37 protein-coding genes (2 of these 37 running past the window's edge) are annotated in these 57,671 nt (G+C 69.8%); 25 read left to right on the top strand and 12 right to left on the bottom strand.

The window, feature by feature from the left end; translation table 11 throughout:
• Both ACSU53_RS06390 and ACSU53_RS06385 read right to left on the bottom strand, forming a co-directional pair.
• Positions 1-2,641, bottom strand: partial view of a SpoIIE family protein phosphatase gene (locus tag ACSU53_RS06390; RefSeq protein ID WP_437033054.1) — the 5' portion only. The gene continues 47 nt to the left of window position 1, outside the view; only the first 2,641 of its 2,688 coding nucleotides appear in the window; the start codon lies at positions 2,639-2,641; its stop codon lies off the left edge, out of view.
• 649 nt (positions 2,642-3,290) lie between these two features.
• Positions 3,291-4,253, bottom strand: a complete 963-nt coding sequence (locus ACSU53_RS06385; RefSeq protein ID WP_437025431.1) for a LysR substrate-binding domain-containing protein — start codon at positions 4,251-4,253, stop codon at positions 3,291-3,293.
• 71 nt (positions 4,254-4,324) lie between these two features.
• On the opposite strand from ACSU53_RS06385, the gene ACSU53_RS06380 reads away from it, so the two are divergent.
• From ACSU53_RS06380 to ACSU53_RS06370, 3 genes are read left to right on the top strand one after another with little or no spacing between them, the layout of a single operon-like run.
• The gene (locus tag ACSU53_RS06380; RefSeq protein ID WP_437025429.1) at positions 4,325-5,569 is read left to right on the top strand and encodes an acetyl-CoA C-acetyltransferase; all 1,245 of its coding nucleotides are present in this window, start codon (positions 4,325-4,327) and stop codon (positions 5,567-5,569) included.
• Complete coding sequence (locus tag ACSU53_RS06375; protein ID WP_437025428.1) at positions 5,569-6,237, top strand: 3-oxoacid CoA-transferase subunit A; 669 nt, start codon at positions 5,569-5,571, stop codon at positions 6,235-6,237. The genes ACSU53_RS06380 and ACSU53_RS06375 overlap by 1 nt, the downstream gene beginning before the upstream one ends.
• The gene (locus ACSU53_RS06370) at positions 6,234-6,878 is read left to right on the top strand and encodes a 3-oxoacid CoA-transferase subunit B (protein WP_437025426.1); all 645 of its coding nucleotides are present in this window, start codon (positions 6,234-6,236) and stop codon (positions 6,876-6,878) included. Before ACSU53_RS06375 ends, ACSU53_RS06370 begins: the two co-directional genes overlap by 4 nt.
• A 211-nt stretch (positions 6,879-7,089) precedes the next feature.
• Here the strand turns inward: ACSU53_RS06370 and ACSU53_RS06365 are convergent, their stop codons facing one another.
• The 3 genes from ACSU53_RS06365 to ACSU53_RS06355 all read right to left on the bottom strand — a co-directional run bounded on the left by ACSU53_RS06365 (position 7,090) and on the right by ACSU53_RS06355 (position 9,466).
• Positions 7,090-8,727, bottom strand: coding sequence for a sodium:solute symporter family transporter (locus ACSU53_RS06365; RefSeq protein ID WP_437025424.1), 1,638 nt, complete (start codon positions 8,725-8,727; stop codon positions 7,090-7,092).
• Entirely contained in the window at positions 8,724-9,095 is a 372-nt protein-coding gene (locus ACSU53_RS06360; protein WP_437025423.1) for a hypothetical protein, read from the bottom strand. The genes ACSU53_RS06365 and ACSU53_RS06360 overlap by 4 nt, the downstream gene beginning before the upstream one ends.
• A 242-nt stretch (positions 9,096-9,337) precedes the next feature.
• On the bottom strand, positions 9,338-9,466 hold the full coding sequence (locus ACSU53_RS06355) for a hypothetical protein (RefSeq protein WP_437025421.1): 129 nt from the start codon (positions 9,464-9,466) through the stop codon (positions 9,338-9,340).
• A gap of 478 nt (positions 9,467-9,944) precedes the next feature.
• Here ACSU53_RS06355 and ACSU53_RS06350 point away from each other — a divergent pair, with 478 nt between their 5' ends.
• The 7 genes from ACSU53_RS06350 (at position 9,945) to ACSU53_RS06320 (ending at position 27,073) form a co-directional block, all read left to right on the top strand.
• Positions 9,945-13,595 carry a LamG domain-containing protein gene (locus ACSU53_RS06350; RefSeq protein WP_437025419.1) on the top strand — a complete coding sequence of 1,217 codons (3,651 nt, stop codon included), beginning with the start codon at positions 9,945-9,947 and terminating at the stop codon, positions 13,593-13,595.
• 125 nt (positions 13,596-13,720) lie between these two features.
• Positions 13,721-20,707: a polymorphic toxin-type HINT domain-containing protein gene (locus ACSU53_RS06345; protein ID WP_437025417.1), complete on the top strand. Its 6,987-nt coding sequence runs from the start codon at positions 13,721-13,723 to the stop codon at positions 20,705-20,707.
• On the top strand, positions 20,589-21,098 hold the full coding sequence (locus tag ACSU53_RS06340; RefSeq protein ID WP_437025415.1) for a DUF5958 family protein: 510 nt from the start codon (positions 20,589-20,591) through the stop codon (positions 21,096-21,098). Before ACSU53_RS06345 ends, ACSU53_RS06340 begins: the two co-directional genes overlap by 119 nt.
• Before the next feature lie 1,098 nt (positions 21,099-22,196).
• Positions 22,197-24,359 carry an ATP-dependent nuclease gene (locus ACSU53_RS06335; RefSeq protein ID WP_437025413.1) on the top strand — a complete coding sequence of 721 codons (2,163 nt, stop codon included), beginning with the start codon at positions 22,197-22,199 and terminating at the stop codon, positions 24,357-24,359.
• Positions 24,356-24,868 carry a UvrD-helicase domain-containing protein gene (locus ACSU53_RS06330; RefSeq protein ID WP_437025411.1) on the top strand — a complete coding sequence of 171 codons (513 nt, stop codon included), beginning with the start codon at positions 24,356-24,358 and terminating at the stop codon, positions 24,866-24,868. Before ACSU53_RS06335 ends, ACSU53_RS06330 begins: the two co-directional genes overlap by 4 nt.
• A gap of 27 nt (positions 24,869-24,895) precedes the next feature.
• Positions 24,896-25,725, top strand: a protein-coding gene (locus tag ACSU53_RS06325) for an IS5 family transposase (protein WP_355272912.1) whose coding sequence is annotated in 2 segments (ribosomal slippage) — positions 24,896-25,235 and positions 25,235-25,725 — 831 coding nt in all. Because the reading frame shifts where the segments join, the coding sequence is not laid out codon by codon here.
• Positions 25,726-25,771: 46 nt separating this feature from the next.
• Complete coding sequence (locus ACSU53_RS06320) at positions 25,772-27,073, top strand: hypothetical protein (protein WP_437025409.1); 1,302 nt, start codon at positions 25,772-25,774, stop codon at positions 27,071-27,073.
• Positions 27,074-27,147: 74 nt separating this feature from the next.
• Here ACSU53_RS06320 and ACSU53_RS06315 read toward each other — a convergent pair whose 3' ends face one another.
• The 5 genes from ACSU53_RS06315 to ACSU53_RS06295 form a co-directional block, all read right to left on the bottom strand.
• Positions 27,148-27,291 carry a hypothetical protein gene (locus ACSU53_RS06315; RefSeq protein WP_399996654.1) on the bottom strand — a complete coding sequence of 48 codons (144 nt, stop codon included), beginning with the start codon at positions 27,289-27,291 and terminating at the stop codon, positions 27,148-27,150.
• A gap of 124 nt (positions 27,292-27,415) precedes the next feature.
• Positions 27,416-28,084 (bottom strand): nucleotidyl transferase AbiEii/AbiGii toxin family protein, encoded by a 669-nt coding sequence (locus tag ACSU53_RS06310; protein WP_437025407.1) that lies wholly within the window; start codon positions 28,082-28,084, stop codon positions 27,416-27,418.
• A gap of 5 nt (positions 28,085-28,089) precedes the next feature.
• Complete coding sequence (locus tag ACSU53_RS06305; protein WP_399996657.1) at positions 28,090-28,482, bottom strand: hypothetical protein; 393 nt, start codon at positions 28,480-28,482, stop codon at positions 28,090-28,092.
• Positions 28,483-28,827: 345 nt separating this feature from the next.
• The gene (locus ACSU53_RS06300) at positions 28,828-30,357 is read right to left on the bottom strand and encodes a helix-turn-helix domain-containing protein (RefSeq protein WP_437025405.1); all 1,530 of its coding nucleotides are present in this window, start codon (positions 30,355-30,357) and stop codon (positions 28,828-28,830) included.
• Between the two features lie 64 nt (positions 30,358-30,421).
• Positions 30,422-30,619 (bottom strand): DUF4236 domain-containing protein, encoded by a 198-nt coding sequence (locus tag ACSU53_RS06295; protein ID WP_432058356.1) that lies wholly within the window; start codon positions 30,617-30,619, stop codon positions 30,422-30,424.
• Between the two features lie 487 nt (positions 30,620-31,106).
• Between ACSU53_RS06295 and ACSU53_RS06290 the strand changes: the two genes are divergently transcribed.
• The 6 genes from ACSU53_RS06290 (at position 31,107) to acnA (ending at position 39,736) form a co-directional block, all read left to right on the top strand.
• Positions 31,107-31,568 carry a bacilysin biosynthesis protein BacA gene (locus tag ACSU53_RS06290; protein WP_437025404.1) on the top strand — a complete coding sequence of 154 codons (462 nt, stop codon included), beginning with the start codon at positions 31,107-31,109 and terminating at the stop codon, positions 31,566-31,568.
• Positions 31,565-32,935 carry a DUF6421 family protein gene (locus ACSU53_RS06285; protein ID WP_437025402.1) on the top strand — a complete coding sequence of 457 codons (1,371 nt, stop codon included), beginning with the start codon at positions 31,565-31,567 and terminating at the stop codon, positions 32,933-32,935. The genes ACSU53_RS06290 and ACSU53_RS06285 overlap by 4 nt, the downstream gene beginning before the upstream one ends.
• Positions 32,936-33,060: 125 nt before the next feature.
• Entirely contained in the window at positions 33,061-34,134 is a 1,074-nt protein-coding gene (locus tag ACSU53_RS06280) for a DMT family transporter (RefSeq protein ID WP_437025400.1), read from the top strand.
• A gap of 17 nt (positions 34,135-34,151) precedes the next feature.
• Complete coding sequence (locus ACSU53_RS06275) at positions 34,152-35,528, top strand: ATP-grasp domain-containing protein (RefSeq protein WP_437025398.1); 1,377 nt, start codon at positions 34,152-34,154, stop codon at positions 35,526-35,528.
• The gene (locus tag ACSU53_RS06270; RefSeq protein WP_437025396.1) at positions 35,525-36,409 is read left to right on the top strand and encodes a branched-chain amino acid aminotransferase; all 885 of its coding nucleotides are present in this window, start codon (positions 35,525-35,527) and stop codon (positions 36,407-36,409) included. The genes ACSU53_RS06275 and ACSU53_RS06270 overlap by 4 nt, the downstream gene beginning before the upstream one ends.
• Positions 36,410-37,012: 603 nt before the next feature.
• A complete protein-coding gene (gene acnA / locus ACSU53_RS06265) occupies positions 37,013-39,736 on the top strand; it encodes an aconitate hydratase AcnA (RefSeq protein ID WP_437025395.1) in 2,724 nt (907 codons plus the stop codon).
• A 750-nt stretch (positions 39,737-40,486) separates the two neighbouring features.
• Here the strand turns inward: acnA and ACSU53_RS06260 are convergent.
• A complete protein-coding gene (locus ACSU53_RS06260; RefSeq protein WP_437025393.1) occupies positions 40,487-44,293 on the bottom strand; it encodes a GH92 family glycosyl hydrolase in 3,807 nt (1,268 codons plus the stop codon).
• Between the two features lie 732 nt (positions 44,294-45,025).
• Here ACSU53_RS06260 and ngcE point away from each other — a divergent pair.
• The 9 genes from ngcE to ACSU53_RS06215 all read left to right on the top strand — a co-directional run bounded on the left by ngcE (position 45,026) and on the right by ACSU53_RS06215 (position 57,075).
• Entirely contained in the window at positions 45,026-46,369 is a 1,344-nt protein-coding gene (gene ngcE / locus ACSU53_RS06255; protein ID WP_437033051.1) for an N-acetylglucosamine/diacetylchitobiose ABC transporter substrate-binding protein, read from the top strand.
• Positions 46,370-46,376: 7 nt separating this feature from the next.
• Positions 46,377-47,438 (top strand): carbohydrate ABC transporter permease, encoded by a 1,062-nt coding sequence (locus ACSU53_RS06250; protein ID WP_437025391.1) that lies wholly within the window; start codon positions 46,377-46,379, stop codon positions 47,436-47,438.
• Positions 47,435-48,343: a carbohydrate ABC transporter permease gene (locus tag ACSU53_RS06245; RefSeq protein ID WP_437025389.1), complete on the top strand. Its 909-nt coding sequence runs from the start codon at positions 47,435-47,437 to the stop codon at positions 48,341-48,343. Before ACSU53_RS06250 ends, ACSU53_RS06245 begins: the two co-directional genes overlap by 4 nt.
• A 211-nt stretch (positions 48,344-48,554) precedes the next feature.
• Complete coding sequence (locus ACSU53_RS06240; RefSeq protein WP_437033049.1) at positions 48,555-49,766, top strand: ROK family transcriptional regulator; 1,212 nt, start codon at positions 48,555-48,557, stop codon at positions 49,764-49,766.
• 134 nt (positions 49,767-49,900) lie between these two features.
• Positions 49,901-51,004, top strand: a complete 1,104-nt coding sequence (locus tag ACSU53_RS06235; RefSeq protein ID WP_362097672.1) for a substrate-binding domain-containing protein — start codon at positions 49,901-49,903, stop codon at positions 51,002-51,004.
• A gap of 173 nt (positions 51,005-51,177) precedes the next feature.
• Positions 51,178-51,969: an ATP-binding cassette domain-containing protein gene (locus ACSU53_RS06230; protein WP_437025386.1), complete on the top strand. Its 792-nt coding sequence runs from the start codon at positions 51,178-51,180 to the stop codon at positions 51,967-51,969.
• Complete coding sequence (locus ACSU53_RS06225) at positions 51,966-53,255, top strand: sugar ABC transporter permease (RefSeq protein ID WP_437025384.1); 1,290 nt, start codon at positions 51,966-51,968, stop codon at positions 53,253-53,255. The genes ACSU53_RS06230 and ACSU53_RS06225 overlap by 4 nt, the downstream gene beginning before the upstream one ends.
• Before the next feature lie 216 nt (positions 53,256-53,471).
• Positions 53,472-55,397: a 1-deoxy-D-xylulose-5-phosphate synthase gene (gene dxs, locus ACSU53_RS06220; RefSeq protein ID WP_437025382.1), complete on the top strand. Its 1,926-nt coding sequence runs from the start codon at positions 53,472-53,474 to the stop codon at positions 55,395-55,397.
• A 151-nt stretch (positions 55,398-55,548) separates the two neighbouring features.
• On the top strand, positions 55,549-57,075 hold the full coding sequence (locus ACSU53_RS06215; RefSeq protein WP_437025380.1) for an amino acid permease: 1,527 nt from the start codon (positions 55,549-55,551) through the stop codon (positions 57,073-57,075).
• A gap of 170 nt (positions 57,076-57,245) precedes the next feature.
• On the opposite strand, the gene ACSU53_RS06210 is transcribed toward ACSU53_RS06215, so the two are convergent.
• Positions 57,246-57,671, bottom strand: partial view of a beta-ketoacyl-[acyl-carrier-protein] synthase family protein gene (locus tag ACSU53_RS06210; protein WP_437025378.1) — the end only. The gene runs 801 nt beyond the window's last position; only the last 426 of its 1,227 coding nucleotides appear in the window; the start codon falls outside the window, past its right edge; the stop codon is at positions 57,246-57,248.

The following is a 57,671-nucleotide window of genomic DNA, read 5'->3' as shown; positions in this document are numbered from 1 at the left end:
CCGGCTCGCCGGGCTCGCTGCCGCCGTCCAGCAACTGCTCGGTCCAGATGACCTTCCCCCCGGGCGTGTACCGGGTGCCCCAGCGCTCCGCGTACCGGGCGACCAGGAACAGACCGCGCCCGCCCTCGTCCGTGGTCGACGCGTACCGCAGGTGCGGCGAGGTGCTGCTGCCGTCGGACACCTCGCAGATCAGGTGACGGTCCCGGAGCAGACGGACGTGGATCGGCGACGTGCCGTAGCGGATCGCGTTGGTGACCAGTTCGCTGAGGATCAGTTCGGTGGCGAACCCCGCCTCCGTCAGCCCCCACGCGTCCAGCTGCCGGGCGACCTCCGAGCGGATCCGGGACACCGCCGACGGCTCCCGGGGCACGTCCCAGTCGGCCACCTGGTCCGCGTCCAGCACCCGGGTCCGCGCCACCAGCAGGGCGACGTCGTCGGTGGCCCGGTCCGGCGGCAGCGCCTCCAGCACGGCCCGGCAGGTCTCCTCCGGCGCCCGCCCCGGCCGGGACAGCGCACCCTGCAGGATCGCCAGGCCCACGTCGATGTCCCGGCCCCGCTTCTCGACGAGCCCGTCGGTGTAGAGCACCAGCTGACTCGCCTCGGGCACCCGGATCTCCACGGCCTCGAAGGGCAGCCCGCCCAGGCCCAGCGGGGGACCGGCGGGCAGGTCCGGGAAGACGGCGGTGCCGTCCGGGTGGACCAGGGCGGGCGGCGGATGCCCGGCCCGCGCCATCATGCAGGAACCGGACGCCGGGTCGTAGACGACGTAGAGACAGGTCGCCCCGATGAGCGTCTCGTCGTCGTCATGGCCCGACTGCTCCCGGTCGAGCCGGGCCACCAGGTCGTCCAGCCGGGCCAGCAGCTCGTCCGGCGCCAGGTCCAGCGTCGCGAAGTTGTGCACCGCCGTGCGCAGCCGGCCCATCGTGGCCGCCGCGTGCAGCCCGTGCCCCACCACGTCACCGACCACCAGCGCCACCCGGGCACCGGACAGCTCGATCACGTCGAACCAGTCACCGCCCACCCCCGCCTGCGCGGGCAGGTAGCGGTGCGCCACGTCCAGCGCACTCAGCTCCGGCAGGTCCCGGGGCAGCAGACTCTGCTGCAGCGTCACCGCCATCGCGTGCTCACGCGTGTAGCGGCGGGCGTTGTCGAGCGCCACCGAGGCCCAGGCGGCCAGCTCCTCCGCGAACGCCATGTCACCCCCGTCGAACGGCTCCTCCCACTGCGACCGCCAGAAGTCCACCACCCCCAGCAGCCCGCCGCGGGCCCGCAACGGCACCGTGATCAGCGAGCCCCCGCCGTGGGCCAGGACGTTCGCCGCCTCCTCCGGGTCCTGCGCCTGCCAGTCCTCGGCGGCGGTCAGATCCGTCTCCAGCACCGCCCGGCCGCTCTCCACGCTCCGCGCCTGCGGCGTACCGGGCGGGAAGCGGACCTGCCCGCCCACCGGCACCAGCGGCGTGTCGGACGCCACGCCGCTCACCGCCACCCGGCGCAGACCCGTCGTCGTCCCGGACGGCTCCTCGCCGCGCAGCACCGCCTCCGACAGCTCCACGGTGACCACCATCGCGAACCGCGGCACCGCCACGTCGGCCAGTTCCTGGGCGGTGTGGCGCAGGTCCAGGGTGGAACCGATGCGCGCCCCCGCGTCGTAGAGCAGCGTCAGCCGCTCGCGCGCCACCTCCGCACGGCCCGACAGGGTCCGCAGTTCCGTGGTGTCGCGGAGCGTCACCACGCTGCCGGCCCGTCCGAGGTCGGGCGGCGCGGGGGCCGTCCGGCGCTTGTTGACCGCCAGCAGGCGCCCGCCCGCCTGGTGCACCTCGTCGGTGGCCGTGCGGTCCGAGGCCAGCACCTCCAGCAGCCCCGGCTCCAGCTCCAGATCCGCGACCCGCCGCCGCTCCGCGTCCGGCGGCAGGTCCAGCAGCCGGCGCGCCTCGTCGTTGGCCAGCACCAGTGTCCCGTCACCGTCCGTGATCAGCACGCCCTCCCGCACCGCGTGCAGCACCGCGTCGTGGTGGTCGTACATCCGGGTCATCTCCACCGGGCCCAGCCCGTGGGTCTGCCGCAGCAGCCGCCGACTGACCAGCGCGGTGCCGGCCGCGCTCAGGGCGAGCGCCCCGACGGCCGCCCCCACCAGCACGGGCAGCTGCGCCGTCGCCATGCTCGCGACTCTCTTCACCGTGATCGAGACCGCGACCGTGCCGACGACGGTGCCGTCCCGGTCGGTGACGGGCACGTACGAGGCCACGGCGTCGCCCGCGGTGGTGTGGAAGTTCTCCGTGCGCGGCCCGCTCGGCAGGTTCAGCGCGTTGGGGTCGAACTCGCCGATCTCCGCCGGGTCCGGATGGGTGTAGCGGATGCCGGTCGGCGAGAGCACCACGATCAGGTCCACCCCGCTCTCCGCGCGGATCCGCTCGGTGTAGGGCTGCAGCTCGGCCGTCGGATCGGGCGCCTGGAGGTCCTCCACCATCTCGGGGGAGTACGCCAGCGTCTTGGCGATGTCCATGGACCGGGCCCGGGCGTCCTGGGTGCTGTCCCGCCGGGCCTGGAGCAGGAGGGCGGCCAGGGCGGCGGCGATGACCAGGGCGACGACCAGCACCTGGAGCAGGAAGACCTGGCCGGCCACACTGCGCACCCGGAACAGCGAACGCAACCGGCCCGTGGGTGGCTCCTGGGACCCCCTCCGTGCACCGCCCCCCGCTCGCTCCCCGGCCAGGCCCCGCCGCCGGCCGGGGGTCGCCGTCCGCACCCTCCGGGCGCCGAAGAGGCGGGGCGACAGAACCGGAGGGCGCCGGGAATAACCGCTCACTGTCCCGATTCCCTCCTTCTGAGCGTCCTGACCTGGCGGAAGCGCCGGAAAAGTCCTTCGTCATGCTCACGAATGTGTCAACGGTACTCTTTTCGGGCGATGGCGTCGTGTCGCGGCCGGCGCCGCGTCGGTAGTGCGTCGATATCGATATCGCGTCGGCAGTGCGTCGGCATCGGGTCGGCATTGCATCGGCGATGCGCGCCGTGGGCGAGGACGGGTGCGGCGAGGGTGTCGGCGGACGGCGGACGGCGTTCGGCGGTTCGGGCGCACGGCGCCAGGCGGTCGAGGCACGGCGCGGCGGACCGACCGGGGGCCGAGAGCGACCTCCCGGCCATGCGGAGGTGGCCCGGGCTCGGGGGCAGAACCTGCCCCCGAGCCCGGGCAGGTTCTGCCCCCGAGCCCGGGCCGCTCCTGCCCTGGCCGCCCTGGTCCGGTTCTGCCCTGACCCCGGGTCGGTTCTGCCCCGGGCCCGGGCCGGCCCGTCTCACCCCCTCCGGGCCCGGCCCCCCGTCCCGGCCCCTGTCCCTGCCCCAGCCCCTGTCCCTGTCCCAGCCCCCGCTCCACTCGCCGCCACCCTCCCGAGGGAGTCCACCGCCCGTGTCACATGGGGTTCGACCCGGTCGCGGCGGACCGCCACCAGTTCGACCGGCGGCACCCCCTGCAGCGGCAGCCAGACCACCCCTTCGAGGGCCAGCGCCCGGGCCGGCTCGGGCAGCACCGCCAGCCCGAGACCGGCCGCCACGAACGTGAGCAGGGTCGACGTCTCGGCCACCTCCTGCACGGCCCCCGGAGCGACCCGCGCCTCGGACACGGCCCGCGTCACCACGTCGAACATGGCGGACCGCCCGCCGCCCGGATGCGTGAGCAGCGTCTCGCCCCCCAGGTCCCGGACGAAGGCCCGGCGCCGCCGTGCCAGCGGATGCTCGTCCGGGACCGCCAGCACGAGCCGGTCGGACCGCAGCCGGGTGACGACGACGCCCGCCCGGTCGACCGGGGGCCGCATCAGCCCCAGGTCGATGGTGCCGTCCCGCAGCGCCGCCACCTGGTCCGCGGTGAGCATCTCCCCCCGCACGGCCAGGTCGACCGAGGTCAGCTCGGCCCGCAGGGCGCGCGCGAAACGCGGCAGCAGCGAGTACGTCGCCGACCCCACACAGCCGACCACGAGACGCCCCTCCAGCCCCGCCTCGATCCGGCGCGCGTCCTGCCTGGCCCGCTCCACGCGCGCCAGCACGTCCCGCGCGTGCCGCAGATACGCCTCACCGGCGGCGGTCAGCGCCACCCGGCGCGTGGTCCGCTCCAGCAGCCGGGCCCCCACCAACTCCTCCAGCCCCCGCACCGCCTGGCTGAGCGGAGGCTGCGCCATGTGCAGCCGCTCCGCGGCCCGCCCGAAGTGCAACTCCTCCGCGACGGTCACGAAGTAACGCATCCGACGCAGCTCATCAGTCATATGCAACAAGATATCAATCAGCGGGATTTTGATATTTCTCCTACCGATACCGACTGACTACCGTCCCTGGCATGAAGTCTGTGAAGTCTGCGACGTCTGCTTCCGACGTGGTCGTCTGCCACCCGCTGCGCACACCGGTGGGCCGCTTCGGCGGCGCGTTCGCCGGACTCCCCGCGACCGAACTGGCCCGGCAACTGCTCCGCGCCCTCGCCGACCGCGCCGGACTCGGCGAGGGCGACGTCGACGACGTGGTGCTCGGCAACTGCTACCCCAGCGGCGAGAACCCCGCCATCGGCCGCATCGCCGCCCTCGACGCCGGACTCGGCACCGCGGTCACCGGACTCCAGCTCGACCGCCGCTGCGGCTCCGGGCTCCAGGCCGTCCTCTACGCGGCCGGGACCGTCGCCACCGGCGCCGCCACCACGGTGGTCGCCGGGGGAGTGGAGTCGATGAGCCAGGTCGAGCACTACGCGCTCGGCGTCCGCCAGGGCGTCAGGGCCGGCACCCTCGAACTGTGGGACCGGCTGGACCGGGCCCGCCAGACCGCGGGCGGACGCGACCACCCGGTCCCCGGCGGCATGATCGAGACGGCGGAGCACCTGCGCCGCGAGTACGGCCTCACCCGCGAGGAACAGGACGCCCTCGCCCTCGCCTCGCAGACCCGCGTCGGCCGCGCGCAGGCCGAGGGCCGGTTCGCTGACGAGATCGTGCCGGTCACCGTGCCCGCGACCCGCCGCACCCCGGAGCGGATCGTCGACACCGACGAGCACCCGCGCCCCGGCACCACCGCCGAGGACCTGGCGAAGCTGCGCCCCGTGCGGGCGGAGCAGGACCCCGGCGCGACGGTGACCGCGGGCAACTCCAGCGGCCAGAACGACGGCGCCGCGATGTGCCTGGTCACCACCCGCGCCGAGGCCGAACGCCGCGGCTGGGAACCCCTGCTCGCGCTGCGCGCCTGGGCGGTCGCCGGCGTCGGCCCGGAACGGATGGGCATCGGCCCCGTCCCGGCCACCGCCGCCGCGCTCCAGCGCGCCGGACTCACCCTGAACGACCTGGATCTGATCGAACTGAACGAGGCGTTCGCCGCCCAGGTGCTCGCGTGCCTGCGCGAGTGGGACATCCCGGCGACGGACGAGCGGCTCAACCCCAACGGCTCCGGCATCTCCCTCGGCCACCCCGTCGGGGCCACCGGCGCCCGCATCCTGGCAACCCTCGCGCACCAGCTGCGCCGCAGCGGCGGCCGGTACGCGCTGGAGACGATGTGCATCGGAGGCGGTCAGGGCCTGGCCGCCGTGTTCGAAAGGGCTGACGCGTGATGCCGACCTTCCACACCGACCCGGCCGAGGCCGTCACCTGTGTCCGCGACGGCGCCGTCGTCATGGTCGGCGGATTCGGCGCCGCCGGCCAGCCCGTCGAACTCATCGACGCGCTCATCGCCTCCGGCGTCGGCGACCTCACCATCGTCAACAACAACGCGGGCAACGGCGACATCGGCCTGGCCGCGCTGATCGCCAAGGGCAGGGTCCGCAAGGTCGTCTGCTCCTTCCCCCGCCAGCACGACTCCTGGCACTTCGACGCCGCCTACCGGGCCGGCACCGTCGAGCTCGAACTGGTCCCCCAGGGCACCCTCGCCGAACGCATCCGCGCCGGCGGCGCCGGCATCGGCGGCTTCTTCACCCGCACCGGCTACGGCACCGTCCTCGCCGAGGGAAAGGAGACCCGCGTCATCGACGGCGTCGGGTACGTCCTGGAACAGCCGCTCACCGCCGACGTCGCCCTCATCAAGGCCGACACCGCCGACCGCACCGGCAACCTCGTCTACCGGAAGACCGCCCGCAACTTCGGCCCCGTGATGGCCACCGCGGCGGCCACCACCGTCGTGCAGGTCCGCGACGTCGTCGACACCGGGGCCCTCGACCCCGAGCACGTCGTGACCCCCGGCATCTACACCGACCACGTCGTCACCCTCGGAGGCCCGGCATGAGCAGCACCGCACCCCTGCGCGACCGCGACGCGCTCGCCGCGCTGATCGCGGCCGACATCCCCGCCGGTTCGTTCGTCAACCTCGGCATCGGGGCGCCGACCCTCATCTCCAACCACCTGCGTCCCGAGCAGCGCGTCACCCTGCACACCGAGAACGGCATGCTCGGCATGGGCCCGCTCGCCGCCGACGACGAGGTCGACCCCGACCTCATCAACGCCGGCAAGCAGCCCGTCACCGAACTCCCGGGCGCCTCCTACTTCCACCACGCGGACAGCTTCGCCATGATGCGCGGCGGCCACCTCGACTACTGCGTCCTCGGTGCCTACCAGGTCTCGGTCCGCGGCGACCTCGCCAACTGGTCGACGGGCGCCCCGGGTTCCATCCCGGCGGTCGGCGGCGCCATGGACCTCGCGGTCGGCGCCCGCCAGACCTTCGTGATGATGGACCTCTTCGCCAAGGACGGCACCCCCAAGCTGGTCGAGGAGTGCACCTACCCCCTCACCGGCCTGGCCTGCGTCTCCCGCGTCTACACCGACCACGGCATCTTCGACATCGACACCGACGGCGTCCGCGTCCGCGACCTCTTCGGCACGACGCGCGGGGACCTGGAGGAACGGCTGGGACTGCGGTTCGCGGAGTGAGGACGGAGCACCAGGGGCCGGCGGGGACGGCCCCCTCGCCCCCGCACCGCGGGGACGGCCCCCTCGCCCCTGCACCGCGGGGCCGGCCCGCCCCTCGCCCCTGCGCCGCGGGGCCGGCCCCTCCCTCCTCGTCGCGGGCCGCCCACCGGCTGACCGGACGGACACGACAGGACGGGATGGGACGGGTAGGGAACCGCCCGCAGCCTCGGTCTCAGCCCGCGCGCGTCTCCGTGGCACGCCCCGCGCCCGGTGCCCGGACTCCCGCATCCTCCCGCCCCGCTCCCCGTGCCCTGCCACCCGAGGCCGCCGAACCATCCCCGGCCCGCCGCCGGTCCGTGACGCTGCCCAGCCAGCCCAGCAGGAACCCGGCCGGCACCGTCACCAGGCCGGGAATCGTCACGTCCCAGACCCTGAAGTCGTGCCCGGGGAACAGCGATTCGGGCGTGCCGGAGGTGTACGGCGACAGCCCGAGCGCCGCGACGCACACCGCCGCGGCACCCCACAGGCACCACAGCGCACCGCGGGCGGTGAACCCCGGCCAGTACAAGGCGTACAGCAGCACCGGAGCCAGGGCGGCGCCGCAGATGGCGAGCCAGAGGGTGGACAGGACCACCAGGTTCCAGTCGGCGGCGACGACCGAGGCGAGCGTGGCGACCACGCCGGTGGCTGCCGCGGCCCACCGCGCAGCGGAACCGTCCGCCCGGCCCGTCGGGCGGGTCCCCGCCAGTTCGCCGTACGCGCCCCGCACGTCCCGGCCCAGCGCGATCCCGGCGGCGAGCGTCACGTCCACCACGGCCGCGAGCGCGGTGAGGAAGAGGACGCAGGCCAGGGCGGCGACGAGCACCCCACCGCCGTCGAGGACCTGCCCCAGCAGCAACGGCGTGGACACCTGCGCCGCCGGACCGGCCTCCCGCAGCACCTCACCGACCAGCGCCGCCGCCCCCACGCCCACCACGGCCAACGCGGCGTACAGTAGGGTCAGTTCGCCGAGCATCCACCGCCCGGCCGTACGGGCACCGCGCGGGCTCTTCGTCGAGATCACCCGCATCAGCACGGCGGGCATCGCCAGGGTCGCCATCGACATCCCGAAGGTCTGCCCGATCCGGTTCACGGCCCCCACCCACCCGTCACCGGTGTAGCCACCGGGCCGCAGGTACGCCTCACCCAGCCCCGAGCCGTGCGCGGCCGCGTCGAGCAGCCGCCCGGGGTCCCCATCGAACCGGTGCAGCACCAGCAGGGCGGCGATCACCAGCACGGGCAGGGCGATCACCGACTTGGCGATCATCACCACGCCGGTTCCCCGGATGCCGCCGCTGACGGCCAGCGCCGTCATCACGCACCCGAACACCACGATGCAGCCGGCCCGGATGCCGGGCTGTCCTATCAGCGCGGCGGTGACGTTGCCGACCACCACCAACTGCACGACGAGCAGCGGGAAACAGACCAGCAGGGTCACCGCGCCCCACGACAACCGCACGGCGGGCCCGCCGCTGCCCCGCGCGTCCAGCAGGTCGACGGCCGTCACCGAAGAGTGTCGGCGCAGCGGTTCCACGACCAGGACGAGAAGCAGCACGACCCCGATCAGGCTGCCCAGCATCACGCCGAGACCGTCGAAGCCGGACACGGCCACCATGCCCACCAGCACGGTGACCGTCGCCACCGTGGTGGTGTCGCCGCCCATCGCGATGCCCTGCTGCCAGGACCGCAGCCGGCGGCTGTCGGACCGCACCAGCGCCCGGTCGTCCTCGTCGGCCCCCGTGATCACGCACAGCATCAGGCAGACCACGACGAACACCGAGACCACGGCGAACACCAGGGACCGCGACGAGGTGTCGAGCAACGCGTTCACGACCACCTCCGCGCACCCGGCCGCCGCTCGGCCGCGTCGACCCGCCGCCCGTACACCACCAACGCGTGCACCCCGACGGCGAACGGCACCACGCCCAGCACCACCCCCAGGCTCAGCGCCCCGGCGACGCGGACGCCGTACAGATCCGGCAGGACCGCCCCGGCCAGCACGAACACCAGCCACACGGCGGCGACCCGCCCCCCGGCCCGCAACCCGACGCCCAGGGCCCCCGACTCACCGACGGGGCCGGACGCCTCCGCCCCGGGCCCGGCGGGCCCTGCCTCCTCCGGCGAGGGCGGTCGTGCGTCGGCGGCGGGTGCGTCAGGGTACGGCGGCGACCCGTACCGGGGCTGCGGTCCGAAGGACATCCGAGCGGCTCCACTCACGTTGGCCCGACACCACGAGTCGGCGGCGCGGGACGGATGTGGGGGGTGGGTGACTGACCGCGGAGTCAACCAGACCTCCGAGCGGCCACGGCTCAGCCGGGCCCAACTCTGTTCCGCCGCCCAATCCGAAGCCGCCCGGACGGTGATCGGGCACTGTGCGACGGGGAGCGGGTGCGGTCGAGACCTTGCGGTCGTGAGCGCGCGCGCCGGGGACCGGTGGCCGGTCACGGCGAGCGCTCCACCGTGCCTGCCCGGTGGGCGTCCGGGCCGTCCACCGGTGGCCGGAGAATGGGGACAACGCGACGCCGCACCACCTGGTTGCCGATGCGCGAGGACCGGTCGAGTCCGCTCATGCGCGCCTCCCACCAGCGCGCATTCCGCAGGTCTCACCCCGTGAAACACATCACACTGCGGTGCGCAGGTCGGCAGGTGAAGGTCAGAGCGCAACTGCACGTTGCGCAGCGTCACTTCACCGGAAGTGGAGGCCGTGCCTCACCTGGCTGCGCACGGGTTCGGTCCGGCTTTGCGACGTAATTTCCACAGTGCGGAACGTGCTCGTGGGACGTTCGTGTCTGCCGGCTCCGGCTGGCCGGTGACGCAGAGCTTCCCTTGGGGTGCGGGTGGGAGCGGCGTCAAACCGCACAAACGTACGTGAACTCGTCTGGTCGAGGTCGTGAGATGCGAGGCCCCGGGTGTGCCATGCGCTTGACTCCAAGGAGTGAAACGGCTTTGACTCTGCGCCACTTGTGCAAATTTTGAAACTCTGGGGTAGAGGCTGTGGATTCTAGGGCGGGGGGCACAGTCATGCCCAAAAGTCGTCGCGGGAGACGGATGTACCGCGGGGTGTCGGTCATAGGTGCGTCTGTTCTGGCGCTGTTGGCGACGGCATTGGTGCACACGCCCGCAGCCCGGGCATCGGTGTCGACGGCGGACGCCGGACAGCTGTCGGCGGGGCAGAAGGCGCTCGCGGAGGCCCAGAAGTCCGGCAGGCGGGTCGAGGTGACGGAGCAGCGCTCCGAACGCACCACGGTCTTCGCCAATGCGGACGGACACACCTTCACCTTGCAGGAGTCGTCGGTTCCGGTACGTGTCTCCCGGCCCGGGGGTGGCTGGGAGAAGCCGGATGCGACGCTGGAGAAGCGCGCGGACGGATCGATCGCTCCGAAGGCCGCGGCTCCGCAGATCGTGTTCTCCAGCGGTGGCGGCAAGGATCCGCTGGCGCGGATCGCCAGCCAGGGCCGCTCGATGGAGCTGAGCTGGCCCGGCAGCCTGCCCGAGCCGCAGCTCGACGGTGCAAGCGCCGTGTATGCCGAGGTGCTGCCCGATGTGGACCTGAAGGTCACCGCGACGGTGGAGAGCTTCCAGCACGTCCTGGTGGTCAAGACCCCTGAGGCGGCGGCCGGCGAGAAGCTGAGAAAGCTCACCTTCGGCCTGAAGACGAAAGGGCTCGAGGTCCGGGAAGGCGCATCGGGAAGCCTCGCCGCGGTCGACCCGAATGGCCAGACGGTGTTCAAGGCACCGCCCGCCCGTATGTGGAACTCGGCGGGCCAGGCGCACGCGCAGCCGTCCGCGCTTCACATGACGCGTGCGGCGGCGGACGAGACGGCACCGTCCGACGCAGGCCCGTCCGACCCCGCTGAGTCGGCCCCGTCCGGTTCCGGCCTGGAGCCGGGCCAGGGTGACCAGGTGGCGACGATGGATGTGGAGGTCGGCAAGGGAACGCTGTCGATCACCCCGGACAGCACACTGCTCGCCGAGAAGGACCCTTCTGCCTTTCCGCTCTTCATCGACCCGTCGGTGACCTGGGGCGAGGCGGAACGGACGCTGCTGCGGTCGGACGGCTACGAGTCCTACGGCTGGGGCAACGGCGATGACGGCATGGGCAAAGGCGCCGGCAAGTGCGGTACCTGGAACGGCTACTACTGCGGTCCGGGGTACGTGCAGAGGCTGTACTTCGAGTTCTCGCCCGCGAGCCTCAAGGGCAAGCACGTCCTGGACGCGACCTTCCGGGTCACCGAACCGTGGGCGTTCCAGTGCGCCCCGCGCTGGGTGGATCTGGTCCGCACCAACAACATCTCCTCCTCCACCACGTGGTCCTCGCGCCCCAAGGCGCTGGATCTGATGGGCGATCGGCATGTCTCGGCGGGGCGGGGCGACCTGTGCAGCCCGGGACTGCCGGATGCGGCGATCGAGTTCAACGACAACCCGGAGGAGACGAACGAGAACCTCACCCCGACCGTGAGGAACTTCGCGGCGGGCAAGTTCTCCCGGCTCACGCTGGAGATCCGGGCGCACGACGAGTCGGACACCTCGGCGTGGAAGCGGTTCAAGAACGACGCCGTGCTGGAGGTGAAGTACGTGGCCAAGCCGGCCACGCCCACGCAGGTGGGCATGGTCTCCGGCTCCGGCTACGTCTGCTCCACGGACGCGGCCAACCCCAGCATCGTGTCCGACCCGACCCCGCAGGTGCAGGGGCGCCCCCGGACTGCGGCCGGCGGTGAGAAGGGAGCGAGCCTGCGCATACGGTGGCGCACCGAAAAGTACAGTGGCTCGGCGTGGACGGTTGCCCACACCGATGTGGACGGCCCGTCCACCGGGTACGTCGGGAATCTGGTCAAGCAGACGCGCAGCCTGCCCACTCTCCAAGAGGGCGTGAAGTACCGGCTGAAGGCCCTGACCCTCTCCTATTACGAGAACGGTGGCCATCGGCAGAACACCGGCTACACCAGCCCGTGCTATTTCGTGATCGACTCGAGCGCGCCCAAGGCTCCGCAGATCACCGTGGGCAGTCCCTACACCAAGTGCACGGCCAACGCCTGCGTGGCCGGCGGTGGCCCGGGGGTGAAGGGCACCTTCACCTTCAGACCCGCCTCGGGGGACACCGGCGTCGTCTCGTATCAGTACACGTTGTCGGGCATGACGACGTGGCCGACGGCCAACGGGTCGTCCGCGACGGTGCAGTTGACTCCTCCGCAGACGGGAACGTACACGCTGTGGGCCCGGGCGAAGGACGGCGTCGGCCGTTACGGAGCCTGGACCGCGGTCGACTTCCTGGTCGCCGCCGGGGCGGGGCCGATCGCGCGGTATCACTTCGACGAGACCGAGGGCGTCGCGGTCGACGCAGCCACCGAGGACGGCAAGGACGACGCTGTCCTGAGTGCTGGTGCGAGCCGGCCCAACTACGGGCGGCGCGGTCTGATCACGCATGACGCGCAGGGGCAGCCGCTGGAGGCTCCGGCCGACGACAGGGGCCTGATGCTGGACGGTGCCGGCGGTCATGCGGCGACCAGCGACCCTGTGGTGGAGACCCGGTCCTCGTACACCATCTCCGCGTGGGCACGGGTGACACCGGGGGCGAAGGGAACCCGTACCGTACTGAGCCAGGACGGCGGCAACATCAGCCCGTTCTACGTCTCCTACGGCGCGGACGGGATCAAGGACTGGAGCCTGCGGGTGCTGACCGTGAAGGACGGCTCCTACACCTGGAACAAGGCACGTGCCAAGCAGACCAGCCCCACCGGTGTCTGGACGCATGTGACGGCGAGCTTCGACGCCGACGCCAACAAGGTCCGCCTCTACGTCAACGGAGTGTTCCAGTCCGAGGTGGACGCCGGCGCACCGTGGTCGGCCACGGGCGGCCTGCAGATCGGCAGGGCGAAGTGGAGTGGCAACTACGTCGACCACTTCGACGGCGTGGTGGACGAGGTCACGGTCTGGCAGCGCACGCTCACACCGGAGGAGATCGCCGATGACGCCAGAGTGCTGGTTTCGGAACAGTTCGCCGGCGTGGAACTGATCGCGGACTGGAACCCCACCCGCGGCGTCGACGGCACCACGGTCAAGGACACCGTCTCCTCCTACGGGAAGAGCCTCACGCTGGCCGGAGGCGCTTCGGTCACCGACGACGAGATCGTCCTGGACGGTGTCGACGACGCCGCCACGGCCGCAGGCCCCGTGGTGGACGGCAGCGGTTCCTTCACGGTGACCACCGGTGCGACCCTCGACGGAGCGAAGCTGCTGACCAAGGACGTCGGTTACATCGGGCAGATCACGGGCCAGCGCACCGCGGACGGCTCCGCATGGGGCCTGTGGTTCGAGCTCACGGGCAAGAAGACCGTGATGGACGAGGACACCATGGAGGAGATCACAGTGCCGGAGGGCAAGTGGCACTTCGGCCGTCTCGAGTCCGACGGCACGTTCTCCTCCGTCACCTCCGAGGAGACCGCGAGCGTGGACAGTGTCGCACGGCTGACGGGCGTCCACGATTCGGTGGCCGGCACGATCAGTCTCTACGTCGGCTACAGCCAGAACGGCGATGCCACGGCGTACACGGCACAGATCGGCAGTGGCGAGTTCGCTCTCGGCAAGGCGTATGCGAGCGGGGGCTGGAAGCACTTCCTGCCCGCTCGGATCTCCGAGGTGCGCCTGTGGGTCGGCGCGATGGCCAGCGCCGAGCAGGTCGAGGCCGCGGTGGGCGACTGACCCGCAGTGGACGGTCGGGCAGCCGGTCATGGCGGCTGCCCGACCACCGCGCGGCCGCATAGCGCGGCCGCTGCCCCAGCTTGATTGTTCTTCCAGCTCTCGTGAACCGGGTGGGTACGAAACTCATGACATTTGGCATAGGCACCTCAAAGAGAGGTGCGGGTGGTGCTCGGCGGTGGGGGCGGCGCCTTGTCGTACCCGCGGTGGCCCTGGCGCTGCTGGCCCCGGTCGGTCAACTGCCGGTCGCGACGGCCGGCGAGCAGGGCCTGGGGCGCCCCGCGGTGCCCGAACCCCGCGTGAGCAAGGTCGACGAAGTCAAGAGCCTGGGTGCGAAGAAGGCACGTGACAGGGTCTCCGAAACCAAGAAGGCCGGAGAACAGCGAGCACGCAAGGCCAGGCAGGAACAGACAACCGCCTGGCCCGAGCCCGACACGGCCTCCACGACACTCTCCGCCGACAAGGCGGCCGAGGTGGACCTCGCGGGAGTTCCCGTCACCGCACAGCCGGTGAAGACCCGGAGCAACGCGGCGGCCGCGGGGCCCGTTGACTTCACGGTCCTCGACCAGAAGGCCGCCCGCAGGACCGGGATCACCGGCGTGCTCTTCACCGCCGGCGCCGGCACCGCCGGGACGGCGCAAGTCAGCGTCGACTACCGCACCTTCGGCTCCATGATCGGTGGTGGCTGGTCGGAACGCCTGCGCCTGGTGCAGCTCCCGGCCTGCGCGCTCACGACCCCGCACAAGGCCGAGTGCCGCGAGCAGACCCCGCTCGCCTCGACGAACGACCCCACGCAGCAGACCGTCTCTGCCCAGGTCCGGCTTGCCGAGACCACGTCGGGTACGAGCACGCAGCTTGCCTCGGCGAGCGGACCCGCCGGCGCCACCGTGTTCGCGGTGACCGCGATGGCGGCAGGGGCGGGGGAGTCGCCCAACGGGACCGGTGACTACTCCGCGACCGGACTCGCCGCGTCGTCGTCGTGGGCGGCGGGCGGCAGTTCGGGCTCGTTCACCTGGAACTACGGCCTCACCGTGCCACCGGCCGCGGCCGGTCCCACACCGAGCCTGAGCCTGTCGTACGACTCGGGCAGCATCGACGGACGCACCGCCTCCACGAACAACCAGGGAACCACGGTCGGGGAAGGGTTCACCCTCACCGAGTCCTACATCGAGCGCACCTACGGCAGCTGCGACGACGACGGCCACGACAAGGTCTTCGACCGCTGCTGGAAGTACGACAACGCCCTCCTGGTCCTGAACGGCCAGTCCAGTCGCATCATCAAGGACAACACCACCGGTACCCACCGCCTGGAGAACGACGACGCCTCCACGGTGAAGCGCTCGAGCGGCGCGGACAACGGGGACGACAACGGCGAGTACTGGACCGTCATCACCGGAGACGGTACGAAGTACGTGTTCGGCCTGAACAAACTGGACGGATCCGCTGACCAGCGCACCAACTCCACCTGGACGACACCGGTCTTCGGCGACGACTCCGGCGAACCCGGCTACGACAAGGGCAGCACCTTCGCCGACCGGTCACTGACCCAGGCATGGCGGTGGAACCTCGACTACGTCGAGGACACCCGGGGCAACGCCTCGACCTACTGGTACGCGAAGGAATCCAACCACTACCCGAAGAACAAGGCCGCCACCGCCAACGCCTCCTACACACGCGGTGGTTATCTGAAGGAGATCAAGTACGGGCTGCGCAAGGGCGCGCTGTTCACCGATGACGCCGATGGGAAGGTGACCTTCTCCCACACCGAACGCTGCACCGTCTCGGACTGCTCGGAACTGACCGAGGACACGGCCAAGCACTGGCCCGACGTCCCCTTCGACAGCCTCTGCACCAGTGGCGACACCGACTGCAATGCCGCAGGACCGACCTTCTTCTCCCGTAAGCGGCTCACCGGGATCCACACCTACTCCTGGAACGCCTCGGCCCGCACGTACGACCCGGTCGACTCGTGGGCGCTGACCCAGGAGTACCAGGACGCCGGCGACATCGGGGACACCACCGACCACGTCCTGGTCCTCAAGTCGATCAAGCGCACGGGCAAGGCCGGCACCGCGATCGACGTCGACCCGGTGGTGTTCACCTACCAGCTGCGCCCCAACCGGGTCGACGGCACGGACGACATCCTGCCGCTCAAGCGCCATCGCATCGCGACGATCACCTCGGAGACGGGGGCCATCACGACCGTGACGCTGTCGGCGCCGGAGTGCAGGCGCAGCGAGGTGCTCGGCGCCGCACAGGACTCCAACACCCGATCCTGCTACCCGCAGTTCTGGAACATCAACGGTGCCACGGAAGCGTCGGTGGACTGGTTCCACAAATACCGCGTACTCGCGGTCGGTGTCGCCGACCCGACCGGGCAGAACGAGACGGTCGAGAACGCCTACGACTACTCGGGCGCCGCATGGCGCTACGCCGACGATCCGTTCACGCCGAAGGACGAGCGGACCTGGTCCCAGTGGCGTGGATACCGTGATGTCACCGTGTACGCCGGTGCGCTGGACACCACTCGTTCCAAGACGGTCTCGCGCTACCTGCAGGGCATGCACGGCGACAGGAAGAAGGACGGCACCACCAGGACCGTCAGTGTCGAGCCGCTGATGGACACCGACGTCACCTTCCCCGCCGTGACCGACAGCGACCAGTACGCGGGCCAGTTGCTGCAGAAGGTCGCCTACAACGGCAGCCGGACCGTCTCGGCGTCGTACACCAACTACACGTCCAGGACCACCGCCACGCAGACGGTGCCCGGCGCGGCCGCTCACGTCGCACGCTGGACGCGGCCCAACACCTCGTACGCGAGCACCTACCTGACCGCGTCGAAGTCCTGGCGCACCCACGTCGTCACCAACCGTTACGACGACCTGGGCATGGTCAGGGAGGTCGACGACTACGGACAGAAGGGGCTGGGAGGCGACGAGACCTGCACCCGTACCTGGTACGCCCGCAACGCGGACGCCGGCATCAACAGCCTGGTCTCGCGCACCCGGACCGTCGGCAGGGAATGCTCCGTCGCCGACACCGCACTCGACCTGCCCGCCGACGACAAGCGCCGCGGTGACGTCCTCGCCGACTCAGCGGTCGGCTATGACGGCGCGAGCACGTGGTCGGAGTCGATGAAGCCGGCCAAGGGCCTGGTCACCTGGACCGGCCGTGCCAAGAGCTACGCCTCCGGCAGCCCGAGCTGGCAGACGATGACCAGCAGCGCGGTCACGGACTTCGACGCGCTCGGCCGCCCCACCAAGGTGAGCGACACGGACGGCCAGGCCATCACCACCGCCTACACCCCGGCCGCCGCCGGGCCACTCACCAAGACCATCAGCACCAACCCACTGGGTCACAAAGCCACCAGCTTCCTCGACCCCCGCCGGGGCCAGCCGTTGCGTCTGTACGACGCGAACCTGAAGAAGACCGAACTCGCCTACGACGCCGTCGGCCGGCTCACGTCCGTGTGGCTCCCCAACCGCTCGAGCGCCAGCCAGAGCCCCAGCTCGAAGTTCGCCTACCACATGGACAACAAGAAGCAGTCCTGGGTGTCCTCCTCCACCCTGAGGAGGGACGGCGAGACCTACACCACCAACTACGCCATCTTCGACGCGCTGCTGCGCCCCCTGCAGACCCAGTCGCCGACACCCCAGGGCGGCCGTCTGCTGACCGACACCCGCTACGACACCCGCGGCCTCCCCTACGAGTCCTACGCGGACATCTTCGACACCACCAGCAGCCCCAACGGCACCTACACCCGTGCCGAGTACGGCGAGGCACCCAAACAGACCGGAACGGTCTTCGACGGGGCCGGCCGGGCCACCAGGACCACCCTGCACGTCTTCGGCGTCGAGAAGTGGTCCACCACCACCACCTACACCGGTGACTCCACCGCCACCACGGCCCTGGACGGCGGCACGGCCACCCGCACCATCACCGACATCCGGGGCCGCACCCTCGAAACCCGTGAGTACGCCGGTGCCACCCCTGCCGACCCCCAGTACGGCGACGGCCCCGGCACCAGCTACGCGTCCACCAGGTTCGACTACACCCGGGACGGGCTGCAGACCCGCATCATCGGCCCGGACGACGCCAAGTGGTCCTACGGTTACGACCTGTTCGGCCGGCAGATCACGGCGACCGACCCCGACCGGGGCAAGAGCACCACCGAGTACGACGCGCTCGACCGGGCCGTCAGGTCCACCGACTCCCGCGGCAAGGCGATCCTGACCGCCTACGACGTCCTCGGCCGTTCGACCGGGACCTGGACCGGGTCCAGGAGCGACGCCAACCAGCTCACCGCCACCAGCTACGACTCCCTGCTCAAGGGGATGCCGGACAGCAGCACCCGTTACGTGGGCGGGAAGAACGGCCGGGCGTACACCGACACGGTCACCGAGTACGACACGTTGTCCCGCCCGGTGGTCAGCACCCTGCGTCTCCCCGCTGACGATCCGTTCGTGAAGGCCGGTGCGCCGGCGACGCTGGAGTTCGAGACCGCCTACAACCTCGACGGCACCCTCAAGCACACCAAGGAACCGGCTCTGGGAGGCCTGCCCTCCGAGATCGTCGACTACGGCTACAACAAGCTCGGGCAGGTCACCTCGGTCGGCGGTTCCACCGGATACCTCCTGAACGCCGACTACTCGGCGATCGGGCAGCCCACCCAGCTCACCCTGGGCACCGCCAACACGGCCGACCACAAGAAGTCCTACCTCAACAACCGCTACGAGCAGGGCACCGACCGTCTGATCCGCAGCTTCGTCACGGACGACACCCACGGCTACATGCTGCAGGACCTCAACTACGGCTACGACGAGGCCGGCAATGTCACCTCCATCGCCGACCCCACCACACTGGGCGGCACCAGTAGCGCCGAGACCCAGTGCTTCGCCTACGACGGCCACCGCCGGCTCATCGAAGCCTGGACACCCAGCTCCCAGAAGTGCTCCGACCCCCGCAGCACCGGCAGCCTGTCCGGCCCGGCTCCGTACTGGAACAGCTACACCTACAACGACGCGGGCCAGCGCACCACGGAAACCACGCACGAGCCCGCCGGCGACACGAAGACCACCTACTGCTACACCAGAACCGATCAACCACACTTCCTGACCGGCACCACCACCAAGGGCGACTGCGCCGGCCCGGAGAAGACCTACACCCCCGACGCGACCGGGAACACCGTCAAGCGCCCCGGCGCCACGGCGGTCCAGGACCTCGCGTGGTCCGAGGAGGGCAGGCTCGCCAAGCTCACCGAGAGCGGCAAGGCCACCGAATACCTCTACGACGCCTCGGGCGAACTCCTGATCCGCAACACCGCCGGAGGGGAGAGGGTGCTGTACGCCGGCGCCACCGAACTCCACCTGCGCGCCGACGGCACCACCTGGGCCCAGCGTCATTACACCGCCGGTGGCCAGACCATCGCCGTCCGCTCCAACGAAGACCTCAGCAACAGACTCACCTACCTGGCCGGCGACCGCCACGGCACGATGTCCCTGGCCATCAACGCCGACGCCGCCCAGACCCACAGCAAGCGCTACACAAGCCCCTTCGGCGCCGAACGGGGCGAGCCCACCGGTGCCCCCTGGCCCGACGACAAGGGATTCCTCGGCAAGACCGACGACAGAACCACCGGACTCACCCACATCGGCGCCCGTGAGTACGACCCGGCCATCGGTCAGTTCATCAGCGTCGACCCCCTCCTCAGCCTCGACCAGCCGCAGTCCCTCAACGGCTACAGCTACGCCAACCAGCACCCCGCCACGGCCTCGGACCCGACGGGCCTGCGAGAAGGCTGCGGCGCCACCTATGTCACCAGCACCTGCGCATCACCCGTGACGTCGGGAGTCAACAACGCGGTCAGCGGCGGCAACCCCGGAAGCCCCGGGAATTCCGGCAGCAAGAAGCCGTACGGCGGCGCGATCGGCGGATATCACGACGTCGGATACGGCCCTTCACAGGTGCGTCATAAGTCGCCCTACACGCCGCCCCCGCCGTCCTACTTCGAAGTCCTTGCCGCACCTGGGCCCGAGCCCGATCAGTTCGAGAAGGCGTTCTCCACAGCCCTCGCGTATCTGCAGGACGACCGGATGTACAACTACCTGCCGACCAGCGAGCTCATGGCACTGGCCGGCGCGGCGGTGTGCGAGCAATACATCGACTGCTCTGAGGAGCTGCACAGCTACTTCGTCTGGGACCTCAAGTTCTCGCCGGAGTACATGGAATCAGTGGGCCCCCTGATCGGAACCATGGGCGGAAGCCCGTACAGCCTCCGGGGCAAGGGCAACCCTCCGGCGAGCGGGCCGTGGAAGGAGATGCGCGGCATCGGGTGCAAGAGATGCTTCCTCGCCGGAACCGACGTTCTCATGGCGGACGGCTCCACGAAGAACATCGAGGACGTGGAGCTGGGCGACGAGGTACTGGCCGCCGACCCACTGACCGGCGAGCTGGGCCCGCGCGAGGTGACTCGCCTCATCCGTACCGAGGACGACAAGCATTTCAACACGCTCTCCCTCGTCACCGAGGACGGCACGGAAGAGCTCACGGCGACACACGAGCACCCGTTCTGGTCGCCCTCCCAGCAGAGCTGGATAGCAGCCGGCGACCTCGCCTCGGGCATGACCCTGCTCACCGACGACGGCCACACGGTCATCGTCACAGCCAACAAGCCCTTCACCCAGCACGCTCGCACGTACAACCTCACTGTCGACGACCTCCACACCTACTATGTGCTGGCGGGCGGGACGCCGGTACTCGTTCACAACTCCAACGGGTGGTGTGGGCCTGGCCTGAGAACGGCATCGGAAGCTGGTATCAGCCCGAATGATGCCAAGCGAATTCAGAATGCCGCCGACAAGGCGGGGCAGCCAATCATCGTGGTCGGAAGCCGCGCAAACGGAACCCCCAACCCGACGTCAGACTGGGACTACATCCTGTCTGGCCCGTCCAGAACTCGTCACAGCGTCAAGAATTCGCTGCCAAGAGGGACGGGTGATGGTGAAGGGAGCGGGCGCGGTCGAGACTTCTGGCAAAGCTATAATTCGAACCGCCCCGACTACGCAGAGCTGGATCGGAATAGGCCGTACGTGGTATTCGAGCCCCGGAGCAGGTGAGGACTTGAGAGCGTCAGAGCGCGTCATCAACGAGGTCGCTCAAGGGCTCCGCGCCCTGGACAATGCTGTGGCCTGGTTCTCCTCGTTGGAACAGGCGCAGCAGAAGGCGGTACTGCACGAGGTTGTTCGTTACGCCATGCAGGCCCAGGCAACGGTGAACGACGCGCGTGAGGGGCTACCGCGATCAGGTGTCAAGCCGACCATGACCCCGGCAGTGCTGATTGTGCGGGAACCGATTTTCGAACAGATGGGAAAGATTATAAATCTGCCTCCCGGTGAGTACGTGAAATCATTTCGCGTACTATTGTCCATGTTCGCAGTAGCTGACACGCGACGAAGAGAAACGGAGTGCCGAGGAGCTTGTAGCCACGCCTGGCACAACCTGTCGTAAGCGCCGACGCCACCGGCGCACCGAGGGGTAGATTGCCAAGGGTTTCAGAGTTCACTTGGGCGCACATTGGCAGCCCCCGCCGAGTTGGTAATCGGCGGGGGCTCTCGGGCGTCTGACGGCAACGTTAGCGGACGAGCGTTGCGGCAGGCAGTTCGTCAGGGGGTTCCTCGGCGTGGCCGCCTGACGTGCTCTCAGATGTCCCGGAAGGGACCGGCGAATGCCGTGACCTGCTGCGATGGACCGTAGCAGGTCGCTGACCTGGGGAAATAATCTTTCGGCTGTTGCACGATCGTGCCGTTGATGCGGCCGGAAGTCCCAGAAAAGTCCCAGGGTCCGACCTTTCGACACTGCGGGAAGCCGCCACGGCCGCCATGCATCTGTCCGCACGGACGCCCGCCGTTTTCCTGATGTGCGCTTCCCGCCTGCTCGACCTGCGAGAGAAGGACATCTGATCGCTCTCTCACTACGGCGCAATTTCCTGGGTGAGAGAGCGATCAGGTTCATCGAGCCGGACCGGGACACCTGGTGACTGTTTCCCGCGTTCCAGGTGAGTACCGGTAGCCGGCGGAGCACATGAGCCTTGATCAGGCGACGGACCTGCTGATAGGCGCCGCCGTAGCATCGGCGTACGACGACGTTCTGCACGGCGTCGGCCCTCTTGCCTTCGACCACCTTCCCCGCAGCCTTTTCGAGGATGCCGGAGGTCGAAGCGCTGAACAAGATCCTCAGGGACTTGACGGGCTTGGACATAGGCCGGCCTCCGGCCTGACTCGGAGACCACCACGCCACCTCTGGCGCAAGCCCCTGCTGGGCATGGTCACGCTGTGCGCTCATGTACGGCCACTCCTCACGCGACCGGTGCTTTGGGGGCGGCGGGTGCCGCATGGGTGCCACATGTCGAACGGTTGAGGACGAATTCAGATCGGCAGATAACCGAAATTGAATCAAATGCGACCGTTGTGCATTTAGAGACTAATGGTGACAAGATGCGGCCCCGGATCCTGAGGGGTGACGGCATCTCATGGGGGTTGTGGCTCCTTTTGCTGTGCGTTCCCCCAAGACGTCCCAGGATGTGTACGAGCGCAGCAAGGAGCCGCGATGACCCAGACCACTGCACCGCCTGTCATCCCAGGTCCGCGAGACGGCTCCGCCGAACCACGTGGCCCCGTGGCCCCGGTGCCGCCCCGGCTCACCAAGGCGGTCATCCGCAACTTCCGGCTGCTTCGCAGAACCGAGCTCTCCTTCACCGACGAGGTGACGCTGTGCGTCGGCCGTAACAACACGGGAAAGACCTCGCTGGCGAAGCTGTTCGAATTCTTCGTGGCGAGGAAGAAGACCGCGCTGCGCATGGAGGACTTCTCCGCCGACTGCTACGAGGAGTTCCTCGCTGCCCATCGCCTCTTCGCCGCGGGCGAGGTGGAGCAGGCGCGCGACACGGCTCCGGCAGTCACCCTCACCCTTCACATCGCCTACGACAAGGACTGCGGCCAGTATGGGCCACTGGCCCCCTTCGTGGTGGACCTCGACCCCGACTGCTCCGAGGTGGTGATCAGGTTCGCCTACGCGTTGGGGGACGGTGCCCTGAAGGAGTTCTTCGGGAATGTGCCTGTGGAGCCGGATGCCACCGCCACGCTTGAGCGGCTGGGCAGAGACATCCCGAAGCACTTCGAGATGTCGGTGACGGCGGTCGACCCGACCGATGAGGCGAACGTCCGACCGGTCGACCTCGCGGACGTGCGCACCCTGGTGAGGGTGGACTTCGTCGAGGCGCAGCGAGGACTGGACGACGAGGGCGAGGGGCATGCCGCGCCGATCGGAGCGGTTTTCGAGCAACTGCTGACCGCGGCGGAGAAGAGCCAGAACGCGACGTGGCTGGAGGAGCTCGCCGCGAGCATCGACAGGACGCTCGTGGACACCTCCGGCAGTCTCGACAGCAGCCTCCAGAAGGTCCGCGAACGGGTGGCGCCGACGTTGAAGGCCTTCGGTTATCCAGGCTTGGGTAACCAGGAGTTCGTCACGGCCGCCCGGCTGGACTCCAAGAGGCTGCTCAGGAACTTCGCGCGCATTCACTATCCGGGAGTGGCCGGTGTGCGGTTCCCGGAGTCGTACAACGGCCTCGGTACGCGGAACCTGGTGATGATTCTGCTCAGGCTGTTCACCTGCTACCGCGACCACACGGCGACGTCTCTGGAGTCGGGGATCCATCTCGTCTTCCTGGAGGAACCGGAGGCCCATCTGCATCCGCAGATGCAGGAGGCGTTCATCCAGCGACTCACGTACTCCGTCAGTCTGTTCCCTCGGATCGAAGCGCAGATGAGGGCGAGCATGCCCGGGCAGGCGGGAGCGGTCGAAGAGAGCAGCACCGCAGGCGACAGCGGCCCCCGGTGGAACGCTCAGTTCGTGGTGACCACCCACTCGGCACACGTGGCCAACCAGGGGCGCTTCTCCGACATCCGGTACTTCCGAAAGGAGGAGGACGCCGTGGAGAGCGGAGGCGAGCCGGGGGCGGCCCGCACCGTCATCAAGGACCTGTCCCAGGTGACCGGCGACGAGAGGTTCCTCCGCAAGTACCTGACCCTCACCCGGGCCGACCTCTACTTCGCGGACAAGGCCATCCTTGTCGAGGGCGCCAGCGAGCGAGTCTTCGTCCCGGCGGCGGAGGAGAAGCTGGCGGCGAGGAGGCCCGGAGAGACGCCCCAGCACCAGTACGTGACCCTGATGGAGGTCGGCGGGGCGCATGCCCACAGGTTCTATCCGCTGCTGAAGGTCCTCGGGATCCCGGCCCTGATCATCACGGACCTCGATCCCGTCGACAAGAGCGGGCCCAAGAGGGGCAAGTGTCTGGTGTCCGAGGCCGGACATACTCACAACCCGTCCATCAAGGCGTGGTTCTCCGAGACGGCGGACATCACGGTGGCCGAGCTGCTGCAGCGGGCCGAGACGGACCCGCCGATCGCCGGCGGCAGCATGTGCCTCGCCTACCAGGTGCCGGAGGAGCCCGGCGGTCCGTGCGGCCGTACCTTCGAGGACGCCTTCGCGCTGACCAACCGGGCCCTGTTCGGCATCTCCGCAGGTGACGCTCCCACCCAGGAACTGGAGGAACAAGCCCGTGGCAGCGTGGAAAGCAGGCGCAGCAAGGTCGACTTCGCCCTCGACCACGTTCTCGGGGACCACGACTGGGAGGTCCCGAAGTACATCAGGCGCGGCCTCGAGTGGCTCATGGCACAGGACGGGACGGCGACAAAGGCGGACGACGAGTGACGACCGAGGCGGAAAACGTCACGCACACGATCCTGACGTCCCTCCGGGAAGGCCGGCACTTCAAGGTGGAGGCCGGCGCCGGTGCGGGCAAGACCAGCTCACTGATCGAGGCACTCCGGAGCATCCTGGCCGACCGCGCCCGCTACCTCCCGCGGCCCCACCAACGCGTCGCCTGCGTCACCTACACCAATGTGGCCCGCGACGAGATCATCAGCCGCACCGACCGCAGCCCGTACGTGTTCGCCGAAACCATCCACGGCTTCCTGTGGCAGCTGCTCTCCCCTTTCCGTAAGCACCTGCTGCGCCACATCGTCGAGCTGGACATCATGCCGTCGAAGATGGAGGGCCGCACCTCGCTGGACGGCTACACCGTCGAGTACAGCACCGGCTTCCAGAAAGTGGACCATGACACCCGTCATGTGCAGCTGGGGCACAACGACCTGCCTGTCCTCGCAGGGGCGTTCTTCGCCCTTCCCAAGTTCCGGGCCCTAGGGTCTGTCGTCAAATGATCTTCGATCGGGGATCATGGTCGGGTGATACGTCGCCATGAACTGTCCGATGCCGAGTGGGCCTTCGTGCAGCCGCTGCTGCCCCGGTCCGAGCGGGGCCGCAGACGGCTGGACGACCGGACGGTCCTCAACGGGATCGTGTGGAAGTTCCGGACCGGAACGGCCTGGCGGGACGTGCCCGAGCGGTATGGCTCCTGGGCGACGCTGCACACCCGCTTCCGCCGGTGGGCCAAGGACGGCACCTTCGAGCGGATGCTCCGGGCCGCCCAGGCCAGGGCTGACGCGGCCGGGGACATCGAGTGGCTGGTGTCGGTCGACTCCACGATCGTCCGAGCCCACCAGCACGCGGCCGGAGCGCGAAAAGGGGGCTCCACTCCCCGGGACTCGGCCGGTCCAGAGGCGGTCTGACCAGCAAGATCCACCTGGCCTGCGATGGCGTCGGCCGCCCGCTCGCCTTTACCGTCACCGGCGGGAACACCAACGACTGCACGCAGTTCACCGCCGTGATGGAGGCGATTCGGGTGCCCCGGCCGGGTCCGGGACGGCCCCGGGTCCGACCCGACCACGTCATCGGCGACAAGGGCTACAGCTCCAAGGCCATACGCACCTGGCTGCGGCGACGGAACATCCGGCACACCATTCCGGAACGGTCCGACCAGGTTCGCAACCGGATCCGGCGCGGCAGCCAGGGCGGACGTCCGCCGGCCTTCGACAAGCAGGTCTACAAGCGGCGCAACGTCGTCGAACGGTGCTTCAACCGCCTCAAGCAATGGCGTGGCATCGCCACCCGCTACGACAAGACCGCCGAGTCCTACCAAGCAGCCGTCACCCTCGCATCGCTGCTGATGTGGGCGTGACATTTGACGACAACTCCTAGCCGCCGACCGGTTCCCGATCATCTTCGTGGACGAGTACCAGGACACCCCCGCCGGCCTGGCGGAGGCCATGCTGGGCGCGCCGGGCGAGAAGACCACAGAGCGCGGCCCCCTCTGCGGCTTCTTCGGGGACCACTGGCAGCAGATCTACGAGAACGCGTGCGGGGCACTCGAGGACGCGCGCCCGACACCGATCTTCAGACGGCGCAACCGCCGCTCGCAGCGCGCCGTCGTGAACCTCCTGAACAGGATGCGCCCCGAACTGACACAGACCACGGTGCCAGGAGCGGGCGAGGGCACCGTCGCCGTCTATCACACCAACGAGTGGGCCGGGACAAGACTCACTCACCATCGGAAGGGCCAACTCGACTGGGGCGCGGCCCACGCGGCCCGGAGCTGGGTATTGAACGATGCCCGCGAGCGGTTGTGGAGCACCGGGACATCCGGGCACGATGACCCGGCGTGGGCGGAGGAGCCGAGCACGAAGATCCTCATGCTCACGCACGAGACGATCGCCGGCGAGCTGGGCTACCAGAAGCTCCACGGAGCCTTTCGGCGCAACGATTCCTACGTGAAGAAGGAGGACCATGCAATGGCCTTCTTCATGGACACGCTGGAACCTGCCCTGCTCCACCACCGGCACAAGCGCTACGGCGCGATGTTCGACGCACTCGACCCACGTGGCCGCCCACCCATCAACTCGCCCGCCGACAAGCAAGAATGGGTGGCGTTCCTGGAGAAGCTGGGGGAGACCCGCGAGACGGGCACGGTCGGCGACGTCCTCGACCTCTGTCTTGAGCAGCAGCTCTTCGACGGCCTGGAGAAGGTACGCGAGCGTCATCGGAAGACCGTGTCACCAAACGCCGCCGACCCGCAGGCTGTGAGTGACGACAAGGCCAAGGCCCGGGCGGCGGCCCGGTCGAGGGAGTACCAGCAGCTGCGCGACGTTCCGTACGCGCAGCTGCTGGCGCTGAACGAACACCTCGGCGGTGGCACACCCTTCGCCACACAACACGGAGTGAAGGGACTGGAGTTCACCCGGGTCCTCACAGTGGTCAGCAAGGGTCACACCCGCTTCCAGATCCCCGAGATGCTGGCCAACTTCTCCCGGCGCGACGAACTGGTGGACAAGGATCTGGAAGCGTTCATCCGAGCGCGCAACCTGTTCTACGTGGCGTGCTCACGAGCCAGAGAGCACCTGGCCATCCTCTTCACCACGAAACTCGAGCCTGCCGCACTGGACACCATCCGGGAATGGGTCGGTGAGTCGCGGATCACGTCGCTGCGATTCGACGGGGACAGAGTGGTGGGGGGTGAGCGGGAAGGCTGATACTCCCACCCCGGAACCGAAGCAGCCCGGTCGGCGGTGGGTGCCACGTGACCGGTCGGCCGGGTGGGGTGCTGTCACTTGCCCTCGTAGAGACGGTTCAGGTCGACCAGTTGGACGGTCCGGTTGCGGTCCGCGATGCCGTGCAGGTCGTGGGCGGAGGCGGCGCTGCTGAAGCAGAGCAGGCGGGTCTGGTCGGAGGCGGGTGGTGCCGGTGGCACGAGAGGCTGGCGGGCGCCGTGACCTGCCCCGGATCTGCCCGGCGTGCTTGACGTGGGCAAGCCCCCTAATCATTCCTCGGCTCTTGCTCTGATTGCTTGCAGTTGCGATCCGATTCGGACGTGATTACTCGATGCCCGGATCATCGGCCTCTTCGAGGAGGCGGGCCGCGAGGTCGTCGGCCCACTCCACGGCCCAGGAGCGGAGAGCGGTGATGGTGGCGTCATCGAGCCCGTAAGCGGCGAAGGCTTCGTCGTCAGTCCACTCGGCGCCTGTGAGATTCGACTGTAGATCCTCGCGCTCGAAGCGGCCGCGGGCGTGGCGGCGGCCGAACTCCTCGAGCTCGGCAGTGGTCCAGCGGCGCGAGGCTGCGAACACGTCGATCAGGTCGCGGGGCGCTCCACGGTCGGCGAGAGCACGGACCTTGGTCCCGATCACATCCTCCTCCGCGAGGACGGGCCCGTACGGACTCTGGGCGACCGGCCGCCAGAAGATCTCCTTGAGGATGTCGACCTCGCAGTCCTGCCCGGTGGCCGGATCGGACACGGTGAAGCGGGCGGACAGCGGGGCAATTTCCAGCGCGTGCACCTTCCAGCCGCGGGCTTCCAGGCCGACGCGGAGCGTGGCGGCGATGTCGGCCATGGGCGCCGGGTTCTCGGTGGCGACATCAAGATCCTGGCTGGGGCGGGTCACGAGGCGGTGCGCCCGCACGGCGTACCCACCGGTGAGAACCAGGGGATACGGGGAACCCAGCGCGATCACATCTGCCAGGAGCCGTGTGTGCAGCTCCGGCATGTCCGTCACGCGGCTGCCCGGATGTGGGAGGCGAGCTGGGGGAAAGCATCTTCCCATACGGCGCGCACGCTGCGGCCGACGAGGGTGCGCAGCACCGGCCACAGCTGGAGGAGCAGTTCCTGGTTGAGGTAGCGGGGCAGGTCGTCGCGCAGGCCCTCATGCAGAACAGTGCGGTAGAGGCCCATGCGCTGGCGAGGCTTTTCCAGGTCGTACGACGTCATCCCAGACCAGGCCATGTGCAGCGGTAGCTCCACGATCCCCTGGGTGGGGCCGTGCAACTCGTCCAGTGACTCCGGCAGACGCCGCCGGAATTTCTCCCGGTACAGCGCGAGATCTTCGGCGACCGCGTCCGAGAGGCCGCTCGGCGCGGGCACGGGGCGCTTTGAGCTGGAGGTCATGCTTCTATTATGACCGCAGGGGAGCGGTAAGGGTCATGATGCGCGAGCTCGCGTCCGCAGTGAGCGGGACGGGCTTGCGAAGGGTGTCTGAGTCTGACAGCAAGGCAGCGAGTCGAGAAACCCTCCCTGACGTGTGCTCGTCTATGAGGCGCTCAGGCCGACGTCTTCCGGACGCAGTGCGTGGAGTGCCGGGCAATCCGTTCCCCAGCCCCTGAGGCCGATACAGTCTCCCGGCCCGGCCCGGCCCACAAGTCCCTGAGAAGTCCCACAGACGAAGCAGGACCCCCTCCTGGCTCGCGTACACGCAGGTCAGGAGGGGTGTAGCGGTGTTGTTTCTGAGGACTTTCAGATGTCCCGGAAGATCTCGATCTGCGCCCCGATCGAGTTCAGCCGTTCCGCCAGGTCCTCGTAACCCCGGTTGATGACGTAGACGTTGCGCAGGACCGACGTGCCGTCCGCCGCCATCATCGCCAGCAGGACGACCACGGCCGGGCGCAGGGCCGGCGGGCACATCATCTCGGCGGCGCGCCAGCGGGTGGGGCCCTCGACCAGGACGCGGTGCGGGTCGAGCAGTTGGAGGCGGCCGCCGAGGCGGTTGAGGTCGGTCAGGTAGATGGCCCGGTTGTCGTAGACCCAGTCGTGGATGAGGGTCTGGCCCTGGGCGGACGCCGCGATGGCCGCGAAGAACGGGACGTTGTCGATGTTCAGGCCGGGGAACGGCATCGGGTGGATCTTGTCGATCGGCGCCTCCAGCTTGGAGGGGCGCACGGTGAGGTCCACCAGGCGGGTACGGCCGTTGTCGGCGAAGTACTCCGGGCTGCGGTCGTGGTCGAGGCCCATCTCCTCCAGGACCGCGAGCTCGATCTCCAGGAACTCGATGGGGACGCGGCGGACGGTGAGTTCCGACTCCGTCACGACGGCGGCGGCCACCAGGCTCATGGCCTCGACCGGGTCCTCGGAGGGGGAGTAGTCCACGTCGACGTCGATGGTGGGCATGCCGTGGACGGTCAGGGTGGTGGTGCCGATGCCGTCGACCTTGACGCCCAGGGCCTCCAGGAAGAAGCAGAGGTCCTGGACCATGTAGTTGGAGGAGGCGTTGCGGATGACGGTGACGCCGTCGTGCCGGGCAGCGGCGAGCAGCGCGTTCTCGGTGACCGTGTCCCCGCGCTCGGTCAGCACGATCGGGCGGCCGGGGCGGACGGACCGGTCCACCACCGCGTGGTACTGGCCCTCGGTGGCCGCGACGTCCAGGCCGAAGCGGCGCAGGGCGATCATGTGCGGCTCGATGGTGCGCGTGCCGAGGTCGCAGCCGCCCGCGTAGGGCAGCTTGAAGCGGTCCATGCGGTGCAGCAGCGGGCCGAGGAACATGATGATGGAGCGGGTGCGGCGGGCGGCGTCCGCGTCGATGGCGTCCAGGTCCAGCGCGGCCGGCGGCACGATCTCCAGGTCGACGCCGTCGTTGATCCAACGGGTGCGCACGCCGATGGAGTTCAGGACCTCCAGGAGGCGGTAGACCTCCTCGATGCGGGCGACGCGACGCAGGACCGTGCGCCCCTTGTTCAGCAGCGAGGCGCACAGCAGGGCCACGCACGCGTTCTTGCTCGTCTTCACGTCGATGGCGCCCGACAGGCGCCGTCCGCCCACCACGCGCAGGTGCATCGGACCGGCGTAGCCCAGGGAGACGATCTCGCTGTCGAGGGCTTCGCCGATCCGGGCGATCATCTCAAGGCTGATGTTCTGGTTGCCGCGCTCGATGCGGTTGACGGCGCTCTGGCTGGTGCCGAGCGCCTCGGCCAGCTGCGCCTGCGTCCAGCCACGGTGTTGCCGTGCGTCGCGGATGAGCTTGCCGATGCGTACGAGGTAGTCGTCTGCCATGAGGTTGAGGCTATCTCAGATATGAGATGGCACCTCCTGGGGGGTCCATCCGGGTGATGCGGCATCAGTGTCGCCTGGTCCGGCTGGTGCGACGCCACCCGAAAGGTCCGGGCAAATCCATCGATGTCGTACGACGTCCGGTGCTGCTCCGTGTGTACCGCGGGCCCTTCGAGCTGCCCGTGGTGATGGACCAGGACTTCTTGTTGATGTTCAGCCGCACCCCCGGAAGGATCCGAAAGCTCTTGCGAAAGGTAAGCGGCATGCCTGCCTCCGTTCAAGTCGGGGGAGTTGAGCGCCTTCCCGGATCGGATACCCCGAGGAGGCGGCCTGATGGCTTCCGTCGTGCTTCCGGGCCTCCGCACGGCCGGTCACCGCCGGGCGCCCGGTGTCCCGTCGAGCCCGGAAGCCCGGAAGCCCGGAAGCCCGGAAGTCGGGAAGCCCGGAAGCCGGGACGCGGAGCATGCGACACGGGACATGCGACATGGGCCATACGCCGTCCGACACGAGGACCTGTCCGTAATGGCTTGATCACTCCTTTGGAGCATGTTCTTCTGTTCGAGACCAACGGGCGGCAGGCACCTGATGCGGTCGTGCGTGCGTGCCCGGCACCGATACTGACGGGGGAGCTCATGAGGCTTGCCAAGAGCGGGGTGGACCATGTCCGCCACCTGCACACACTCGGCCCGCGCGGCACGAATCTGGAAGCGGCGTCCCACGCATGGCTGCGACGGCGCGGAATCCCAGGGACGGTGGAGCTGCACTCCTCCATCGAGACCGCGCTCGACGCCGTTCCCGACGACGGAGAGCACGCGCTGGTCGCCTGCGCCGTCTATCCGGCGTTACACACCCTGGTGTTCGGCAACCTGCACCGCCTGCACATGGTCGACAGCTTCATCATGCCGACGCACAACATGGTGCTCGCCACCCGCGGGACCGACGTGCCCGGCACGGTCGCCTCGCACCCGGCGCCCAGGGGGCTGGTGCCCGCCGGTACGGAGATCCGGGAGGTCCTGAGCAACTCCCGGGCGGCCATCGAGTGCGCCGAAGGCCGTGTCGAGGGCTGTATCACCACCGTCGTCGCGGCCCGGAACCACGGACTGCGCGTGGTGCGGGACTTCGGCGCCGTCCCCATGGTGTTCACCGTCCATCAGGTTCTGACGGTCGGCGCCGACGACGGCGAGCGGCTGCTCCCGGCGGGGGCGGTCCTGTGACCGACACCAGCGCCACCGCCGCTGCCACCACCACCGTGACTGCCACTGTGACCGCCACCGCCACCGCCACCGCTCCGGTTGCGGCGGACCTGCTGGCCGACGCCGACGAACTCATGAGGGTCCTCATACCGCAGGTCGACCGATTCCGGCAGCGGCAGGCGGGAGACGGCACCGTGTCCGGAGCGACCGCGGACGACGACGCCCTGCTCCGCCGGATCCGTGACGAGGCGTGCGCCTGGTACACGCGGCACGGACGGGACGAGCAGGCCATCGCCCTGGCGGCCGACGTCGACGACTGGCTCGCGGCCGGCCTCGGGACCCGGCCGCACTTCGCCCGCTCGCGGGACGCCCTGCCCGTCCCCGAGGACGGCTCCGCCGTCTTCTTCCTCGCCCCGCTGCAGAGCACCAACAGCGCGCCGCCCGTGGGCAAGCGGCTGGACTGCTTCTTCGCCCTGCGCAAGGAGCCCGCCGCGCTGCCGGAGCTGGCCCAGGCGCATCCGCATCCCCGCAACAACTGCCAGTCGCTGCTGCTGATCACCGGCAGCGCGGGCTTCCGGCAGGGCAACTGTCTGGTGTTCTTCCCGGAGAACGTGGCCGCGCACGACAAGATCACCGAGCAGCCGTACGCCATGTTCTTCTACAACAAGATGCGGAAGATCCACGAGACGTACGCGCTGCCCGGTGCGGCGGCGGTCCTGACTCCGGAGTCGCTGCCGCGCGCGTCCACGGGCCTGGACCCCGACGTGTGCTTCGAGGCGCGCGCCATCTGGGGCTATCTGCACGACTCGATGCACTACCAGGGGCTGTGGCCGTTCGACCAGCACATCTCACTGAAGATGAACTGGTTCGTCGGTCTGCTGGAGGAGATCAAGGTCGACGCCAAGACCGTACTGGCCTGTGCCGACAGCGGTGTCGTCCCGTTCGCCGCCGAGCAGATCGACATGATTTTGCTGGAGCGGGTGTTCCGCTATCCGCAGGCCGACGACGCCACCCGCAACTTCGACTCGGGCACCGGGGTCCTCCTCTACTCCTGGCTGCGCGAGCACGGTGCGCTGGCCGGGTCCCCGGCCGACGGCGGCCTGCTGCGCTTCGACCGGGCCAAGGCGATCGACGCACTGCGCGCGTTCGTCGCCACCGTCGAGGCGCTGGAGGCGGAAGTCACCACCGACGACGAGTACCGCGCGGCGGCCAGGGAACTGGTCCGCCGGTACCTGCCCGCTCCCGAGCCCGTCAAGGCCGGGCCGGTCACCTCCGCCTGCACCCCCCGTCGGCGTTACACGTTCACCGAGGACCAGCGGGTCCTGCTGCGCGCCAAGCAGGGGCTGGACCGGGTGCCCGCGCTGGAGTTCGAGCGGGCGGAATGGTGAGGGCCGCTCCCCGGCCGCCCGCCGGCCGGGGAGGACGCCCCGTCGGAAACCTCGGAGGAGACCCCGGAGGAGACCCCGGAGGGGGCCCCGGAGGCGGCCCAGAAAGGGATTCCGGAGGGCGCCTTGTGGTGCCCGTCCTGTCGGTGCTGATGGTCGCCCTGCTCGCGGCCGGCTGGGTGCTCGCCGGGCACCTGGTCGACGGGGCCCCGCCGCTGCTGGTGGCGGCCGGCCGGACCGCGGCCAGTTTCGTGGTCATCACCGCCATCGCCCTGCTGCACCCCCGGTCGCGGGCCCAGGTGCGGGCCGCGACCGCCCGCGGCGGCGGCGTGGTGCTGCTGGCCTTCCTCGGCTTCTTCGCGTACTACTCCGGAACGCTGCTCGGGACCGGCGTCATCGGGGCCTCCCGGGTCGGTCTGATCGTCTCCCTGCTGCCCTGCATCACCTTCGTGATCGGGATCGTCGCCTTCCGTGAGCCCTCCACGCGCCGCAAGGTCCTGGGCACGGTGCTGGCCGTGCTCGCCGCCTGCGGATACGCCCTGGCCGACGCCCCCGCCGGGGACGGCGCGGGCTCCGGGGCCGACGGGGGCGCGCTGGTGGGCGGCGGGCTGCTGGCCCTCGGCGGCACCTTCACCTACGCGGTGTACGGCTACGTCTACCGGCGGCGCATGGCGGACCTGACGCCGGTCGCGGCCCTGCCCGCCATCACCGGGGCGGGCACGGTCATGCTGGGGCTGACGGTCGTGCTGTTCGTCCCGCTCGGCGGCGTCTCCGCGGCGGACTGGGGCGGCATCGCGGCCCTGGGGGCGGTCCTCACCGCTCCGGTCTTCCTCATCTCCCACGAACTCATCCTGCGCAAGGGGCCGTTGTTCACCTCGGCCATCGCGCTGGCCGTGCCGTTCCTGGTGCGCCTGGGGGAGTGGGCCCTGGGCCGGGAGCCCGCGCCCGGACCCCTCGTACTGCTGATGCTGCTGCTGTGCGCGGGCGGCGTGTGGCTCACCATCGGCGGCGGCAGCCCCGCCCCGCGCACCGAGGAAGCCACGACGACCACGGCAGCCGAGGCGGCCACGGCGTCAGCGGCAGCCGCGGACACCGACAACCAACCGGCGCACGGACGCGGGCCCCGCCTCCCGCAGGGACCCGACCCCCGCCTCCCGCAGGGAGCCGAGGCCGAGGCGCACACCCGGCAAGGAACATCGTGACGGCAAAGGACCACGTGATGACGACGCACCACCCCAGGCCCACCCTCGTCCTGGTCTACCAGCGCACGTCGCTGCCCTGGGTCTTCGAGAGCGCGGAGCGGGCCGGGATCGACCTCGTGCTCGTGCCCCGGCCCGACGAGACGGTGTCCCAGGACGGGTTGCCGCCCGCCGTGGTGGACGTCCTGCGGCTGGACGTGGAGGCCGACCCGGCCGGGGCGCTGGACGCCCTGCGGCGGCGGTACGAGGAGCACCCCTTCCAGGGCGTCGTCACGCTCTACGACCCCGCCGTGCCGTTCGTCGCCGAGGCAGCCGAACGGCTCGGGCTGCCCGGGATCGGACGGGACGTGGCGCTCGGTGCGCAGGACAAACGCGTCATGCGGGAGCGACTGGCCGCGGCGGACCTCAACGTGCCGGGATTCGTCCGGCTGGACCACCCGGGCGACTGGGAGAAGGCGGCGCGCCTGGCCTTCCCCGTCGTGGTGAAGCCGGCCCACGGCTTCTCCAGCCTCGGCGTGACCAAGGCGGAGTCCCCGGGGGACCTGAAGGACGTGGTCGACGAGGTGTGGCGGACCTGCTCGGGCAAGCTGGGCCGGGTCGACGGCCTGGTCGTCGAGGAGTACCTGGACGGCCCCGAGTTCGCCGTGGAATCCCTCGCCCACGGTGGTGACGTGCGGATCCTGACCATCGGCTACAAGGGCGACCCCCAGGGCCCGCACTTCGAGGAGGGCGTCTACCGCGCGCCGGCGTCCCTGCCCGCCGATGTCGAGGAGGACATCCGCCGCGAGGTGACGGCCGCGCACCGGGCCCTCGGCATCACGGACGGGCCGACCCACACGGAGCTGCGGCTCCGGGGCGGTGTGACGCCGTATCTGCTGGAGATGGGCGCCCGGATCGGGGGCTCCGGGGTGTCCCAGTACATCGCCTCGGGGGTGACCGGCATCGACTTCGCGGCCCAGGCGCTGCGGATCGCCGCCGGGGCCGCCGCCGAGCCCCTGGCCTCCGGCCCGCCGCCGGAGCCCGTGGGGGCCGCGGCCAACTACATCGTCCCGTGCGGCGGTTCCGGCCGGATCAGCGCGATCCACGGCCTGGCCGAACTGCGCGACGACCCCCGGGTCGACCACGTCGTGCAGATGCTGTTCCCCGGCGACGTCGTGCGGCCCTACCCGGACTTCACCGGCTACCCGGCGTTCGTGCTGTCCCGGCACGCCGACATCGCCGAGGCCGAGGAGTTCCACCGGTTCCTGGAACGGTCCGTCCGCATCGAGTTCGCCGACGACGAGACGGACGACAGCCAGGGCTCCGACAGGGCCGGTGGCACCGACGGCACCGACGCCACCGACGGCGCCGTCAGGACCGCCAGAACCGACGGCACCGACCACGGGGAGCCGCAATGACCTCCGTTCCGTTCGACGACCGCGACGGCGTGATCTGGCTGGACGGGGCGTTCGTGCCGTGGCGCGACGCCCGCCTGCACGTCCTCTCCCACGGCCTGCACTACGGCGGCGGAGTCTTCGAGGGCATCCGCGTGTACGACGGCCGGCCGTTCAAGTCCGTCGAGCACTTCCGGCGGTTCCACGCCTCGGCACGGGAACTGAACTTCGCGATCCCCCACAGCGTCACCGACCTGGACGCCGCCCTGGAGGAGACGGTCCGGCGGCAGGGCATCGCCGACGGCTACGTCAGACCCGTGGCCTGGCGGGGCGGCGAGCAGATCGCGGTGTCCGGGACGGGGACGTCCGTGCACGTCGCGATCGCCGCCTGGGAGTGGCCGCACGTGTTCTCCGGCGACGCGCACAGCCGCGGCATCACGCTGCACACGTCCCGGTGGCGGCGCCCGGCCCCCGACACCGCCCCGGTCCGGGCGAAGGCGGCGTCGCTGTACGCCATCGGCACGCTGGCCCGCGACGAGGCGGAGGCGGCCGGCTGCGACGACGCCCTGCTCCTGGACCATCGGGGACACCTGGCGGAGGCCACCGGAGCCAATCTCTTCGTGGTGACCGGCGGGTCCCTGCACACGCCGATCGCGGACAGCTTCCTCGACGGCATCACCCGGCAGACGGTCCTGGCGCTCGCCCGTGACCTGGGGATCACCGTCCACGAACGGCGCATCCGGCCCGGGGAGCTGCGCGACGCCGACGAGGTCTTCCTCACCGGCACGGCCTACGAGGTGCAGCCGGTGCGTGCCGTGGACGGACACGCCTTCGAGGTCGGCGGCGTCACCGCGATGCTGTCCAAGGCGTACACGGAACTGACCCGTTCCGCCGGGGCGCCGTAGCCGCCACGGGTACGGGCGGGAGCCGTCCCGAGGGCGGGCGCCCCACATGCCCCGGTCCACCGGTTCCCGGAGGACTCCCACAGACCTCCCACCGGACTTCCGGCCCCGCACCGGCCCCGGACCGGCCCTGCACCTGCCCCGCACCGGCCCCGCACCGGCCCCGCACCGGCCCCGGACCGGCCCTGCACCTGCCCCGCACCGGCCCCGCACCGGCCCTGCACCGGCTCCGGACCGGTCCTGCACCTGCCCCGCACCGGCCCCGCACCGGCCCCGGACCGGCCGCAGGACCGACGCCACTCGGCGGGCGGCCCGCACACATCCGCGACCCCGCGCGGTCGTGGGCGCCCCCGTCGCGGGCACTCGGAGCGTGACACAACACACGGGCGCACCGGGGCCCGCGCATGACCATTCGGCCCCGGTGTACTAGAGTTATCTCGACATCGAGATATCTACCGAGGAGCACTGCACCCGCCGCAGTGGTAAGGCGTACCTAACTTAGCCTTACCTTAGCGGATCGGTCGAGACGTCGTGGCGGCGCCACGCGGCGGCAGCCGCGGGGAGTCGCGGTGTGGTGGTACGCGCACATCAATGAAGGAGACTGTCGTGTCGGCGAACAGCTTCGACGCCCGCAGCACGCTGCAGGTGGGCGACGAGTCGTACGAGATCTTCCGGCTGGACAAGGTCGAGGGCTCCGCGCGCCTTCCCTACAGCCTGAAGGTCCTGCTGGAGAACCTGCTCCGTACCGAGGACGGCGCCAACATCACCGCCGACCACATCCGCGCGCTCGGCTCCTGGGACTCCCAGGCGCAGCCGTCGCAGGAGATCCAGTTCACCCCGGCTCGCGTGATCATGCAGGACTTCACCGGCGTGCCCTGCGTGGTCGACCTCGCCACCATGCGTGAGGCCGTCAAGGAGCTGGGCGGCGACCCGGCGAAGATCAACCCGCTGGCCCCGGCCGAGCTGGTCATCGACCACTCCGTGATCGCCGACAAGTTCGGCACCAACGACGCCTTCAAGCAGAACGTCGACCTGGAGTACGGCCGCAACCGCGAGCGCTACCAGTTCCTGCGCTGGGGCCAGACCGCCTTCGACGAGTTCAAGGTCGTCCCCCCGGGCACCGGCATCGTCCACCAGGTGAACATCGAGCACCTGGCCCGCGTCGTCATGACCCGTGACGGCAAGGCCTACCCCGACACCCTGGTCGGCACCGACTCGCACACCACCATGGTCAACGGCCTCGGCGTCCTCGGCTGGGGCGTCGGCGGCATCGAGGCCGAGGCCGCGATGCTCGGCCAGCCGGTCTCGATGCTGATCCCGCGCGTGGTCGGCTTCAAGCTCACCGGTGAGCTGAACCCCGGCACCACCGCCACCGACCTGGTGCTCACCATCACCGAGATGCTGCGCAAGCACGGCGTCGTCGGCAAGTTCGTCGAGTTCTACGGCGAGGGCGTCGCGGCCACGAGCCTGGCCAACCGCGCCACCATCGGCAACATGTCGCCGGAGTTCGGCTCCACCGCGGCGATCTTCCCGATCGACGGTGAGACGCTCAACTACATGCGCCTGACCGGCCGTTCCGCCGAGCAGGTCGCGCTGGTCGAGGCGTACGCCAAGGAGCAGGGCCTCTGGCTGGACCCGCAGGCCGAGCCGGACTTCTCCGAGAAGCTGGAGCTGGACCTCTCCACGGTCGTGCCGTCCATCGCCGGCCCGAAGCGCCCGCAGGACCGCATCGTCCTCGCCGACGCCAAGGCGCAGTTCGCGCAGGACGTCCGCAACTACGTCAAGGACGGCGGTGACGTCGACGAGGCCAGCAAGGAGTCCTTCCCCGCCTCCGACGCCCCGGCCATCTCCAACGGCGCCCCCAGCCACAAGGTGAAGGTCACCGCCGCCGACGGCACCGAGTACGAGCTCGACCACGGCCACGTCACCGTCGCCGCGATCACCTCCTGCACCAACACCTCCAACCCGTACGTCATGGTCGCCGCCGCGCTGGTGGCCAAGAAGGCGGTGGAGAAGGGCCTGACCCGCAAGCCGTGGGTCAAGACCACCCTCGCCCCGGGCTCCAAGGTCGTCACCGACTACTTCGAGAAGGCGGGCCTGACCCCCTACCTCGACAAGGTCGGCTTCAACCTGGTCGGCTACGGCTGCACCACCTGCATCGGCAACTCCGGTCCGCTGCCGGAGGAGGTCTCCCAGGCGGTCAACGAGCACGACCTCGCGGTCACCTCGGTGCTCTCCGGCAACCGCAACTTCGAGGGCCGGATCAACCCCGACGTCAAGATGAACTACCTGGCGTCCCCGCCGCTGGTCGTCGCCTACGCGATCGCCGGTTCCATGAAGGTGGACATCACCCGCGAGGCCCTCGGCTACGACCAGGACAACAACCCGGTCTTCCTGAAGGACATCTGGCCCTCCGAGGCCGAGGTCAACGACGTCGTGGCGAACGCCATCGGCGAGGACATGTTCTCCAAGTCCTACTCCGACGTCTTCGCCGGTGACGCCCAGTGGCAGGCGCTGCCCATCCCGACCGGCGACACCTTCGAGTGGGACGCCGAGTCCACCTACGTCCGCAAGCCCCCGTACTTCGAGGGCATGGGCATGGAGCCGGCCCCGGTCGAGGACATCTCCGGCGCCCGCGTGCTGGCCAAGCTGGGCGACTCGGTCACCACCGACCACATCTCCCCGGCCGGTGCCATCAAGGCCGACACCCCGGCCGGCCAGTACCTCACGGAGCACGGCATCGAGCGCCGCGACTTCAACAGCTACGGCTCGCGCCGCGGCAACCACGAGGTCATGATCCGCGGTACGTTCGCCAACATCCGCCTGCGCAACCAGATCGCGCCGGGCACCGAGGGCGGCTACACCCGCGACTTCACGCAGGACGGCGGCCCGGTCTCCTTCATCTACGACGCCTCGCAGAACTACCAGGCCGCCGGCATCCCGCTGGTCGTCCTGGCGGGCAAGGAGTACGGTTCCGGCTCGTCCCGCGACTGGGCGGCCAAGGGCACCGCGCTGCTCGGCGTCCGCGCCGTCATCGCCGAGTCCTACGAGCGCATCCACCGCTCGAACCTCATCGGCATGGGCGTCCTGCCGCTGCAGTTCCCGGAGGGCCACACCGCCGACTCCCTCGGCCTGACCGGCGAGGAGACCTTCTCCGTGTCCGGCGTGACCGAGCTCAACGACGGCACCACCCCCCGCACGGTGAAGGTCACCACCGACACCGGTGTCGAGTTCGACGCGATCGTCCGCATCGACACCCCGGGTGAGGCCGACTACTACCGCAACGGCGGCATCCTGCAGTACGTGCTGCGCAGCCTGATCCGCAAGTAATCCGGCGCCCGGCCCGCCGGGGCCGGCGCACGCGGACCGAACGAGGGCCGCATCCCCGCACCGGGGGTGCGGCCCTCGCCGTCCGGTGGGCGGGCGGACGCGGGCGGGGCGGTGCCTCCCGCCATGCGGCGGGAACGCCCCACGCCGCACACCCCACGCGCGACGTGCTACGCCGCACACCCCACGCGCGACGTGCCACGCCCCACGTCCCACGGCGACGCGCGACGTGCCACGTCCCACGGACGACGTCCCACGCCCCACGTCGCACCGATGTACAACCCGGCCGCCCGGCGCTATCGTCGCCCCCACGGGGTGTGGGAGCGCTCCCAGTGCCCGCGGTGTCTCGCAGCCCCGCGGCACGGCGGACCGGAACCCGCCGCGGGGGCGCTCCCGCCCACCGGTCGCCGCACAGCGGTCCACCGCCCACCGCCCCCGCTCGCCGCCGGTCTGTCACCCAACCCACCGCCCCCGGCTCGCTGGTGTCCGCTCACCGCTCACCGCCCACCGCCCACCGCTCAGCGCCCACCGCTCACCGGCCACCCCTCACCGTCCCGACGCCCGAGGGCGGGCCCGGCCCTCGGCCCGAACCCGCCCTCAACCGTCCAGGGTCGGCCGAGAGGCGGGCCCGGCCACCGGCCGGACCCACCCTCGGCCCCACCGGAACCCCACCGGCATCAACCGGGAGGGCGGGCCCCGCGGCCCCAGGCCCGGACCCGCCCCCGCCCTCCCGGCTCCCCGCTCCCGGCGCGGTCAGCCGAGCAGTTCCACCTCCGTCAGGGCCGCCTCACCCGAGAGGACCAGCCGGTACCGCTCGTACGCCGCAGGATCGGCGACCGTGAAGGCCCGCGTCTGGCGGTCCCAGCGGAACGACTCGCCCGAACGCCGGTCCAGGTCGGTCCACTTGGTGCCGTCCCTCGACCCCTGCAACACCCAGCCGGTGGGCGCGTCGGCGTGGGCGCCCGAGGTGAGCGTGTACTGCACCGCCCTGGTCCTGCCGTCGACCGGCAGGTCGACCTCGGTGACCGTGGTCCCGGTCGCCGACGTGTCGTCGAAGAGGGCGCCGTCGCCCTTCGACACGTCCTTGCGCGGCGAGGGCACCTTGTCGTCCTGGGTGATCGACACCGGCGCGGCGTTCTTCCCGGTGCCCCACGTCGAGGGCCGCGGGCCCATGTCGAACTCCAGGACCCCGCCCCGGGCGATCGCCGAGTGCGGCAGTGCCGTGGAGTTCCACTTCCTGCCGTTGACCTTCAGCCCCTGGACGTACACGTTCCTCGCGCTGTTCTTCGGCGCCTTGACGACGAGTGTGCGGCCGTTCTCCAGCTCCACGGTCGCCTTGGTGAACAGCGGGGAGCCGATGGCGTACTCGCCGCTGCCCATCACGAGCGGGTAGAAGCCGAGCGCGGAGAAGAGGTACCAGGCCGACTGCTCGCCGTTGTCCTCGTCGCCGTGGTAGCCCTGCCCGATCTCGCTGCCGGTGTAGAGGCGGGAGAGGACCTCGCGCACGTTCACCTGCGTCTTCCAGGGCTGCCCGGCCGCGTTGTACATGTACAGGGCGTGGTGGGCGACCTGGTTGGAGTGCCCGTACATGCCCATCCGGACGTCCCGCGCCTCGGTCATCTCGTGGATGACGCCGCCGTAGGAGCCCTTGAACTCGGGCGAGGCGGTCTCCGGGGTGGCCAGGTACTCGTCGAGCTTGTCCGCGAGGCCCTTGCGCCCGCCGTAGAGGTTGGCCAGACCGCGGCTGTCCTGGGGGGCGGTGAAGGCGTAGCCCCAGCCGTTGGTCTCGGTGTAGTCGTGGCCCCACACCCGCGGGTCGTACGTCGAGGACTCGACGCGCCAGTCGCCCTTGAGGTCGCGGCCCTGGAAGAAGCCGGCCTCGGAATCGAAGAGGTTGACGTAGTCGCGGGCGCGGTTCAGGAAGTAGGCGGACTCCTCCCGGTACCGCTTCTCGCCGGTCTTCTTGTACAGGGCCTCGCCCATCTTGGCGATGCCGTAGTCGTTGAGGTAGCCCTCCAGCGCCCACGACAGGCCCTCGTGGGTCTCGGTGCTGGTGTAGCCGAGGAACGGCGAGGTGGCCATGCCCTTGCGGCCGACACCGGAGGACGGGGGCACCACGGTGGCGTTCTTCACGGCGGCGTCGTACGCGGCCTTCGCGTCGAAGCTGTCGACGCCCTTGACGTAGGCGTCCGCGAAGGCGACGTCCGAGGAGGTGCCGGTCATCAGGTCGGCGTAACCGGGGGAGGACCAGCGCGAGGTCCAGCCGCCGTCCTTGTAGTGCTGCACGAACCCGTCGACCAGCTCACCGGCCTTGGAGGGGGTCAGGAAGGAGTACGCGGGCCAGGTGGTGCGGTAGGTGTCCCAGAAGCCGTTGTTGACGTACACCTTGCCGTCGACGATCTTCGCGCCCGTATGCGTCGGCGTGTCGGGCTTCGTCATCTTCGAGAAGGGGGAGGCGTACTTGTACGTCCCGTCGACCTTCTCGAAGCCCGAGTTGGGGTACAGGTACAGGCGGTACAGGTTGGAGTAGAGGGTGGTCAGCTGGTCGGGAGTGGCGCCCTCGACCTTCACCTTGCCGAGGATGCGGTCCCACTGGCGCTGCGCGCTCTTGCGCACGGCGTCGAAGGAGCGGCCGGCCGGGATCTCCTGGCGCAGGTTGTCCTTCGCCTGGTCGACGCCGATCAGCGAGGTGGCCAGGCGCAGGGTGACGGTCCGGTCCTTGCCCGCGTCGAACCGCAGGTGGCCCCGGACGCCCTCGGCACCGCCGTCGGTCACCGGCTTGTCGAACTCGCCGTACACGAACAGCCGGGTGGCGCCCGTGGACAGGCCCGACTTGACGTCGGAGTAGCCGGTGAAGGTGCCGTTCTCCTGGTCGAGGGTCAGCCCGGCCTGGTCGGTGACGTTGTCGAACAGCACGCTCGCGTCGTCGCCGGGGAAGGTGAAGCGCATCGCCGCCGCGTGGTCCGTGGGCGTCATCTCGGCCTTGAGGCCGTTCTCGAAGCGCACCCCGTAGTAGTACGGCCGCGCGGTCTCGTTCTCGTGCCGGAAGGCGAGTTCACGGGCCTCACGTCCCAGGTCCGGGTCGCCGGAGGCGGCGGACGGCATCACCTGGAAGGTCTGCCGGTCGCCCATCCACGGGCTCGGCTCGTGACTGGCGCTGAACGCCTGGAGGGTCGGCAGGTTGTCCGCGTTGTTGGCGCGCGCGTAGTCGTAGAGCCAGCTCAGCGAGCCCGCGTCGGTCACCGGGGTCCAGAAGTTGAAGCCGTGCGGCACCGCGGTCGCGGGGAAGTTGTTGCCGCGGGAGAAGCCGCCGCTGGAGTTGGTGCCCCGGGTGGTCACCGCGTAGTCCGACAGGTGCGCCTTGGGCCGCTCGGGCGCGGCCTGCTCCAGGGTGACGTCGTCCAGCCAGCCCCGGAACTTCGCCGGGCCCTTGGGTGAGTCGTACGCCACCAGGATGCGGTCGACGGTCTTGCCGCGGGCCACCGAGCCGATCCGGGAGACCACGTTGTTCCACTGGTTGACGTAGAGGACCTTGGAGTCGCCCTGCCCGCGCGGGGTGAGCGGGAAGCCGTGCTGGTCGGTGGCTCCGAGATCGCTCAGGTAGGTGCCGTCGGTGAAGGCCAGGTCGACCGAGACGTGGGTGGCGTCGTAGTCGAGGTCGTCGTTGGCCATGGAGGGGAAGACACGGTACGACAGCTGGGTGTCGCGGCCCACGGCGACGTCGACGTCGAAGACCTTGTTGTACGAGTAGGCCCGCCCGTCGGCGGTGTGGCGTCCGGCGTAGCGCAGGGCGCGCTTTCCGGTGAATCCGGCGCCCGCCTTGGCCGTCGGTGAGCCGCTGGGGCCGCGGTCGACCAGGGAGAGCATGTCCTCGGGGACGGGTGTCTCGGTGTCCCCGGTGGAGAACTGGACGTCGGCCAGCTGCAGGATGCTGCCGCTGCCGTTCCTGGTGAACTCGATGCGGAAGTGCCGGTACTCGGCGACGGCGGACGCGTCGAGGTCGTAGGTCTTCGTCTGGAAACGTTCGGTGAACGACTCGCCCGAACGGGCGTCGAGGGTCGTCCACTCCTCGCCGTCGGCGGAGCCCTTGAGGGTCCAGTCCCGCGGGTCGCGCTCGGCGTGGTCGTTGGCCGAGGTGAGGGCGTAGCGCACCGCCTTCACCGGTTCCTCCAGGTCGAACTCGGCCCAGCCGGTGGGTTCGAACGCCAGCCACTTGGTGGTCGGTTCGACGTCGACGAGGTTCTCCTTCACCTCCCCGCCGGCCGTGTTCTCCGCGCTGGCGCGGACGTCGGTGATCCGGTGGGTGACGTTGCCGGGTATGCCGTTGCTGTATCCGCCGTCGACGCCCTTGGCGCGCTTGCCGCCGCCCGGTGCCGTCTCGACGGTGTTCAACCAGTCCGGGGCGGGCTCCCCGGACTCGAACGACGAGGTGAACTCCCGGTCCGCCTTCGACGGCGCGCCCGGCAGGGCCACCGCGACACCCGGCGAGCCCGCTGCCAAGGCGAGGGCGGTCGCCGTGACGACCGCCCTTCCCCATCTGTGCCGAACTCCGTGCTGCATGCGCGAGCACCCTCCCTGCGCTGGACAACGTTGTCAATTGCGTGGCGCAAGGACCAGTAGTGGGCCAAGTGGCCTCTGGTGTCAAGGGTGTTGAATGCGGCATTCGAGTTCAACGGAGCTGATTTCCTCCGTCCGACAACGTGTCGGGGGCATGCATTTCCCGCGAGGTCTCAACATGGAAAAGACCGATGGGGAACCTTGCATTCGATCTTGCTCCGTCGGCGGGAAGTGGACTATACCTGTCGGCACTCCGGGGCATCTTCACCGCCCCCGACCATCACCGACGCGTCACCGACGCGTCACCGAGAACGTCCCGCACGCCCTGATGCACCCGCATCGGCCGCACTTCCTGCACGACCCAGCTTGACCGAACGCGGTGCCGGCAAGATTCCGGTCCACCGCCTGAGTCCTGGAGAAAGCGAGGACTTGAGCATGGGATCCACCACCGGCGTAGGCCATCGCGATCTGTTCAGGCGGAGTGCGACCGCCGCTCCGGCCCCGGCGACTGTTGTGCCGGCATCGCTCAGCTGATCATCGGCGCCGCACCGCGGCTCCGAGACGACGGCGACAACGCCCCACGCGCGGCCGGCACAGGACCCGCCCGGCCGCAGCGGGCGCACACGCAGCACACCCGTACAGAGCCCATCGATCAGTGAGGATGCAGAGATGACCATTCGTGCCGGTTCTCTTGACAGGCGGACGCTCCTGCGCGGGGCCATCGCCACCGCGGCGGTGGGCTCGTTCGCGGTAGCGTGCAGCTCTCCCTCCAGCAAGGACAGCGGCGGCGACAGCGGCCCGAAGGGCGAGAAGAGCGCCACGAACCCGTTCGGCGTCGCCGCGAACTCCACGGTCGAAGCAGCCATCTTCGACGGCGGCTACGGCACCGACTACGTCGACTACACCAACCAGGTGCTCGGCAGCCAGGTCAAGGGCCTCAAGGTCAAGGTCGACCCGGTCGTCGACATCGCCCCCCAGCTCCAGCCCCGCTTCGTGGGCGGCAACCCGCCGGACCTCATCGACAACTCCGGTGAGGACCAGATCGGCTTCCTGGGCATCCTCGACCAGCTGGAGGAACTCGACGACCTCTTCGAGGCCAACACCTACGAAGGCAAGAAGATCGCCGACATCGTCTACCCCGGCGTCAAGGCCCCCGGCACGTTCAGGGACAAGTTCGTCGCCCTCAACTACGTGATGACCGTGTACGGCGTCTGGTACTCGAAGACGCTCTTCGAGGAGAACGGCTGGACCCCGCCGAAGACGTGGGACGAGGCGCTCGACCTCGGCCAGGAGGCGAAGAAGAAGGGCAAGTACCTCTTCGTCCACGGCAAGGAGGCGGCGACCTACTACCGCACGCTGTTGATCGACTCGGCGATCAAGGAGGGCGGCGACGAGGTCCGGCTCGCCCTGGAGAACCTGGAGAAGGGCTGCTGGTCGCACCCGGCCATCCAGGGCGTCATCAAGGTCATGGAGACCATGGTCCGGCAGAAGATGTTCGTCCCCGGCGGCTCCGGCACCCAGTTCCAGAAGGCGCAGGCGATCTGGAGCAACGACCAGAAGGCGCTGCTCTACCCGTCCGGTGGCTGGATCGAGAACGAGATGAAGAAGGCCACGAAGGCGGACTTCCAGATGACCGGATTCCCGTCGATGACGCTCACCGACAAGCCGGCGCTGCCCTGGGAGTCGCTCCGCGCGGCGGCCGGCGAGCCGTTCATCGTGCCCAAGCAGGGCAAGAACCCGGCCGGCGGCAAGGAAGTCCTGCGGGCGATGCTGTCGGAGAAGGCGGCCGCCAACTTCTCGAAGACGAAGCTGGCCCCGACGATCGTCAAGGGCACCGTGCCCGCCGACGGTTACGGATCGACGGCCCTCGTCTCGCAGACGACGATGCTGGAGGCCGCGGGCACCAACATCTTCAACTACATGTTCGTCGAGACCTACGGGATGAACACCGACCAGCTGGTGCCGTGGAACTCCTTCCTCGCCGGTGACCTCGACGGCAAGGGGCTGACCTCGGCCCTGCAGAAGATCTCCGACAAGGTCCGCGAGGACGACTCCGTCGACAAGGTCAAGGTCAGCTAGCACCGCGATGAAGGACACGATCCCCACTGCCAACACCGCGAGCCGCCGGCCCGAGCCGGCCGCTCGCGGCGGGCGGCCACGGCGCCGCAAGCTCACGCTCGACCGGGCGACGTTCTTCCTCGCGTTCCTCGGTGTCCCGCTGGCCATCTTCGTGATCTTCGTCCTGATCCCGTTCGGCCAGGCGATCTTCTGGGCGATGACCGACTGGCGCGGCTTCAGCCCGGACTACAACTTCGTCGGCTTCGACAACTTCACGAAGATGTTCCAGGACGACATCTTCCTGAAGGCGTTGCGCAACGTCGCGCTCCTCGCGCTCTTCGTGCCGCTGGTGACGCTGACGCTCGCCCTCGGGGTCGCCGTGGCCATCACCCTGGGCGGGCCCGGCAAGGGCCCCGTCCGGGGGATCCGGGGAGCGTCGTTCTACCGGATCATCTCGTTCTTCCCCTACGTCGTGCCGGCGATCATCGTCGGTCTGATCTGGGCGCAGATGTACGACCCGAACGCCGGGCTGCTCAACGGCGTCCTCACGGGCCTCGGCCTCGACCGGTTCGAGACCTTCGCGTGGCTGGGTGAGAAGGCGACGGCGATGCCGGCCCTGATGTTCGTCATCGTCTGGGGGCTCGTCGGATTCTACGCGGTCCTCTTCATCGCCGCGATCAAGGGCGTCCCCGCCGAGCTGTACGAGGCGGCGAGGATCGACGGAGCCGGCCGGCTGCGCACCACGATCTCGATCACCCTGCCGGCGATCCGGGACAGCGTGCAGACGGCGTACATCTACCTGGGCATCGCCGCCCTCGACGCGTTCGTCTACGTCCAGGCGATGGTGCCGAACGGCGGCCCGGACAACTCGACCCTGACGATCAGCCAGCGTCTGTTCAACGTCGCTTTCGCCAAGCAGCAGTTCGGCTACGCCACCGCGATGGGCGTCGTCCTCGCCGTCGTCACCCTGGTGTTCGCGGCGCTGGTGTTCCTCGTCAACCGCCTCACGGGCGGCGGCGAGGGCGAGAGCAGGAGGAAAGCACCTGGGTCGAAAACCCGGCGTGCCGCAGCCGAGGGAGGTGCCGGGTGAGCGTCATCACCGCCGACCGGAAGACGGCCAGTGACCGTGAACCGGCGAGGGACCGGAAGCTGACGCGCGTCGCCGTGAGCAGCGACCGCAGATTCGCGACGATCTCGCACGCCCTGCTGATCCTGTGGTCCGTGATCGTGATCGTGCCCATGCTGTGGGTGCTGATGTCGTCGTTCAAGTCGACCGGCGAGATCCTTTCGTCGCCGTTCTCGCTGCCGGAGCACTGGCGGATCGAGAACTACGCGAACGCGTGGACCGACGCGAACATCGGAAGGTATTTCCTGAATTCCGTGATCGTCGTGGTCTCGGCACTGATCCTGGTGATGCTGCTCGGCGCGATGTGCGCCTACATTCTCGCCCGGTTCGAATTCCCCGGCCGTCGGCTGATCTACTACGTCATGCTCGCCGGGCTGACGTTCCCGGTCTTCCTGGCGATCGTTCCGCTCTTCTTCCAGTTGCAGAACTTCGGCCTGCTGAACACGCGTTTCGGGCTGATCCTCACCTATGTCGCGTTCGCGCTGCCGTTCACGATGTTCTTCCTCTATTCGTTCTTCCGGTCACTGCCGCACGACGTGTACGAGGCGGCGCTGATCGACGGTGCCGGGGACTGGCGGGCGTTCTTCCAGGTGATGCTGCCGATGGCCAGTCCGGGCATGGCGGCAGTGGCGATCTTCAACTTCCTGGGCCTGTGGAACCAGTTCCTGCTGCCGGTCGCGCTCAACACCGACCAGGACATGTGGGTCCTCACCCAGGGCATGGCCGCCTACGCGTCCTCGCAGGTCTACGACATCGACTACGGCGCGCTGTTCGCGGCGATCGTGATCACGGTGGTGCCCGTACTGATCGTGTACTGCGTCTTCCAGCGGCGGATCGCCGGCTCGGTGTCGCAGGGCACCTTCCGCTGACACCCACCGCCGCTCCACCCGTCGTACGCAGGGGTCCGGCCCCGGAGAGACAGCTCTCCGGGGCCGGACCCCTGCGGCGTACGTGCGTGTGTTCCTGCCCCCGGAAACAGTTCAACCTCTTGACGTGAGGCGACCCGAACGGCTCAGCTTAGAGTTCACTAGTTGGATGGACGGGGTCTCGCCGAAGCGGCCCCGCGCGCAGGAGGTCGTCGTGGAGACTCCGGGGTCGCAGTCGTCGCTGCACCGAGCCAACCTGGAGCGGGTCGTCCGGGCAGTACGTCTCGCGGGTTCCCTCACGCAGGCGGAGATCGCCAGGACGACGGGCCTGTCCGCGGCGACGGTGTCCAACATCGTCCGGGAACTGAAGGACGCCGGCACCGTCGAGGTCACCCCCACCTCGGCGGGCGGACGCCGGGCCCGCAGCGTCTCGCTCAGCGAGGACGCCGGTATCGTCATAGGGGTGGATTTCGGGCACACGCATCTGCGCGTCGCCGTCGGCAACCTCGCCCACCAGGTGCTGGCCGAGCAGTCCGAGCCGCTGGACGTGGACGCCTCGGCGACCCAGGGCTTCGACCGGGCGGAACAACTGGTCAACCGGCTGATCGAGGAGACCGGGGTGGACCGTTCCAAGATCACCGGCGTAGGTCTGGGCGTGCCCGGGCCGATCGACGTGGAGTCGGGCAGCCTGGGGTCGACCTCGATCCTGCCGGGCTGGACGGGCACGAAGCCCGCCGAGGAGCTGCGGGGGCGCCTCGGCGTGCCGGTGCAGGTGGACAACGACGCCAACCTGGGCGCCCTGGGCGAGATGGTCTGGGGCAGCGGGCGGGGCGTGCGCGACCTGGCCTACATCAAGGTCGCCAGCGGTGTCGGCGCCGGCCTGGTGATCAGCGGGAACATCTACCGCGGCCCCGGCGGCACCGCCGGGGAGATCGGGCACATCACGCTCGACGAGTCGGGCCCCGTCTGCCGCTGCGGCAACCGCGGCTGCCTGGAGACCTTCACGGCGGCCCGCTACGTGCTGCCGCTGCTCCAGTCCAGTCACGGCACCGACCTCACCATGGAGGGCGTCGTGCGGCTCGCCCGGGAGGGCGACCCGGGCTGCCGCCGGGTCATCGCCGACGTCGGCCGCCACATCGGCAGCGGTGTCGCCAACCTCTGCAACCTCCTGAACCCCAGCCGGGTGGTCCTCGGCGGGGATCTGGCGGAGGCCGGAGAGCTGGTTCTGGGGCCCATCAGGGAGTCCGTGGGGCGCTATGCGATCCCCAGTGCCGCCCGCCAACTCTCCGTGCTTCCAGGGGCCCTTGGCAGCCGCGCGGAGGTGCTGGGGGCACTCGCCCTCGCGCTGAGCGAAATGGGCGATTCGACCCTGCTTGACGGCACTGCCGCGCGCCGCCCGGCCGTGGCCACTCCTGCCTTCACTTAGAAAACGGATGACACCGTTGCCATCTCGTTAAGGATTTACTCCTTGACGTCGCACGTGTGGCCGAGTTGACTTCCAGCCACCTCGGCCGCAGCGACGCGGCCTCGTCAGGGAGGTTTCTGAAAGTGAACACGCGTATGCGTCGAGCCGCTGTTGCCATCGCCGCCGGTGCGATGGCCGTCTCGCTGGCCGCCTGCGGCAGCGCCGCGGAGTCGGGCGACAAGAAGGACGACGGCGGCTCGGCCGCCGCCAAGGGTGACGACATCAAGGTCGGTCTGCTCCTGCCGGAGAACCAGACCGCGCGCTACGAGAAGTTCGACAAGCCGCTGATCGAGAAGAAGATCAAGGAGCTGACGAACAACAAGGCCGAGGTCGTCTACGCCAACGCCAAGCAGGACGCCAGCCTGCAGAACCAGCAGGTCGACACGATGATCACCAACAAGGTGGACGTCCTCATCGTCGACGCGGTGGACGCCAAGGCGATCGCCGGCTCGGTCAAGAAGGCCAAGGACGCCGACATCCCGGTCGTCGCCTACGACCGCCTCGCCGAGGGCCCGATCGACGCCTACACCTCGTTCGACAACGTGACCGTCGGCAAGACGCAGGGCGAGGCCCTGCTGAAGGCGCTGGGCGACAAGGCCAAGGACGGCCAGATCGTCATGATGAACGGTTCCTCCACGGACCCGAACGCCGCCCAGTTCAAGGAAGGCGCCCACTCCGTCCTCGACGGCAAGGTCAAGATCGGCCGCGAGTACGACACCAAGGAGTGGAAGCCGGAGAACGCCAACGCCAACATGGAGGGCGCCATCTCCGCCCTCGGCAAGGACAAGATCGTCGGCGTCTACTCCGCCAACGACGGCATGGCGGGCGGCATCATCACCGCCCTGAAGTCCGCCGGCATCGACGACATCCCGGTTACCGGCCAGGACGCCGAGCTCGCGGGTGTGCAGCGCATCGTCACCGGTGAGCAGTACATGAGCGTCTACAAGCCGTACGCCCCGGAGGCCGACGCCGCCGCGGAGATGGCCGTCGCGCTCGCCCAGGGCAAGTCGCTCGACTCCATCGCCAAGGACAAGGTCGACAGCCCGACCACCAAGGGTGTTCCCGCCGTGCTCGTCCCGGTCGTCTCGCTGACCCAGGACAACATCGCCGACACCGTCGTCAAGGACGGCGTCTACACCGTCCAGGAGATCTGCGCCGGCAAGTACAAGGCCGCCTGCGACAAGATCGGTCTGAAGTAAGCAGCCCCCAGGTCCTGAGGTACGGGAGCCCGCACCGGGCCCCCGTACCGGACCGGCTGCCATGAGCTCCGCCGGCGCCCCGCACACCGACAGCCCCGCAAGCTACGCGGGGCGCCGGCGGAACACCCCCCAATCTGCTGCACAACCTCCCGCCGGGTCAGGCGGCGAAGGAGATGGTTCTTGTGTCCGCTACGCCCGTGCTGGCGTTGCGCGGGGTCTCCAAGCGGTTCGGTGCCGTCCAGGCGCTCACCGACGTTGAGCTTGAGGTCCACGCCGGTGAGGTGGTCGCCCTGGTCGGCGACAACGGTGCCGGAAAGTCCACGCTGGTCAAGACGATCGCCGGCGTGCACCCCATCGATGAAGGCGCCATCGAGTGGGAAGGCCGCCGCGTGTCGATCGGCCGGCCCCACGACGCCCAGAGCCTGGGCATCGCGACGGTCTACCAGGACCTCGCGCTGTGCGACAACATCGACGTCGTCGGCAACCTCTACCTGGGCCGGGAACTGCGCAAGCGCGGCGTCCTGGACGAGGTGGAGATGGAGCGCCGCTCCCGCGAGCTCCTCGACACCCTCTCGATCCGCATCCCCAGCGTCCGCATCCCGATCGCCTCGCTCTCCGGCGGTCAGCGCCAGGTCGTGGCGATCGCCCGCTCCATGCTCGGCGAGCCGAAGCTGGTGATCCTCGACGAGCCGACCGCCGCCCTCGGCGTCGAGCAGACCGCCCAGGTCCTCGACCTGGTCGAGCGGCTGCGCGAGCGCGGCCACGCGGTCATCCTCATCAGCCACAACATGGCCGACGTCAAGGCCGTGGCGGACAAGGTGGCCGTCCTGCGCCTGGGACGCAACAACGGCGTCTTCGAGGTCAAGTCGACCTCCCAGGAAGAGATCATCTCCGCGATCACGGGCGCCACGGACAACGCCGTGACCCGTCGTGCGGCGCGCACCAATGGGGAGATCAACAAGTGAGCACCGAAAAGACCTCCACCACCAAGACCGACGCCGTCGACAACCCCGAGGCGGCCTCCGCCGCGGTGACCGTGGTCGACCCGCGGCTGCTGGTGCGCGAGCAGGGCTTCGCCGGCTACCTCGGCGAGTTCAAGCGGAAGATGAAGGCGGGTGACCTCGGCTCGATCCCCGTGGTCGTCGGCCTGCTGGTCATCTGGGCCATCTTCACCGGCCTGAACTCCAACTTCCTGACCGCCGGCAACTTCTCCGACATGTCCGTCGCCATGGTCGGCACCGGCATGATCGCCGTCGGCATCGTGTTCGTCCTGCTGCTCGGCGAGATCGACCTGTCGGTCGGCTCGGTCAGCGGTGTCGCGGGCGCCACCTTCGCGGTGCTCAGCGTCACCCACGGGATGAACGAGATCCTGGCCCTCGTGCTGGCGATCCTCACCGGCACCGCGGCCGGCGCCATCCACGGCTTCTTCTTCGCCCGCATCGGCGTCCCGGCCTTCGCCGTGACCCTCGCCGGACTGCTGTTCTGGCAGGGCTTCATGCTGCAGATCCTCGGCAGCAACGGCACGATCAACCTCGACTCCGACGGCCTGGTCGTCAAGCTGACCAGCCACTACTTCACCGACGTGGCCGCCGCCTACGGCCTGGCGGTCGTGGTGACCGCCGTGTACTTCCTCACGGCGTTCTTCGACAACCGCCGCCGCGAGGCCGCCGGGGTCCCCTCCCGGCCGCTGAACGAGATCATCGTGCGGACCGTGCTGCTCGCGATCCTGGCGTTCGCCGTCGCGATCGTGTTCAACCAGTACAAGGGCCTCCCGCTGGCCGTGGTGATCTTCCTGGCGTTCCTGGTGCTCACGGACTTCGTGCTGCGCCGCACCGCGTACGGCCGCAAGGTCTTCGCGCTCGGCGGCAGCGTCGAGGCATCCCGGCGCGCCGGCATCAACGTCGAGCTGGTCCGGATCTCGGTCTTCGCGATCGCCGGCACCTTCGCCGCGATCGGCGGCCTCTTCGTCGCGTCGAAGATCGCCTCCGCCAACCAGGGCGCGGGCACCGGTGAGTTCCTGATGAACGTCATCGCCGCCGCCGTGATCGGCGGTACGTCCCTCTTCGGTGGCCGCGGCCGCACCTGGGACGCCCTGCTCGGTGTCATGGTCATCGTGTCCATCCAGTACGGCCTCGCGCTGGAGGGCATCGCCTCCCCGGTGCAGTACATGATCACCGGCGGCGTGCTGCTGGCGACCGTCGTCATCGACGCCGTCACCCGCAAGACGCAGAAGACGGCAGGGCGCGCCTAGCACCCCGCCCGTCCGCTCCCCCCTGTTGCCCGGTGCCGCTCGGCGGTGCCGGGCAACAGGCGTGCGGACGGCAGGGGTGTCGTAGGACGCCCCGATCCTGGGTACAGCCGATCGCGTGACCCATCACGCACCGCCCGGAGTCCGCGGGCCCGAACGGAACATTAGACTCGACGAGCCCGGCAACAGCTCGATCAGCTCTACTGCAAGGAGGCACGGGTGCCGCTGCTGACCCGTATCGGGGGACCGCGCGATCTGGACCGGCTCACCCTGGAGGAGCTGAACCAGCTGGCCGAGGAGATCCGGACCTTCCTGGTCGACGCGGTCTCCAAGACCGGCGGCCACCTCGGCCCCAACCTGGGCGTCGTGGAACTCACCATCGCCCTGCACCGCGTGTTCGAGTCGCCCCGGGACAAAGTCCTGTGGGACACCGGACACCAGTCGTACGTGCACAAACTGCTGACCGGCCGGCAGGACTTCTCCAGGCTCAAGATGAAGGGCGGCCTGTCCGGCTACCCCTCGCAGGCCGAGTCCGAGCACGACGTCATCGAGAACAGCCACGCCTCCACGGTGCTCGGCTGGGCCGACGGCATCGCCAAGGCCAACCAGATCATGAAGCGCGACGACAGCCACGTCGTCGCCGTCATCGGCGACGGCGCGCTGACCGGCGGCATGGCCTGGGAGGCGCTGAACAACATCGCCGCCGCCAAGGACCGCCCGCTGGTCATCGTCGTCAACGACAACGAGCGCTCCTACGCGCCCACCATCGGCGGCCTCGCGGACCACCTGGCGACCCTGCGCACCACCGACGGCTACGAGCGCTTCCTGGCCCGCACCAAGGAGCTCCTGGAGCGCACCCCGGTCGTCGGCCAGGCCCTCTACGACACCCTGCACGGCGCCAAGAAGGGCCTGAAGGACTTCATCGCCCCGCAGGGCATGTTCGAGGACCTCGGCCTGAAGTACGTCGGCCCCATCGACGGCCACGACATCGAGGCCCTGGAGTCCGCCCTGGCCCGCGCCAAGCGCTTCGGCGGCCCGGTCATCGTGCACTGCCTCACCGAGAAGGGCCGCGGCTACCAGCCCGCCCTCGCCGACGAGGCCGACCGCTTCCACGCCGTCGGCAAGATCCACCCCGACACCGGCCTGCCCATCGCGACCTCCGGCGCCGACTGGACCAGCGTCTTCGGCGAGGAGATGGTCAAGCTCGGCGAGGAGCGCGAGGACCTCGTCGCCATCACCGCCGCCATGCTCCAGCCGGTCGGCCTCGACAAGTTCGCCAAGCGCTTCCCCGACCGGGTCTACGACGTCGGCATCGCCGAGCAGCACGGCGCCGTCTCCGCCGCGGGCCTCGCGCACGCCGGGGTGCACCCCGTGTTCGCGGTGTACGCCACCTTCCTCAACCGCGCCTTCGACCAGGTCCTGATGGACGTGGCGCTGCACAAGTGCGGCGTCACCTTCGTCCTGGACCGGGCCGGGGTCACCGGCACCGACGGCGCGTCCCACAACGGCATGTGGGACATGTCGATCCTCCAGGTCGTCCCCGGCCTGAGGCTGGCCGCGCCGCGCGACGCCGACCAGGTCCGCGCCCAGCTGCGCGAGGCCGTCCAGGTCACCGACGCGCCGACCGTGGTCCGCTTCTCCAAGGGCGCCGTCGGCCCGGCCGTGCCCGCCGTGGGCCGGGTGGGCGGCATGGACGTGCTGCGCGAGCCCGGCACCGACACGCCGGACGTGCTCCTGGTCTCCGTCGGCGCGCTGGCCCCCATGTGCCTGGAGATCGCCTCGCTCCTCGACCGGCAGGGCATCTCCACCACCGTGGTCGACCCGCGCTGGGTCAAGCCGGTGGACGAGGCCATGGCACCGCTCGCCGACAAGCACCGCGTGGTCGTCACCGTCGAGGACAACTCCCGCGTCGGCGGTGTCGGCTCCACGATCGCCCAGGCCCTGCGCGACGCCGGCGTGGACGTGCCGCTGCGCGACTTCGGCATCCCGCCGCGCTTCCTGGACCACGCCTCCCGCGCCGAGGTGCTGGCCGAGATCGGGCTGACCGCCCCCGACATCGCCCGCCAGGTGACCGGTCTGGTCGCCCGGCTGGACGGCCGGTACGAGCGTTCCGCCGTCGGTCCGGTCGAAGCGGCACGCGACTGACGGACCGGGCACCGCCGGACGGGCCGCCCCGCCACGACGAGTGGCGCGGGCGGCCCGTCCGCGTGAAGATGCCCACGCCGGGGCATACGACCTACGCCCCCTCTCGATTCGATCTCGATCTTGTCGAGGACGCCACGCGTGGGAGGTACCCGTGACCAGCCCTCTCTTCAGGACGAAGAACGTAGAGCAGTCCATCCGCGACACCGAGGAACCCGAGCACTCGCTCAAGAAGTCCCTCTCCGCGCTGGACCTGACCGTCTTCGGCGTCGGTGTCATCATCGGCACCGGCATCTTCGTGCTCACCGGTACGGTCGCCAAGGACAACGCCGGACCGGCCACGGCCCTGGCGTTCGTGGTGGCCGGTGTCGTCTGCGCGCTCGCCGCGCTCTGTTACGCCGAGTTCGCCTCCACCGTGCCGGTGGCGGGCTCCGCCTACACCTTCTCGTACGCCTCCCTGGGAGAGCTGCCGGCCTGGATCATCGGCTGGGACCTGGTCCTGGAGTTCGCGCTCGGCACGGCGGTGGTGGCCGTCGGCTGGTCGGGCTACATCCAGTCGCTCATGGACAACGCGGGCTGGCAGATGCCCGCGGCCCTGGGCAGCCGGGAGGGCTCCGACGTCTTCGGGTTCGACCTCCTCGCCGCCGTCCTGGTGCTGGTGCTCACCGGCATCCTCGTCCTCGGCATGAAGCTGTCCGCCCGCGTCACCTCGGTCGTCGTCGCCATCAAGGTGACCGTGGTCCTCGTCGTCATCATCGCGGGGGCCTTCTTCATCACCGCCGACAACTACGACCCGTTCATCCCGGAATCCCAGCCGGTTCCGGCGGGTGAGAGCCTCGACTCCCCGCTCATCCAGTTGATGTTCGGCTGGGCCCCGGCCAACTTCGGCGTGATGGGCATCTTCACGGCGGCGTCGGTGGTCTTCTTCGCCTTCATCGGCTTCGACATCGTCGCCACCGCCGCCGAGGAGACCAGGAACCCGCAGCGCGACATGCCCCGCGGCATCCTCGGCTCCCTGCTCATCTGCACCGTGTTGTACGTGCTGGTGTCGATCGTCGTCACCGGTATGCAGCACTACAGCGAACTGTCCGTGGACGCCCCGCTGGCGGACGCCTTCAAGGCCACCGGGCATCCGTGGTTCGCGGGCTTCATCAGCTTCGGGGCCGCCGTCGGCCTGACGACCGTCTGCATGATCCTGCTGCTCGGCCAGACCCGGGTCTTCTTCGCGATGAGCCGCGACGGACTGCTGCCGAGGTTCTTCTCCCAGGTCCACCCCCGGTTCCGGACCCCGCACCGGCCGACGATCCTGCTCGGTGTCGCCATCGCCGTCCTCGCGGGCTTCACCCCGCTCAACGAGCTCGCCGCGCTGGTGAACATCGGCACCCTGTTCGCCTTCGTGATCGTCGCGATCAGCGTCCTCATCCTCCGCAGGACCCGGCCCGACCTGCACCGGGCGTTCCGCACCCCCTGGGTGCCGGTGCTGCCGATCGTGTCGGTCGCCGCCTCCCTGTGGCTGATGCTCAACCTGCCCGCCGAGACCTGGATCCGCTTCGGCATCTGGATGGCGGTCGGCATCGCCGTCTACTTCCTCTACAGCCGCCGGAACAGCCGTCTGGCGCGGGAGGGCGGAACGCAGCCCGGGGCGCCCCTCGGCCGGTCGGGCGGCACGGGCTCCGGCTGAACCTGCCGGGTCCGTGCCCGCTCGGGCGAGACCGCTCCTGCGCCCCCGGACCGTCCTCCCGGGGGCGTTGCCGGGACGCCTCCGAGGGGCGTGAGCGGGGCCCTCCGCGGCCTCTCCGCGGCAGCCCCTGCCGGCCCGCCTGGCGGTCCGCACGGCGGCCCGGTGAGAGGTCAGCCGGCCCGGGCCAGGGCGAGGACGACGTTGTGCCCGCCGAAGCCGAAGGAGTGGCTGACGGCGACCCGCACGTCCTGCCGCCGGGGGCCTTTGGTGACGCAGTCGAGGTCGAAGCCGGGTGCCGGTGCGTCCAGGTTCGCGACCGGTGGCACCGTGCCGTGCTGAAGGGTGAGCACGGTCAGGGCCGCCTCCACCGCGCCCGCCGCACCGAGGCTGTGGCCGAGTACGCCCTTGGGCGCGGTGACGCTGGGCCGGTGCGGCAGGACCCGGGCGATCAGGGCCGCCTCGCCCGAGTCGCCCAGCGGGGTGGAGGTGCCGTGGGCGTCGACGTGGTCGACGTCGCACGGCGCCAGGCCCGCGTCCGCCAGGGCGGCGCGCAGGGCGGCCTCCGCGCCCCGGCCGTCCGGGGCGGGCGTGGTCGG

The sequence above is a fragment of the Streptomyces sp. enrichment culture genome (assembly GCF_964273255.1).
Lineage (GTDB): Bacteria > Actinomycetota > Actinomycetes > Streptomycetales > Streptomycetaceae > Streptomyces.
This window is presented reverse-complemented; position numbering and strand designations above follow the sequence as displayed.

What these genes read in the sequence shown, in the direction of transcription:
- ACSU53_RS06345 (WP_437025417.1), top strand. Translation starts at nt 13,721, where the DNA reads ATGACATTTGGCATAGGCACCTCAAAGAGAGGTGCGGGTGGTGCTCGG.
- ACSU53_RS06260 (WP_437025393.1), bottom strand. Translation starts at nt 44,293, where the DNA reads ATGCAGCACGGAGTTCGGCACAGATGGGGAAGGGCGGTCGTCACGGCG.
- ACSU53_RS06350 (WP_437025419.1), top strand. Translation starts at nt 9,945, where the DNA reads ATGTACCGCGGGGTGTCGGTCATAGGTGCGTCTGTTCTGGCGCTGTTG.
- ACSU53_RS06300 (WP_437025405.1), bottom strand. Translation starts at nt 30,357, where the DNA reads ATGGCAGACGACTACCTCGTACGCATCGGCAAGCTCATCCGCGACGCA.
- ACSU53_RS06370 (WP_437025426.1), top strand. Translation starts at nt 6,234, where the DNA reads ATGAGCAGCACCGCACCCCTGCGCGACCGCGACGCGCTCGCCGCGCTG.
- ACSU53_RS06305 (WP_399996657.1), bottom strand. Translation starts at nt 28,482, where the DNA reads ATGACCTCCAGCTCAAAGCGCCCCGTGCCCGCGCCGAGCGGCCTCTCG.
- ACSU53_RS06230 (WP_437025386.1), top strand. Translation starts at nt 51,178, where the DNA reads ATGGTTCTTGTGTCCGCTACGCCCGTGCTGGCGTTGCGCGGGGTCTCC.
- ACSU53_RS06295 (WP_432058356.1), bottom strand. Translation starts at nt 30,619, where the DNA reads ATGCCGCTTACCTTTCGCAAGAGCTTTCGGATCCTTCCGGGGGTGCGG.
- ACSU53_RS06235 (WP_362097672.1), top strand. Translation starts at nt 49,901, where the DNA reads ATGCGTCGAGCCGCTGTTGCCATCGCCGCCGGTGCGATGGCCGTCTCG.
- ACSU53_RS06335 (WP_437025413.1), top strand. Translation starts at nt 22,197, where the DNA reads ATGACCCAGACCACTGCACCGCCTGTCATCCCAGGTCCGCGAGACGGC.
- ACSU53_RS06355 (WP_437025421.1), bottom strand. Translation starts at nt 9,466, where the DNA reads ATGAGCGGACTCGACCGGTCCTCGCGCATCGGCAACCAGGTGGTGCGG.
- ACSU53_RS06270 (WP_437025396.1), top strand. Translation starts at nt 35,525, where the DNA reads ATGACCTCCGTTCCGTTCGACGACCGCGACGGCGTGATCTGGCTGGAC.
- ACSU53_RS06385 (WP_437025431.1), bottom strand. Translation starts at nt 4,253, where the DNA reads ATGACTGATGAGCTGCGTCGGATGCGTTACTTCGTGACCGTCGCGGAG.
- ACSU53_RS06380 (WP_437025429.1), top strand. Translation starts at nt 4,325, where the DNA reads ATGAAGTCTGTGAAGTCTGCGACGTCTGCTTCCGACGTGGTCGTCTGC.
- ACSU53_RS06375 (WP_437025428.1), top strand. Translation starts at nt 5,569, where the DNA reads ATGCCGACCTTCCACACCGACCCGGCCGAGGCCGTCACCTGTGTCCGC.
- ACSU53_RS06250 (WP_437025391.1), top strand. Translation starts at nt 46,377, where the DNA reads ATGAAGGACACGATCCCCACTGCCAACACCGCGAGCCGCCGGCCCGAG.
- ACSU53_RS06275 (WP_437025398.1), top strand. Translation starts at nt 34,152, where the DNA reads ATGACGACGCACCACCCCAGGCCCACCCTCGTCCTGGTCTACCAGCGC.
- ACSU53_RS06360 (WP_437025423.1), bottom strand. Translation starts at nt 9,095, where the DNA reads ATGTCCTTCGGACCGCAGCCCCGGTACGGGTCGCCGCCGTACCCTGAC.
- ACSU53_RS06340 (WP_437025415.1), top strand. Translation starts at nt 20,589, where the DNA reads ATGGTGAAGGGAGCGGGCGCGGTCGAGACTTCTGGCAAAGCTATAATT.
- ACSU53_RS06310 (WP_437025407.1), bottom strand. Translation starts at nt 28,084, where the DNA reads ATGCCGGAGCTGCACACACGGCTCCTGGCAGATGTGATCGCGCTGGGT.